General features: G+C 41.4%; 56 protein-coding genes, 1 rRNA gene and 1 other RNA gene. 54 read left to right on the top strand and 4 right to left on the bottom strand.

Features of this window, described 5'->3' with window-relative positions:
* Positions 1–333: 333 nt before the first annotated feature.
* The 8 genes from M3234_RS14095 to M3234_RS14060 all read left to right on the top strand — a co-directional run bounded on the left by M3234_RS14095 (position 334) and on the right by M3234_RS14060 (position 8,823).
* Positions 334–1,452, top strand: coding sequence for a cysteine desulfurase family protein (locus tag M3234_RS14095; RefSeq protein ID WP_262305329.1), 1,119 nt, complete (start codon positions 334–336; stop codon positions 1,450–1,452).
* A gap of 212 nt (positions 1,453–1,664) precedes the next feature.
* The gene (locus M3234_RS14090; RefSeq protein ID WP_262305328.1) at positions 1,665–2,075 is read left to right on the top strand and encodes a hypothetical protein; all 411 of its coding nucleotides are present in this window, start codon (positions 1,665–1,667) and stop codon (positions 2,073–2,075) included.
* Between the two features lie 165 nt (positions 2,076–2,240).
* Positions 2,241–4,547, top strand: a complete 2,307-nt coding sequence (gene helD / locus M3234_RS14085; protein WP_262305327.1) for an RNA polymerase recycling motor HelD — start codon at positions 2,241–2,243, stop codon at positions 4,545–4,547.
* Between the two features lie 184 nt (positions 4,548–4,731).
* Positions 4,732–5,565, top strand: coding sequence for a uracil-DNA glycosylase family protein (locus M3234_RS14080; RefSeq protein WP_262305326.1), 834 nt, complete (start codon positions 4,732–4,734; stop codon positions 5,563–5,565).
* A 27-nt stretch (positions 5,566–5,592) separates the two neighbouring features.
* Positions 5,593–6,573, top strand: coding sequence for an aldo/keto reductase (locus M3234_RS14075; RefSeq protein WP_262305325.1), 981 nt, complete (start codon positions 5,593–5,595; stop codon positions 6,571–6,573).
* 48 nt (positions 6,574–6,621) lie between these two features.
* Complete coding sequence (locus M3234_RS14070) at positions 6,622–6,837, top strand: hypothetical protein (RefSeq protein WP_262305324.1); 216 nt, start codon at positions 6,622–6,624, stop codon at positions 6,835–6,837.
* Between the two features lie 556 nt (positions 6,838–7,393).
* Positions 7,394–7,597, top strand: coding sequence for an ATPase (locus M3234_RS14065; RefSeq protein WP_262305323.1), 204 nt, complete (start codon positions 7,394–7,396; stop codon positions 7,595–7,597).
* 518 nt (positions 7,598–8,115) lie between these two features.
* Entirely contained in the window at positions 8,116–8,823 is a 708-nt protein-coding gene (locus M3234_RS14060; RefSeq protein WP_262305322.1) for a DNA alkylation repair protein, read from the top strand.
* 76 nt (positions 8,824–8,899) lie between these two features.
* On the opposite strand, the gene M3234_RS14055 is transcribed toward M3234_RS14060, so the two are convergent.
* A complete protein-coding gene (locus M3234_RS14055; protein ID WP_262305321.1) occupies positions 8,900–9,247 on the bottom strand; it encodes a hypothetical protein in 348 nt (115 codons plus the stop codon).
* Positions 9,248–9,564: 317 nt separating this feature from the next.
* Between M3234_RS14055 and M3234_RS14050 the strand changes: the two genes are divergently transcribed.
* The 3 genes from M3234_RS14050 (at position 9,565) to M3234_RS14040 (ending at position 12,548) form a co-directional block, all read left to right on the top strand.
* Positions 9,565–10,167 carry a TetR/AcrR family transcriptional regulator gene (locus M3234_RS14050; protein WP_262305320.1) on the top strand — a complete coding sequence of 201 codons (603 nt, stop codon included), beginning with the start codon at positions 9,565–9,567 and terminating at the stop codon, positions 10,165–10,167.
* On the top strand, positions 10,164–10,931 hold the full coding sequence (locus M3234_RS14045; protein WP_262305319.1) for a crotonase/enoyl-CoA hydratase family protein: 768 nt from the start codon (positions 10,164–10,166) through the stop codon (positions 10,929–10,931). Before M3234_RS14050 ends, M3234_RS14045 begins: the two co-directional genes overlap by 4 nt.
* Positions 10,932–10,994: 63 nt before the next feature.
* The gene (locus M3234_RS14040) at positions 10,995–12,548 is read left to right on the top strand and encodes a class I adenylate-forming enzyme family protein (protein ID WP_262305318.1); all 1,554 of its coding nucleotides are present in this window, start codon (positions 10,995–10,997) and stop codon (positions 12,546–12,548) included.
* Positions 12,549–12,712: 164 nt separating this feature from the next.
* On the opposite strand, the gene M3234_RS14035 is transcribed toward M3234_RS14040, so the two are convergent.
* On the bottom strand, positions 12,713–13,015 hold the full coding sequence (locus M3234_RS14035) for a DUF4257 domain-containing protein (protein ID WP_262305317.1): 303 nt from the start codon (positions 13,013–13,015) through the stop codon (positions 12,713–12,715).
* Between the two features lie 876 nt (positions 13,016–13,891).
* On the opposite strand from M3234_RS14035, the gene M3234_RS14030 reads away from it, so the two are divergent.
* The 20 genes from M3234_RS14030 (at position 13,892) to M3234_RS13935 (ending at position 35,134) form a co-directional block, all read left to right on the top strand.
* Positions 13,892–15,523 (top strand): sensor histidine kinase, encoded by a 1,632-nt coding sequence (locus M3234_RS14030; RefSeq protein ID WP_262305316.1) that lies wholly within the window; start codon positions 13,892–13,894, stop codon positions 15,521–15,523.
* A 289-nt stretch (positions 15,524–15,812) separates the two neighbouring features.
* Positions 15,813–18,869, top strand: a complete 3,057-nt coding sequence (locus M3234_RS14025; RefSeq protein ID WP_262305315.1) for an efflux RND transporter permease subunit — start codon at positions 15,813–15,815, stop codon at positions 18,867–18,869.
* 242 nt (positions 18,870–19,111) lie between these two features.
* Positions 19,112–19,432, top strand: a complete 321-nt coding sequence (locus M3234_RS14020; protein ID WP_262305314.1) for a histidine kinase dimerization/phosphoacceptor domain-containing protein — start codon at positions 19,112–19,114, stop codon at positions 19,430–19,432.
* A gap of 40 nt (positions 19,433–19,472) precedes the next feature.
* Positions 19,473–20,135, top strand: coding sequence for a response regulator transcription factor (locus M3234_RS14015; protein ID WP_262305313.1), 663 nt, complete (start codon positions 19,473–19,475; stop codon positions 20,133–20,135).
* A 173-nt stretch (positions 20,136–20,308) separates the two neighbouring features.
* On the top strand, positions 20,309–21,136 hold the full coding sequence (locus tag M3234_RS14010) for an electron transfer flavoprotein subunit beta/FixA family protein (RefSeq protein WP_262305312.1): 828 nt from the start codon (positions 20,309–20,311) through the stop codon (positions 21,134–21,136).
* Complete coding sequence (locus M3234_RS14005; RefSeq protein ID WP_262305311.1) at positions 21,137–22,171, top strand: electron transfer flavoprotein subunit alpha/FixB family protein; 1,035 nt, start codon at positions 21,137–21,139, stop codon at positions 22,169–22,171.
* Between the two features lie 153 nt (positions 22,172–22,324).
* Positions 22,325–22,969: an HAD family hydrolase gene (locus M3234_RS14000; protein ID WP_262305310.1), complete on the top strand. Its 645-nt coding sequence runs from the start codon at positions 22,325–22,327 to the stop codon at positions 22,967–22,969.
* 288 nt (positions 22,970–23,257) lie between these two features.
* On the top strand, positions 23,258–23,995 hold the full coding sequence (locus M3234_RS13995) for a GntR family transcriptional regulator (RefSeq protein ID WP_262305309.1): 738 nt from the start codon (positions 23,258–23,260) through the stop codon (positions 23,993–23,995).
* A 93-nt stretch (positions 23,996–24,088) separates the two neighbouring features.
* Positions 24,089–24,931 carry a fructoselysine 6-kinase gene (locus M3234_RS13990; RefSeq protein WP_262305308.1) on the top strand — a complete coding sequence of 281 codons (843 nt, stop codon included), beginning with the start codon at positions 24,089–24,091 and terminating at the stop codon, positions 24,929–24,931.
* Between the two features lie 119 nt (positions 24,932–25,050).
* The gene (locus M3234_RS13985; RefSeq protein WP_262305494.1) at positions 25,051–26,337 is read left to right on the top strand and encodes an ABC transporter substrate-binding protein; all 1,287 of its coding nucleotides are present in this window, start codon (positions 25,051–25,053) and stop codon (positions 26,335–26,337) included.
* Between the two features lie 78 nt (positions 26,338–26,415).
* Positions 26,416–27,303: a carbohydrate ABC transporter permease gene (locus tag M3234_RS13980; protein ID WP_262305307.1), complete on the top strand. Its 888-nt coding sequence runs from the start codon at positions 26,416–26,418 to the stop codon at positions 27,301–27,303.
* A 4-nt stretch (positions 27,304–27,307) separates the two neighbouring features.
* Complete coding sequence (locus tag M3234_RS13975) at positions 27,308–28,201, top strand: carbohydrate ABC transporter permease (protein ID WP_262305306.1); 894 nt, start codon at positions 27,308–27,310, stop codon at positions 28,199–28,201.
* Between the two features lie 147 nt (positions 28,202–28,348).
* Positions 28,349–29,362, top strand: a complete 1,014-nt coding sequence (locus M3234_RS13970) for an SIS domain-containing protein (RefSeq protein ID WP_262305305.1) — start codon at positions 28,349–28,351, stop codon at positions 29,360–29,362.
* A gap of 92 nt (positions 29,363–29,454) precedes the next feature.
* Entirely contained in the window at positions 29,455–30,468 is a 1,014-nt protein-coding gene (locus tag M3234_RS13965) for an SIS domain-containing protein (RefSeq protein ID WP_262305304.1), read from the top strand.
* Positions 30,469–30,492: 24 nt separating this feature from the next.
* A complete protein-coding gene (locus M3234_RS13960; RefSeq protein WP_262305303.1) occupies positions 30,493–31,476 on the top strand; it encodes an SIS domain-containing protein in 984 nt (327 codons plus the stop codon).
* Positions 31,477–31,632: 156 nt separating this feature from the next.
* Positions 31,633–31,938 (top strand): hypothetical protein, encoded by a 306-nt coding sequence (locus tag M3234_RS13955; RefSeq protein ID WP_262305302.1) that lies wholly within the window; start codon positions 31,633–31,635, stop codon positions 31,936–31,938.
* 191 nt (positions 31,939–32,129) lie between these two features.
* Positions 32,130–33,101, top strand: a complete 972-nt coding sequence (trhO, locus tag M3234_RS13950; protein ID WP_262305301.1) for an oxygen-dependent tRNA uridine(34) hydroxylase TrhO — start codon at positions 32,130–32,132, stop codon at positions 33,099–33,101.
* Positions 33,102–33,231: 130 nt separating this feature from the next.
* On the top strand, positions 33,232–33,549 hold the full coding sequence (locus tag M3234_RS13945) for a hypothetical protein (protein WP_262305300.1): 318 nt from the start codon (positions 33,232–33,234) through the stop codon (positions 33,547–33,549).
* A 306-nt stretch (positions 33,550–33,855) separates the two neighbouring features.
* Positions 33,856–34,797 carry an alpha/beta hydrolase family protein gene (locus M3234_RS13940; protein ID WP_262305299.1) on the top strand — a complete coding sequence of 314 codons (942 nt, stop codon included), beginning with the start codon at positions 33,856–33,858 and terminating at the stop codon, positions 34,795–34,797.
* Positions 34,798–34,951: 154 nt separating this feature from the next.
* A complete protein-coding gene (locus M3234_RS13935) occupies positions 34,952–35,134 on the top strand; it encodes a Fur-regulated basic protein FbpA (RefSeq protein ID WP_262305298.1) in 183 nt (60 codons plus the stop codon).
* Between the two features lie 27 nt (positions 35,135–35,161).
* Here M3234_RS13935 and M3234_RS13930 read toward each other — a convergent pair whose 3' ends face one another.
* Together M3234_RS13930 and M3234_RS13925 are read right to left on the bottom strand one after the other, a co-directional pair.
* Positions 35,162–35,737, bottom strand: a complete 576-nt coding sequence (locus tag M3234_RS13930) for a cysteine dioxygenase (RefSeq protein WP_262305297.1) — start codon at positions 35,735–35,737, stop codon at positions 35,162–35,164.
* Between the two features lie 10 nt (positions 35,738–35,747).
* Positions 35,748–36,671 carry a DMT family transporter gene (locus tag M3234_RS13925; RefSeq protein WP_262305296.1) on the bottom strand — a complete coding sequence of 308 codons (924 nt, stop codon included), beginning with the start codon at positions 36,669–36,671 and terminating at the stop codon, positions 35,748–35,750.
* Positions 36,672–37,005: 334 nt separating this feature from the next.
* On the opposite strand from M3234_RS13925, the gene ortA reads away from it, so the two are divergent.
* From ortA to M3234_RS13810, 23 genes are all read left to right on the top strand, one after another.
* A complete protein-coding gene (gene ortA / locus M3234_RS13920) occupies positions 37,006–37,305 on the top strand; it encodes a 2-amino-4-oxopentanoate thiolase subunit OrtA (protein WP_262305295.1) in 300 nt (99 codons plus the stop codon).
* Positions 37,306–37,337: 32 nt separating this feature from the next.
* Positions 37,338–38,753 (top strand): 2-amino-4-oxopentanoate thiolase subunit OrtB, encoded by a 1,416-nt coding sequence (ortB, locus tag M3234_RS13915; RefSeq protein WP_262305294.1) that lies wholly within the window; start codon positions 37,338–37,340, stop codon positions 38,751–38,753.
* A gap of 24 nt (positions 38,754–38,777) precedes the next feature.
* Positions 38,778–40,109, top strand: a complete 1,332-nt coding sequence (locus tag M3234_RS13910; protein WP_262305493.1) for an aspartate aminotransferase family protein — start codon at positions 38,778–38,780, stop codon at positions 40,107–40,109.
* A gap of 213 nt (positions 40,110–40,322) precedes the next feature.
* A complete protein-coding gene (locus M3234_RS13905) occupies positions 40,323–41,045 on the top strand; it encodes a GntR family transcriptional regulator (RefSeq protein WP_262305293.1) in 723 nt (240 codons plus the stop codon).
* Positions 41,046–41,241: 196 nt separating this feature from the next.
* Entirely contained in the window at positions 41,242–42,336 is a 1,095-nt protein-coding gene (locus tag M3234_RS13900; RefSeq protein WP_262305292.1) for an ABC transporter substrate-binding protein, read from the top strand.
* A 14-nt stretch (positions 42,337–42,350) separates the two neighbouring features.
* Positions 42,351–43,412 carry an ABC transporter ATP-binding protein gene (locus M3234_RS13895; RefSeq protein WP_262305291.1) on the top strand — a complete coding sequence of 354 codons (1,062 nt, stop codon included), beginning with the start codon at positions 42,351–42,353 and terminating at the stop codon, positions 43,410–43,412.
* Positions 43,413–43,427: 15 nt separating this feature from the next.
* Entirely contained in the window at positions 43,428–44,348 is a 921-nt protein-coding gene (locus M3234_RS13890) for an ABC transporter permease (RefSeq protein WP_262305290.1), read from the top strand.
* Positions 44,345–45,148, top strand: coding sequence for an ABC transporter permease (locus M3234_RS13885; RefSeq protein WP_262305289.1), 804 nt, complete (start codon positions 44,345–44,347; stop codon positions 45,146–45,148). The genes M3234_RS13890 and M3234_RS13885 overlap by 4 nt, the downstream gene beginning before the upstream one ends.
* A gap of 12 nt (positions 45,149–45,160) precedes the next feature.
* Positions 45,161–45,484, top strand: coding sequence for a (2Fe-2S)-binding protein (locus tag M3234_RS13880; RefSeq protein WP_262305288.1), 324 nt, complete (start codon positions 45,161–45,163; stop codon positions 45,482–45,484).
* Entirely contained in the window at positions 45,474–46,562 is a 1,089-nt protein-coding gene (locus tag M3234_RS13875; RefSeq protein WP_262305287.1) for an NAD(P)/FAD-dependent oxidoreductase, read from the top strand. Before M3234_RS13880 ends, M3234_RS13875 begins: the two co-directional genes overlap by 11 nt.
* 25 nt (positions 46,563–46,587) lie before the next feature.
* Complete coding sequence (locus M3234_RS13870) at positions 46,588–46,926, top strand: (2Fe-2S)-binding protein (protein ID WP_262305286.1); 339 nt, start codon at positions 46,588–46,590, stop codon at positions 46,924–46,926.
* A complete protein-coding gene (locus M3234_RS13865) occupies positions 46,927–48,012 on the top strand; it encodes an NAD(P)/FAD-dependent oxidoreductase (RefSeq protein WP_262305285.1) in 1,086 nt (361 codons plus the stop codon).
* Between the two features lie 28 nt (positions 48,013–48,040).
* Positions 48,041–48,376, top strand: coding sequence for a DUF1904 domain-containing protein (locus M3234_RS13860; RefSeq protein ID WP_262305284.1), 336 nt, complete (start codon positions 48,041–48,043; stop codon positions 48,374–48,376).
* Positions 48,377–48,445: 69 nt separating this feature from the next.
* Complete coding sequence (locus M3234_RS13855; RefSeq protein WP_262305283.1) at positions 48,446–49,666, top strand: aminotransferase-like domain-containing protein; 1,221 nt, start codon at positions 48,446–48,448, stop codon at positions 49,664–49,666.
* Positions 49,663–50,493: a D-amino-acid transaminase gene (gene dat, locus M3234_RS13850; RefSeq protein WP_262305282.1), complete on the top strand. Its 831-nt coding sequence runs from the start codon at positions 49,663–49,665 to the stop codon at positions 50,491–50,493. The genes M3234_RS13855 and dat overlap by 4 nt, the downstream gene beginning before the upstream one ends.
* A gap of 30 nt (positions 50,494–50,523) precedes the next feature.
* Positions 50,524–51,651 carry an NAD(P)/FAD-dependent oxidoreductase gene (locus M3234_RS13845; RefSeq protein ID WP_262305281.1) on the top strand — a complete coding sequence of 376 codons (1,128 nt, stop codon included), beginning with the start codon at positions 50,524–50,526 and terminating at the stop codon, positions 51,649–51,651.
* A gap of 26 nt (positions 51,652–51,677) precedes the next feature.
* Positions 51,678–52,556 carry a fumarylacetoacetate hydrolase family protein gene (locus M3234_RS13840; RefSeq protein WP_262305280.1) on the top strand — a complete coding sequence of 293 codons (879 nt, stop codon included), beginning with the start codon at positions 51,678–51,680 and terminating at the stop codon, positions 52,554–52,556.
* Positions 52,557–52,655: 99 nt separating this feature from the next.
* An RNA gene (gene ffs / locus M3234_RS13835) (signal recognition particle sRNA small type) lies at positions 52,656–52,745 on the top strand.
* Between the two features lie 215 nt (positions 52,746–52,960).
* On the top strand, positions 52,961–54,109 hold the full coding sequence (ftsZ, locus tag M3234_RS13830) for a cell division protein FtsZ (protein ID WP_262305279.1): 1,149 nt from the start codon (positions 52,961–52,963) through the stop codon (positions 54,107–54,109).
* A 217-nt stretch (positions 54,110–54,326) separates the two neighbouring features.
* Positions 54,327–55,106 carry a TerC family protein gene (locus tag M3234_RS13825; protein ID WP_262305278.1) on the top strand — a complete coding sequence of 260 codons (780 nt, stop codon included), beginning with the start codon at positions 54,327–54,329 and terminating at the stop codon, positions 55,104–55,106.
* Between the two features lie 133 nt (positions 55,107–55,239).
* Entirely contained in the window at positions 55,240–55,881 is a 642-nt protein-coding gene (trhA, locus tag M3234_RS13820) for a PAQR family membrane homeostasis protein TrhA (RefSeq protein ID WP_262305277.1), read from the top strand.
* A 259-nt stretch (positions 55,882–56,140) separates the two neighbouring features.
* A complete protein-coding gene (locus M3234_RS13815; RefSeq protein ID WP_262305276.1) occupies positions 56,141–56,926 on the top strand; it encodes a hypothetical protein in 786 nt (261 codons plus the stop codon).
* Positions 56,927–57,539: 613 nt separating this feature from the next.
* Positions 57,540–57,671, top strand: a 16S ribosomal RNA gene (locus M3234_RS13810); the annotation flags it as partial.

Genomic DNA, 57,671 nt, shown 5'->3' with positions numbered 1-57,671 from the left:
CCAGGACACGGTCGATAAGAACGTCTCTAAACGACCGAGAAGGTGAAAAAAACCAGGACACGGTCGATAAGAACGGCTCTAAACGACCGAGAAGGCGAAAAAAACAAGGCCACAGTCGATAAGAACGTCTCTAAACGACCGAGACGATGAAAAAAACCAGGACACGGTCGATAACGAGGCCTCTAAACTACCGAGAACGTGAAAAAATTAAGGACACGGTCGATAAGAACATCTCTAAACGACCGAGAAGAAGAAATAACCCAGGACACGGTCAAATAGAACTGATATGCAACAACAAACCAAATTTAATTCAGGGAAGGAATGCATCACTAAATGCAACAAATTTATTTAGATTACAATGCCAGCACGCCAATTGCCCCCGAGGTAATCGACGCCATGATGCCGCTGCTCCACGATTTTTATGGAAATCCGTCCGCGCTGCATTGGGCTGGGGCACCAGTGAAAGAACTAATGCAGAACGCAAGGAAACAGGTTGCCGGCTTAATAGGCTGTTCTCCTGGGGAAATTATCTTTACCAGTGGGGGAAGCGAAGCGAATAACCTGGCGTTAAAAGGTTTTTATTTTAAAAATAAGCACAAAGGAAACCACATCATCACATCGAAAATCGAACATCCGGCGGTGATGAACCCATGTAAATTCCTTGAGAAAATCGGGGCCAAGGTGACCTATGTAGGTGTAGATCAGTACGGTCGAGTGTCACCACAAGAAATTGAAAAAGCCATCACAAAAGAGACCATTTTGATTTCAATCATGCACTCCAATAATGAAACCGGGAGCCTGCAGCCGATTCAAGAAATTGGACAACTAGCAGAAAGGTACGGAATCGCCTTCCATACCGATGCGTCCCAATCAGTGGGAAAAGTGCCTATCAATGTGAACGAGCTAAATGTCCATATGCTGACAATTGCTGGCCATAAACTGTATGCTCCTAAAGGAATTGGAGCGCTGTACATAAGGCAGGGAATTGCACTCGAACCTCTCATTCATGGGGCCGGTCATGAATTCGGGCTACGGGCAGGAACGGAAAATACCTTGTTGGCAGTCGGCCTCGGGAAAGCATGTGAAATTGTTAAAACCCACCTAGGAAACCCGGAATTAAAAGAACTGACGAACGATTTCTGGAACGAGTTAAAGGAAGCATTTGGAGATGGTGTTCAATTAAATGGTCATCCAGAGGAACGACTGCCTAATACCTTGAATGTCAGTTTTGTCAGAAAAATAGGTCAAGACTTGCTAGATGCAATCCCTCAATTAGCAGCCTCAACCGGTTCCGCTTGTCATGCCGGCAGCATCGAACTTTCACCGGTATTAAAGGAAATGAACGTTCCTGAAGAGGTGGGGATGGGGGCTATCCGATTTAGCTTGGGCAGACATACGACAAAAGATGAAATCAACCAGGTATTGGAATGGATAAAGGAAACGCTAAATTAAAGGTAAAGAGACTCATTCCTCCGAATTGTTCACTTTAGAAATTTTAAAAACGATAAAACACCTAATAAATGTTGAAACACCAATCATTTCTGGGTGTTTTTTGTTTTTCGGAAAAACAAGAAAATTCTTTGTAGTCCATGTGAATCCGGAAGACACTCTTATTCTCATTTTACATAAATTATTGTAATTTGAGTTTTAGGGGGTCGGTAATCATGAATGATCCAAAGCAAATGAACAAAAACAGCAACAATAAAAGTGACCAAAAAAGTAAGGAGATAAAAAAATTAGAAAAAGAGGTTGCCCTAGGCCTTTGGATTCAAGTGGTTGGTCAGCTGATCGAGCTAAAAGGCTTAACAGGGATTTTCCAATTAGAGGAAGATACCAATCGGGTTGGAGAACAACAAATATTGACGGGTGTATGGATTAGAACTATTGGACAACTGCTGGAGGCGCTCTCCGTATCAAGGCAAATTAATGAAACAGATCTCATTAAGATTCTTCAGGAGCAAAAAATTGCTATCACAGGAGATTTGCTTGTATCAATCGGTTCGGCTTATGAAGTCGTTGGGGGTATAAATGTTCTTGAAGAAGAATCCGTCATGCCGCCAATAATTGTCCCATAACTTTTTCTGCCTAGTGCATGCTAAGAAGGCTGCCCTTAATCCTAATCGTGCAGCTTTCTTTAGTAAAGAGTATTGGTTAATAAAGGGATAAAACTTGACTACCAATTGAGCCTTGGTTTAATCTAATTATCCCATACTTCCAAAATTACCTAGTGAGGTGACTGGATGAGTACCAACAATCGAGTTTCTGTCCGTGACCATAAGGACTATCAGGCAGAAGCGGAGCGCTTAGAGTTTACCAAGGAATATATCCGCACCGTTTTAGAAATTTCGAAGGGCAATAAAGAATTTTTCGTGGAAAATATGAAACAATCTTTTTCCGAACTGAATTCAAAGGACAGCAGTGCGAGCTACACAGACCTCCTCGCGAATGCCAGTTTTCTTGAATTGGCGGAAACTGAATTAAAACGACTTGAAAGCGTGATCGGCAAGCCCTATTTTTCAAGGATTGATTATACCAGCGATAGCACGAAAAAAGAAGAAATCTTGTACATAGGAAAAGTATCCTTATTTGACCGTGTCACCCAGCAGCCGATTATTGTGGATTGGCGGTCCCCAATCGCCAATGTTTACTATGACGGCCGGTTGGGAGAGGTGTCTTATGATGCCTATGGGGAGACACAAACCGGGTACCTTTCATTAAAGCGACAGTATGACATTGTCGACGGTTTATTAAAAGAAATGAATGACATCGATCTGACAACCCACGATGAGCTTTTGCAAAAATCTTTAGCAGGTAAAGCCGATAATCGCTTAACGGAAATCGTGGCGACGATTCAAAATGAGCAAAATGAAGTCATCCGGGCATCACTGACGCGGCCCATAATTGTTCAAGGAGCCGCTGGAAGCGGGAAAACAACCATCGCACTTCATAGAATATCTTATTTCCTCTATTCCTTTGGATTTCAATTTCCTCCAGAAAAATTAATGATTCTCGCACCAAACCGCTTGTTTATAGATTATATATCCGCCGTCTTGCCGGAATTAGGGGTCAACAAAATCAACCAAACGACCTACATTGATTTTATGCGAAGCTGCTTAGCGCAGAAAATAAAACTATTTTCGCCAAATGCCAAGCTGATGAAACTGATTGAGGGGAACGGAACGAATAAATCGATGCAATGGGTTTCGAGATATAAAGGTTCGCTAGAATTTAAGGAATTAATCAATCGATTTGTAAATGAATTGGAAAGTAATCTTGCCCCGAGCGAAGATGTTGTCGTTGAAAATTCCGTCCTCATGAAGGGCAAAAGGCTGAGGGCCTTATTTTTAAAAGAATATACTTATTTACCAATCTACAAAAGGCTTGGAAAAATAAAAAGCCTATTAGAAGAGGATGTAAAAAAGAAAAAATCGGTTATGTTAACGAATCTTAATAAGAAATATGAAGAAGCGCTCGATGGTGTCCTTTATAACAGGAGGCTGGACCCGGAGAAGCGACAGCAAAAAGTAACCAGCTTAATGGATCGGGTAGACCAACGAAAGAAGAGGATTGAACAGGAGTCAAAGGTCGTTGTAAAAAAATATATGGCTGCGTTTGTGATGAAAGATATTTTTGCCTTGTATATGGAGCTAATGTCTTCACCTGAAAGTATCCGTCAGTATTCCACTACTCTTACTGATCAAGAATGCAAGGTTCTCAGTAAATATTGTCAGCGAATCTTTGAGCGAGGTGCATTCGAGCTGGAGGATTTAGCTCCGCTTTTTTATATGAAGGCAAAGCTGGAAGGCATCGAGGAACCATTTAAAATGCGCAGTGTCTTCATAGATGAAGCACAGGATTACAGCTATTTTCAATTCGCCGCCTTAAAGGAAGGCTTTGAATCCGAGCTATTTACGATTGTAGGAGATTTGGCGCAAGGAATTCATTCTTACCGCGGCTTAAATAGCTGGACACCGGTACTTCAGGATATTTTTCCGAATGCGAATTATCAGGCACTGCAAAAAAGCTATCGAACCACGGTTGAAATCATGAATGTGGCGAACGATATCCTAATGTTGATGGACCAAGACTTGCCTAAAGTGGAACCCGTCATTCGACATGGCCAAAAACCCTGCTTTAAAAAGATAGACCCGGTAAATCCGGAACAGGTAAGGCTGCAGTTGGAACAAGATATTGCCTCACTAAAAGAGGAGGAACTGCACTCCATCGCGCTGATTGGACGGACCGAAAAGGAATGTTTGAGAATCCAAAAACTTTTTGAAAAAAGTCATCTTCCCATTCAGCTATTGGAAGAAAAACAAGAAATGAAGAAGGGGCACATCGTGATTCTGCCATCTTATTTGTCAAAAGGCTTAGAGTTTGATGCCGTTTTGATTGTCTGTTTGGAAGAAGTTTACTCACTGATGGACCTGGACATTAAATTGTTGTATGTTTCGATGACGAGGCCGTTGCATCGGTTATATTTGTACGGAAAGGCTCCTTCGGACTTTTTATTAAATAAAGTGGACTCGGAACATTTCGATGCTTAAAGGGCCGGCATAGCGAAAACAGGGACGGTTCTAGTGGCATATAAAGCCTCTAGAACTGTCCCTGTGGCTTTTTTGCCCAAATTTTCTGATTTTAGTTTTATAATTAGACATTTTCCGACATGCCCCCTGGATTATAATAGGAAATAAGGTCTTTCTCTTTATAATCATCGAAAGGGCGGAATGTATGAATGATTTAATCAAAATTAAAGAGCTTGGAGAAATATTTAGACCCTATGGGATTTACCCGCAGGATCGATACAACGAGCAAACGGCTTTTAAAGTTTTTCAGAAAACGCATCCAAACCATCACTTTTCACGGGAAGCCCAATATTTGATTCATACGCAACAGCGCCATTCTGAGAGAATTGGAGCCGATCTTCCCTATTGGGGAAAGAACTATTTTTCAAACGATAGAAAAACTCGGTATTTTGTCATTTCACAAGACTCGAATTCACTAGATGCAGGCAGTATTGTCTTTTATGCCAATCTTATGAATCATGAAATTCATCCAGATGACATTCATACCTATATTACTAGATTTGGCCTTACTCCTTTTAAAAGCTGGAAGGATGCTCGTGACTTTTTTATAACAGACCTGGAGTTAGACATGGACTATATTTATGTGACGGACGCAAAAAAGGTCTATCCTAAAGGTAAAAGGCAGCAAAACCATCAAGTTGACCAAAAACAGAGGCAAAAATGGTTGGCAGAATGCGAGGAACTCAGCAGGGAGCTGATTTTTAAAGAAATCATTTTCTGTTCTCCAGATGTTATCATTGCGATGGGAACTAATGCTTTACAATTGTTGAACCCCAAATCTCTGCTATTAGAAAAAAATCAACTCACTCAAAAGCTTAAACGCCCTATCAATTGTAAGGATGACAGGGTTATAGAAGAGTTTATTTATTCTCCACTTCTGTCTGGAGCAAACCGCAAGTATTTTAATGGTGAAACTAGAAAAAAAGCAAAAGCTGCCATTTACCTTTTCGAAGGACAAGCAGGTAAAATAAAAATGTAACGGTAAAACAGAAATGAGGGATCTCAAATGGATTATGTGAAGTTTGGCAATACAGGCATGGATGTATCCCGTCTTTGTGTCGGCTGCATGAGTTTTGGAGTGCCGGAGCGCGGGAGTCATCATTGGGTGCTTGATGAGGAGAAAAGCCGCCCGATCATCAAGATGGCTCTCGATGCCGGAATTAATTTCTTCGATACAGCGAATGTTTATTCAGACGGTACCAGTGAAGAAATTGTTGGACGGGCGTTAAAGGATTTTGCCAATCGAGATGAGATTGTCATTGCGACGAAGGTGTACAATCGTATGAATCAAGGTCCAAATGGGGCCGGCCTTTCTCGCAAGGCGATTATGAGTGAAATCGATAAAAGCTTGAAACGATTAGGAACGGATTATGTGGACCTCTATCAAATCCATCGTTGGGATTACGATACGCCAATTGAAGAAACGATGGAAGCCTTGCATGACGTGGTAAAAGCCGGGAAGGCAAGGTATATTGGCGCCTCCTCCATGTACGCCTGGCAGTTCCAAAAAGCCTTACATATAGCGGAGAAGCATGGCTGGACCAGGTTTGTCTCGATGCAGAATCATCTTAATCTATTGTACCGGGAAGAAGAGCGGGAAATGCTGCCGCTTTGCAAGGAAGAAAAAATTGCTGTCATGCCTTGGAGTCCGTTAGCCAGAGGGAAATTAACACGGGATTGGGAGGAAACAACCTACCGTTCCGAGAAGGATGAATATGGGAAAACACTCTATAAATCAACCGCTGAAGCAGACCGAATTGTGGTGGAACGTGTCGCTGCGCTGGCTGAGCAACGTGGTGTTGCCCGGGCTCAAATCGCCCTTGCCTGGGTATTGCAGAAACAACCTGTCACAGTTCCAATTATTGGTGTAACAAAAGCATCCCATCTCGAAGATGCCTTAGGTGCACTGTCAGTAAAATTAACTCAGGAAGAAATAGCATTCCTGGAAGAGCCGTATGTGCCTCACCCAATAATGGGTCATCAATAATTACATTTTGAAAACTGAGTAATGCCAAAACCTGATTCCTTATCGTAAATGGTTATTGCAAGTATTATTTCATTTTTAGTAATGAGAGGACCTAATGCGAATTTGACATTTGGTATTATTGTTCTAGGAACACTTTCGATATTGGGTATTGTATTTGCGGTACTTTCAAAGAAGTGGTTGTCAGGAATATTGGGTGTACTATTAAATGGAGCAGTGTTGGTATTTGTATTTCTCCTGTTGCTTGCCAAGGGAATTGCTGGTTAGGGTATCCGTAATTTTCCAATAGTTTTATTATGATTTTATTTTAGTATCAACTGGAGCGTTTCTACAATAGTGTGGAGACGCTTTTTTTATTGAAGGAACGGACGGGCGAGGTAAGCTGAACAAGGACACCTCTCGAATCGACAGCAGTTAGTCAAAGCAGAAAATAAAAAGGAAACACGGGAAATGGACGATATTCACTCTTGTAATTACAAAATATGTTAATATCAAGTTAATAAATTGGAAAAGAACACATTAAGGGATGAAAAAATATGAAATTATTTTTTGCTATATTACTTATTTTATTTGGATTTTTTTTATGGGATTAACAAGTAATAGCTTAGGTAAGATGGGTAACAATATAATGCATATTATAGGGTTTGGATGTATTTTAGGGGGTGTTTTCATTGCAGGAAAAAAGAAAGGAAAACATTAATAATCTTATATGAACAGCATTCCAGAAAATATATAAACTTGCGGCTATGTTTGTGAAAAATTGCACTTAAAGTAATGGGTGGCATTAGTTGAGCAATTAATATTATAAATGGGAGGTGGAGTTGTGAATAAGTCCTTTTGGATTCCGTTAATGGCTTCATTTGGAACGATGATATTACTTTATATAATAGGCTTTATAGCTGATATTGATTTTCTTATATTTAAAATTTCACTCTCGGAAACTGAGATTGCTCTACTACCAATTGCAGTTGGGATGTTAGTGGGGTTTATTAGTGAACGTATTATCAAATTGAAATCTCAAAAATAAAATTACTAAATTCTTATTTTACGAAGGGGTGCTTTGTTCAAATTAAAATGTTAATGACCACAGGGTAACTGTCGTTTTTTAGTTATCAAATTAGCAAGTCTAAGCGCACCGCTAATGGCAGAAGCATAATTTTTATTATGACCGTGCTAATTCACCTGCCAGGGGACATTCCTTTTTTGAGAGGATTGTAGGAAGCTGTTCAAACTATCGGCCGCCCTTATCGCAGATAAATTCGGATTATCGCAGATATATTTGTTTTTACGCAGATAAAATCAAATTACCGCAGATATATTGAATATATCGCAGATATAACGGATGTTATCGCAGATATAGTTTTAAATTCAAAAATCGAGTCCAAAAATTACTTATATTTGCTTGTAAACTACAACAATTGGCGGGATTGAAGCAGTAATCAGGCCATTTTCGTTTTCGAATTAACCCCACAGGATTGCGATTTTTGGGATAATTGTATGATATCATTACGATGAATAGTCATTTTTAAGAAGGAAGTGCAAACGATGGATTTCGAAACAGTCATGAGGGAGCTTGAAGCCCTCGGCAAGGAACGAACGAAAAAAATGTACATCTCCAATGGTGCGCATGAGCCGGTTTTTGGCGTGGCAACAGGTGCTATGAAACCAATCGCAAAGAAAATAAAGATCAATCAATCTTTAGCAGAAGAGCTTTACGCCACAGGCAACTACGATGCCATGTACTTTGCCGGCATCATTGCAGACCCAAAAGCGATGACGGAGTCGGATTATGATCGTTGGATGGATGCCGCGTATTTTTATATGCTGTCTGATTATGTGGTGGCAGTCACTTTATCAGAGTCCGACATAGCCCAAGAGGTTGCAGATAAATGGATTGCAAGTGGTGACGAGCTGAGAATGTCAGCGGGCTGGAGCTGTTACTGTTGGCTTTTAGGAAATCGCAAGGACCATGAGTTTTCCGAAACCAAGATTTCCAATATGCTCGATTTGGTAAAAAATACGATTCACGATTCGCCGGAACGAACAAAATCCGCGATGAATAATTTTCTATACACCGTAGGGACTTCCTTTATGCCGATGCATGAAAAAGCAGTTGATACCACTAAGGAAGTAGGATTAGTAGAAGTCAAACGGGAAAAGAAAAAAAGCAGTTACCTAAATGCTTATGAAAGTATACAAAAAGAAGTGGATAAAGGAAGAATTGGTTTCAAACGTAAATATGTTAGGTGTTAAATATTTTCGTTTCAGGGAGTGTTGATCCAAGAAGGATTAACACTCTTTTGTATGTTGAAATTATATAAAGAAGTCTCTACTTTACTTTGATAATGTCCAACCTTTTGGTAGTAGAAATCAAATCTATTGAATGACTTCCTTTTGTGTATAATATAGAAGCTCCTTCTCTTTCTCCTTTTCTCCAACCATTTGCTTTGAGAGCAATCTCATAATCAAACGGTATTCCATATTCTTCAGATGCTCTTGACCAATCATAACTTTCCGATTTGTTACTACTATTAACTGATTCAGCATTTTTAGGAATGAGGAATCCGTATAAATCTTCTGACGGCTCATAGAGTGATAATGCAATAAAATAGTAACCAATGCCAATTCCTATTGCAAGTGTCATAAAAACAATGGTCCAAGCAATACTTTTCCTCATTCTACTCACCTTATTTATTCTAAATTTTTTCCTCAAGAAACTTGACTGTTTAAGTACAAATCAACACATCTCATTTTTTTATTTTAACAGAAATAACCAAATATCTATATAAGATAGAAAGACAAATCCTCAACAAAACGATATTCCAGTTGAATTATCAATACAAGAGGAAGAAAAATAATATGAACATTGTACCGTCCGAAACTTGTGGTTTTTCTATTGACGGTTTCCTTTTTAAAATAATATTGACAGACTATTCATTAAAATCTTAAAATTTATATTGAACGTTCATTATAAATAAAAAAGGAGGTGTCGTTATGCCGAAGGTTGGAATGGAGGATATCAGGAAGGGTCAGGTGATAGAGGCTGCAATAAATGCAATTGTTTCAAAAGGGCTTTCAAATCTATCAATGAAGGATATTGCCGCACACGCAGGCGTGAGCACAGGAATTATTTATCACTATTATGAAAGCAAAGAAGACTTGCTCATGCAGGTTTTGAAAGCTTCTTTTCGCCAATCACATGAAAAGGTTATGGAAACGGTGGAACCGATAGAACCTTCACTAGAGAAATTGCTGAAACATTTGGAAAATATCAATCTAGTGCCAAAGGATAACCCGGAATATATGGCTGTCTTTTTAAATTATCTGGGCGAGGCCAATCATAATCCAAAAATCCGCGACATGATAAATAAACTTTTTAAAAATTTGACGAATTATATTGGTCAATACCTGGGGGACGTTTCCACAGATGGGCAACCGTTAAAAAATTTGCCGATTATGATCATTGCACTTGGCTTTGGCCTCGGGATCATGTGGACATTGAATGACCAACTATATGACATCAATGAGATGGATCAAAGCTTAAAAAAGTTAATTACCAATTATTTGGCTGACAAGAATGGAGGCAAAAGCGAATGAATGTCCTTGTAGAAAAAAACGGGAAGGTTTGCACGATTAAGATCAATCGACCGGAGGTAAGAAACGCGGTTGACCGCAGGACAGCGAAGGAATTGGCTGATGCCTTTCGAGCATTTGAGGAGGACGATACTTTACATGTTGCTGTCCTGGCAGGAGCAGGAGGGACTTTTTGTGCCGGAGCGGATTTAAAAGCGTTGTCAATCGGTGGAGGCAACGAGATGAATCCGGATATGTCAAAGGATGGTCCGATGGGCCCAAGCCGAATGCATTTATCCAAACCTGTAATCGCGGCCGTTTCGGGCTATGCCGTTGCCGGGGGTTTTGAACTTGCCATCTGGTGCGATCTTCGGGTGGTGGAACGGGATGCAGTATTTGGTGTGTTTTGCAGGCGTTTTGGTGTTCCGCTCGTCGATGGCGGGACACAACGTTTGCCACGTTTGATTGGCATGAGCCGTGCTATGGATTTGATTTTAACTGGGCGTCCGGTGGAAGCTGAGGAGGCATGGCAGATAGGGCTGGCAAACCGGGTAGTGGAACCTGGGACAGCAAAGGATGAAGCGGAGAAACTAGCGGCACAAATCGCCGAGTTCCCGCAAACGTGCATGCTCAGTGATCGTGAGGCCGCTTATAGGGGCTTTGATTTGGACTTTGATAAAGGTATGCAACTCGAATTTTTGTTAGGCCAAAATGTTGTGAACAGTGGGGAGACAAAGGAAGGCGCTACTCGCTTTTCAAGCGGACAAGGCAGACATGGGAGATTCTAATTTTTTCAATGTAGGTAGAGATTATGTTAGGAAATTTTCAAAAGCAAAGGGGAGGAATTGTGAATGAATGCTGCTGAATTAATCAAAAGGGGAGCCATCTATTTTCCGAATCATACAGGAGCTATTTTTCAAGGCGAAAAATTAACATTCGACCAAGTGTATCGAAACAGTAATCGCTTGGCTAATTCATTGTTGAGCCTAGGATTGAAAAAGGGAGACCGGGTGGCGTTTTTACTGGCCAACTCATTGCAAAGCTTGGAGATTGATTTCGCGCTGTTGCAAACGGGGCTTGTCAGGGTGCCGCTGAACACTAGACTGTCCGAGAACGAGCATGTTCATATGATAAAGGATACCGATGCGAAAGCACTCTTGTATACGGAAGAATTTAGCGAACGCGCTGCGCAAATCAAAAAGTATTGCCCCGACCTTCAGTATTTTTGCCAAATGAACGGTACTACCGCTGAGCCTTGGATGATTAACATGCATGAGTTTGTCCAAGGTGTTTCCGAGGATGAACCGGCGGTAAAAGTGTCCGAGTCTGACATCGCGACAATTCAATATACGTCAGGGACAACCGGGGTTTTAAAAGCGGCTGTCCATACTCAGGAAACATGGGTCGCCATTTGCAATAATATTATCACCGCATTAGATATTCAAGAAGGGGATACGATGCTGCATGCAGCCCCGCTCACCCATGCATCAGGAACGCTGGTGCTCCCGCATTGGGTTTCCGGAGCAGCCAATTCCGTATTATCGGGCTTCCATCCAGAACAATACCTCCATGTCATTCACCATGAAAAACCTACTACTTTGAATCTCGTTCCAACCATGATTGTCATGCTGTTATCTCATCCAAATGTCGAGCAATATTCGTTTGAATCTGTCAGAAATATTATATATGGCGCCTCGCCAATGCCGCGCGAAGCATTGAAGCGCGGGCTTGAATTGTGGGGGCCGAAGTTTGTTCAATATTACGGCCAAACAGAAGCGCCTCTCATTCTATCGATTTTAAATAAGAAGGACCACATCGGCGAAGGAGAAGAAGGGCAAGCAAGACTGTTATCCTGCGGTCGTCCCGTTCCAACCGCTTCTATAAAAATTGTTGATGAAACGGGCGAGGAGCTTCCTTCAGGTGAAGTTGGTGAAATTGCAGTGAAGTCCAGCCAGGCTATGGTGGGATATTGGCAAGAACCGGAATTGACCCAAGAAACGATTAAGGATGGCTGGGTACATACCCGGGATATGGGCTATTTAGATCAAAACGGTTACCTGTTCCTGGTTGACCGCAAATCGGACATGATCATTTCCGGAGGCTTTAATGTGTATCCGCGGGAAGTAGAAGAAGTACTTTATCAGCACCCGGCCGTCATGGAGGCCGCTGTTGTTGGAGTCCCTGATGAAAAATGGGTCGAAACCGTTAAGGCCTATGTGGTCCTCAAAAGCGGCCAAACAGCTACCGAGGAAGAAATCATTCAATTCTGTAAAGACAGACTCGCTTCATATAAGAAGCCTTCGTCGATTGAATTTATTGACACATTGCCGAAAAGTGCCGTCGGGAAAGTGGTGCGCCGCTTCTTAAGGGACCCGCATTGGGAAGGGAAAGAGCGGAGAATTTAATATCTTAGATTTTACTAAAAAATTAATCCACCCATGATTCAGCATGGGTGGATTATCCTGCTTTTATAGCGATCCCCTATGAGGGAACCGTCTATTGCCGGACCGGACATGTGGTTGCATGAATAGCATCAGTTTTGACTGATGGTGTCCATTTTATTGCGTTATTAACTTTTGGATTTTGATTTCTCTGCATTGTTCTGCTTGATCAGTTTATAGCTTGAAAGGGCGGCATCACCGGCAATTCCGGCAATTAGGGAGAAGATGATATTTTCAACATAAGAATTAGGAGCGGTATAAAAAACGATAAGGAGCGCGGCTATTGCACCAAGGAGCATTTCTTCAAGAAACCCAAGATAAATAAACTTTTTTGTTCGGCGTGGCATAATCATTTTACCATGCTTCCGAACATGTCCGACAATTCCAACAGTTCCACCAATCACTAAAGAGAAAATAATGTCAGCCAACACTTGTTTCTCACTCTCCTTAAGCCTAAATTTTTTGACCTAAGGTAAATCTTGGTGTATTAACATTATACTAAACTTGGAAACTAACTAGTATGGGGACAAATACCGATATTCTGAAATCCAAGTCCTTGTAAAATTACATTCCAAAAATTTTCCCAATATGAAAAAGTAATTTGTTGCTACATTCCTTAGGGTTTAAACAAAAGAATCAGACCCATTTTCAGGACTTTTTTCAAAAATTTCTGAAAAATAGAGAAGAATGTACAGTGTCCCCGGGAGTACCGAGGCGACTTGTCATGATTCCATTAACCATTGTATTATTCCTGATTATCAACCTACATCCCGAAGGTTTTTAACAATATTGGTTTTGCCTTTTTCACCATTGCTTTGATTGATGCTGCTGGCGCGTATAGCCATATCACTGGCTATATTGTAAGTGCAGTGGCAGGGAATCTCATTGTAAACGGTGTAGCTGTTCTGATTAACATTGAATTGATGAAGTATTTTAAAAACATCCAATAACCAAGACCGGAAAAACGAAAGGTATGATTAAAGGAACAGTTTAAATCGAAAAAAGGTAACGAGAGGATATGAACATTTGTTTGTATCCTCTTTTATAGGCACGGAACAGTCATCGCAGATAAATTGGGATGATCGCAGATATATTTGTATTTTCGCAGATAAAATGAAATCAACGCAGATATATTTGATTTAACGCAGATATAAGGAAAATCATCGCAGATAAATTTTTTTCACCCCTAATTCCACCCTTCCAACATCTCATTCCACCGTAACCTAATACCTCCGTGCCATTTTTGATATTTATTATTGACCCTAGGTCTTTGGTAATAGGATAATTATGGCAGGGGTGGGATAACCATGAAGAAAATTAAGGATTACTTTCATTTTTCAATCATACAGCGGACCATTCTCTTATCCAGTATCAGCATTATCCTGATTGGGACAGTCCTGACTGCTGCCAGCTACTACATCCAGGGGAAACTGATGACTGAAAATTTGGATAAGCAGGCCCGTGGTGTAGCGCAAATGGCGTTTAGCCGCTTTGACCTTCAGGACATTAAAGAAATTCAAACCAATCATGATTTAAATTCCGATGTTCATCAAAAAATTTTAAAGGAATTGGCAGACATCACGAAGCAAAATCCGAATATTGCCCAGGTTGTGCTTGTGGACATTGGCGTGAATGAGAAAGATGAATCGATGGCACTGGCCATTCATCAAAACTACTTGGATATTGGCATGAGACCCGGCGACATGGTTGAACAAAATCCCATATTCGTCAAGTTATACAAAGAAATTGCCGTGACAGGCGAAATGAGAAGTTCCGGAATCTATCAGGATATGCTCGGAGAATGGTCCAGTATTTTGATTCCTTTCAAGGATGAGAGCGGAAAAGTCATTGCCATGTTTGTCATGGATATGAGTGCCAGTGAAATAAGGGAGGATCAGCTCAAAGTTTTATCACGGCTTGTGGGCGCTTTTGCTATTTTACTCATATTGTCCATTACCATTCAAACCCTCGCCTTAAAAAGAACCCTGTCACCGCTTAAACTTTTATTGAACGCTGTAAAGGAATTGGGACAGGGAAACTTTAGCATTCATCTCAACATCAATAGAAAAGACGATTTAGGGAGATTGGCAGAAGGGTTCAATACGGCGGTTACGAACATAAAGAGCTTAATTAGCAAAGTCATCACTACTGCTCAGCAAGTAAGTGAAGATCCCAAAAAATCCGAACCACCATCAGAAACGGAGTATCCCAGCACGGATGAATTAATACAGACAGCCATCAATCAGATGAACATGATTGAGGACAATTATTCGAACCTTAAGGTATTTTCCAGAACATTAGAGCAATATTCCAATAGAATTGAAGAGTTAACCTTATTAGAAGAGAGAAGAAGGCTTTCGAAAGATATGCACGATACAGTCGGTCACGTCTTTACCGCAATTATTACTAGTTTGGATGCACTCCCGTATATCCGTGATACGGAGGAAGCACAGAAATACATTCAAGAACTATCAAACTTGGCCAGAAAGGGGCTGGCCGATCTGCGCCATACGATTCACACTTTACCTTTGGCAGAAAAGGGACTAACATTTTTGGAAAGTTGCACAGAATTGGTCGATGATTTTATCAAGCACACGGGAACTCAAGTCGAAATCGATACAGATGGGCAGGAGCGGGCATTGGGCGACTTAGTTAAATCCTCATTGATTCGCTGTCTCCAGGAGTCTTTAACCAATGCCATCAGACACGGCCGCGCCTCACAAATTAATGTATCAATTAAGTTTTTAGAGGAGGCCATTCAAATAGTGATCAAGGATAACGGAATAGGAGATGATGAGATCAAATATGGCTTTGGCCTTCGTTCGATGTCTGACAGGGTGCTTACAGTTGGAGGGACGTTCAGCGTCCAGTCGTCTCAAAAACTCGGAACTACGGTGACCTGTACGGTTCCGGTACCAAAGCAGTTACAAGTAGGTTGATTCTTTGAAAAGCTGCTCCACAATGGATGGAGTGGCTTTTATTTTTATAAAACTTTCCTTCCTTCATATGACTTTTCCCTGAAATAATATGACTTTTTACATGACTATCTTCACTATTGGTTGTTATTTCCAGACTTTAAACTTAGAGTTGTTGGAAATTGTTTCTAGGTCTCAGGTCGCAGGTAATTTTACAGCAGCCGCCCGAGGCTGGACAGCAAGTGAAAATCCTATAATGATAAAAGTAATCTAGAAAAAGGGGAAACCAAACAAGTAACGGAGGAGAAAAGTTATGCAGTCATGGATTAAATTTTCTTTAAAAAACGCAGGGGTTATTTTTATCGCGATGTTAATGGTGATCGCGGGCGGCATTTATTCCGTCAAAACGATGAAGATGGAATCGATGCCTAATGTCGACATCCCTTATATTATCGTCCAGGTTCCATATGTTGGAGCCACACCGGAACAAGGATTGGAGGATATAGGGAAGCCGTTGGAAACGACGCTGTCAGGAATCAAAAAACTCGATAATCTTTATGTTGAATCACACAGTAATGCAGTCGTCGGAATTCTTGAGTTTGAGATGAGCAAGGACATGGATGAGGCGGAAAAGGAAGTGACGACAGCTGTTGCTTCGATTAAGCTGCCGGATGGGGCTCAAAAACCTCAAATTATCAAGGATGGCCCTTCGGCGATGCCGGTGTTTCAATTTGCACTTTCATCGGACACTGCCAATCAGTCCGACCTTACTCAATATATCAATGAACACATCAAGCCGGCCTTAACCAGAATTGACGGGGCAGGAGCCATTGATATTAATGGTGAAACGGAAAAAGAAATCGCCATCAAGCTTGATTCGGAAAAGATGAAGGAACACGGGATATCTTATGAAACCGTGAAGCAAACATTTATCGCTCATCATTTTGCGTTTCCGGCGGGGCAAATGAACATTGATAATAAAACCTTGAATGTCCAGGCTGATTTCAAGCTGGGGTCTGTGCAAGATGTGAAGGATATGAAAATTCTGGCCCAAGGTCCTCAAGGTATCGTGAATGTGAATTTGTCGGAGATTGCCGATGTCTCTTATAGCAATAAAAAAGAACAGGTATACACCCGTTTGAATCAGAAGCCGGCTGTTTTGGTGGAAATGAAGGCACAGCCAGGCTCCAATACAGTTGAACTCGTAAGCAAGGCGAAGGAAGAGTTGGATAAATTGGATCTTCCTAGCGGCTATACCTTAACCAAATTATACGATACTTCAAAAGAGGTAAAAACATCAGTAGACGGGATGCTTCGCGAGGTATTGTTGGGTACATTGTTTGCGGTTATTGTGACGTTCCTATTTTTGCGGAATATAAGGGCAACTATTGTCGCTGTGCTTTCGATTCCATTATCGATTTTGGCTTCGATGGTGACATTGAAGTATTTTGACTACAGCTTAAATATGATGACCCTAGCGGGAATTGCCGTCGCTGTCGGCCGGGTTATTGATGACTCGATTGTTGTCATTGAAAATGTGTACCGCCGCACCCTGATTAGTCCGAAACGGGATGAGCGGTTGGTGTTGACAGCTGCAAAAGAAGTGGGCGGAGCGATTACCTCTTCGACGCTGACAACGATTGCTGTGTTCGGACCGCTTTCGTTTGTACCGGGGATTGTTGGCAAATTCTTTGCGCCCTTTGGCATCACGGTCATCGTTGCCCTCGCGTTTTCATTGATTGTTGCGTTGACGGTCGTTCCGCTGTTGGCGAAGTTATTTTTACTAAAAATTAAACATAAAGAAGTGAAAGAAACTTGGTTTGAAAAAGTCTATAGGAATACGCTGGGCTGGGTATTAAATCGCCGTGCGATAACCATTGTGCTGGCGGTGGTCATGTTTGCTGGTTCACTCGCTTTAATTCCGATGATACCAATGAACTTTTTACCGCAGGAAAAAGCCGTTTCCTACAGGTTAACAGGTGAATTACCTGAAGGAACTTCGTTGGAAAAGGCTAATGGGCTGGCAAAAGAAGTAGAAAAGGTGTTAGCAAAAGAAAACCATATTAAAAATGCTCAGACGATTGTGAGCGGCGACAGAATTTATTTTTCCATCGATTTAAAGGATGATTTATCGAAGGAACAAACGAAGGATTTTGAAAAGAGTGTCAAATCCAAGGTTAATAAATTGGATGATCAGATGAAGGTAGCCCTTGCACCAGTAGGGCTGGTCGGAACAAGCAGTCTAGGGCTAATTGTTGAGGGCAGCAATGCCAAAAATTTAGAGGCCGCCGGAAAGATGATTGTAGATAAGATTAAGGATATTGACGGGTTGGAAAATGTAAAATCGAACCTTACTGGTGAGAAGGAACAGCTGCAGTTATCGATTAATGATCAGAAAGCGGCTGAAAAAGGCTTGAGTCCGATCATGGTGGCCGCCTTCGTAAGAGAGTTGATTGCAGGTAACCAAGTGGGACAGATTCAGGTTGAAGGGAAAACAACGAGTGTTAATTTGTTATTAAACAATGGTTCGGGGAACTCCGTTGATGATATTTTGAGTCAAAAAATCATGAATCCACTGGGACAGCAAGTAACTCTTTCTGAAGTAGCAACACTATCGAAGCAGCCAAGTCCTTCAGCGTTGTACCGATTAAATCAGGAGCAATATGTAGAGGTTTCTGGCCGAATTACGACCGATAATTCGTCAGGCGTGCAGGCAGAAGTTGATAAGCGGCTTAAAGCGTTAGATTTGCCGGACGGGGTAACCTATCGTTCCGTAGGCCAGGCGCAAGCGATGAATGAAGGCTTTATCAATATGGGCGTTGCGATGGGCGTTGCAGTTGTGCTTGTGTTTATTGTGATGTTAGTGGCGTTTGGAAATACGGTGATGCCGGTTGCGATTCTATCATCCTTGCCGTTCTTGTTCTCAGGCGGATTGCTCGGTTTGTATTTGACGAAGCAAGCACTGGGGATGCCGGCGCTGGTTGGATTCTTAATGTTAATCGGAATTGTTGTGACCAACGCGATCGTGTTAATGGAACGGGTGAAGCAGAATGAGAAACAGGGAATGGAGATTAAAGCAGCCTTGTTAGAGGCGGGGAAAACACGTCTTCGCCCTATCTTGATGACGGCGCTGGCGACGATCGGCGCGCTGATGCCTTTGGCTCTTTCTAGTGATGCTGGATTGATTTCGAATGCTTTGGCCATTGTCGTTATTTCCGGGCTGTTGACTTCGACTTTATTAACTTTAGTGATTGTCCCAACGACGTATCATATTATGCGGTCGATTCAGGCTAAGTTTAGAAGGAAGAATGAGACAGTAGTGCCAGCATCTACAAAAGGTGTGGCAAAGATGACGGGGCTATTGAAATAATTGTAGTGAAGACGGAAAGAGAAGTGTTTAACTGCACTTCTCTTTTTTAGCTAATCAGAATTAATATCCATAAATTCTGAACGCATATAATGCAACTACGCCTTTGTCTTCGTCCTAACGGAATCGCCAGTCGGCGAGTTTTCATTTATGACCAATTTCATGACCTTCAGACACTTTGGAATATGACTTTTCATGGTTATTGTAGAGATATAAAGGGGAATGGGGAAAAGGAGGAATTTCGCTTGAAAAGAAGAAATGTTAAGTATGGAGTTTTTATTTCCGTATTGGCCATCATTGCGTTCCTATCCAGGAAGAAATCTAAGAGTGCCTTGAAACAATTTTCTAAAAGAATTGAAGACCTGACCATAATGGAAGAAAAGAACCAGGCATCGCAGGATTTGCATAACAGCATTGGTCAAACTTTTACGTCAGTGATTACCAGTTTGGATGCTTTGCCATTCCTGATGAAAAAGAGTCCGGAAGAGGCTGAAAAAAATATAAATGAAATGGCTAACCTGGCCAGAAAAGGCCTGGATGAGGTAAGAAAAACCATTCATTATTGAGAAAAAGGATTTACCCGTTTAAAAAGGAAGTGTCGAGAAAATGATTAAAACAATTATCGTAGAAGACCAGGAGCTGATCCGGAAAAGTTTGAAGATCGTATTGGAAAGCATCTCGGATATCAGTATTATCGGTATGGCAGCCAACGGAAAAGAAGCCATTGAATTGTGTGAAAAAGAAAACCCCGAAATTGTATTAATGGATATCCAAATGCCGGAAATGGATGGGGTCAAGGCAACGGAAGAAATAAAAAAGCGCATGCCTCATATTAAAGTCATCATTTTAACGACTTTTCAAGATATTCATTATGTCATGAACGCGTTAAATGCCGGAGCTGAAGGGTACATTTTGAAGGCAGTCGATCCGCAGTTTTTAGTAACCGGGATTCAAATGGTTTATCATGGCGGTTCGTTGATCCCGCGAGAGCTTGCCAAAGAGGTTTTTCAGTCGCTGAGTTCTAACGAGGCGATGGGCCTGGGCGAAAAAGCTTCTGCGGTTAACACCTATGAATTAAATCAGCAGGAATTAAAAGTGTTAAAGTATCTGTCACAGGGCCTTTCCAATAAAGCCATTTCGGAAAGAATGTTTTTGTCCCTTGGTACGGTAAAGAACTATATTTCCAATATTTACTCGAAATTGGATGTCAAAAACCGGTCATCCGCGATTATGAAAGCAATTGATGAGAAAATAATTAAAGAGAAATGAACCACAGGGACAGTTCCGCTGGCGTTTTAACCAGGAAAAAGCCAGGAGAACCGTCCCAGTGGTTTTTTTACTGAAAATTACGAATGTGGAGACATCTTGTTTAATAAAGTAGTGGTAACGGACTAAATATGACTCTTGATTGAAAGCGATAAAAAAGGAGGGGTAAAATTAAAATGCTGCATATTGTAGCCTGTATCAAGCAAGTGCCTGACACGAAAATTATCAAGATGAATCCAAAGACAAACACGATGGACCGCAGGACCGCGCCTGCGATTTTGAATCCATATGATGCCCATGCGGTGGAAGAAGCGGTCCGTCTAAAGGAAAGGTATGGAGGGACCGTGTCTGTTGTTACAATGGGTCCGCCTCCAGCAGTAACCGCGATCAAGAAGTGTATTGAAATCGGTGCCGATGAAGGCTATTTGATTACGGACCGCCGGTTTGCCGGGGCCGATACCTTGGCAACGAGCTATGCTGTGACCAAGGCGATTGAAAAAATCTCTAAAGAAAAGCCCGTCGATTTGATTATTTGCGGAAAAATGTCCATCGACGGCGATACCGGGCAAGTTGGCCCCGGAATTGCTAGAAGGCTCGATATTCCGCCGCTCACTTCCGTGAACAAAGTAGTCGAACTCAATCCAGACGAAAAATATGCCATTGTCCACCGCAAGCTCGAGGACGGCTATGAAGTTGTCCGCTCGACATTGCCATGCTTATTTTCTGTCGAAAAAACCATCAATGAAGTGCCGTATTCTCCGCTTCCCAACATGTTAAGGGCTGCAAGATATCAACCGCATATATGGTCTGTAGACGACCTCGAGGATGTGGACATTAAGCAGCTTGGTTTGAAGGGGTCACCGACAATTGTGTCGAAGGTTTGGGCTCCTCCTAAACCGGCAGGGGGAACGTTCCTTGAAGGCAGCCCGAGGGAACAAGCAGAGCAGCTGCTTTCGGTTGTGCTGGAAAAGAAGGAACTTTTTCAAGGCAAGGGGGGAATGTAGATGGACTTCAAAGATTACAAAGGTGTTTGGGTATTCATTGAACAAAAGGACGATCAGGTTGCCTCTGTATCCCTCGAACTGTTGGGAGCCGGACGGAAATTAGCAGATAAAAGGGGCGTAGAATTGGCAGGCATTTTAATCGGGGAGAATGTTAAACATTTAACGAAGACGGTTTTTGAATACGGGGCCGATACCGTCTATTTATATGATCAGCCGATCTTTAAACATTACCGGACCGAGTCATACATGAAGGGCGTTCTGGATTGCTCGGATAAACATAAACCGGAGATTATCCTGTTCGGGGCTACCTCAACAGGTAAGGATCTGGCAAGTGCGGTGGCAACTGACCTCCCGACAGGCTTGACGGCCGATACGACGGAGCTTGATGTGGAAGAGGATACGGGGTTGCTGCTGGCAAGTCGCCCCGCTTTTGGCGGTAACATTATGGCAACGATCCTATGTAAAAAATATCGGCCGCAAATGGCGACTGTCCGCTCGAAAGTCATGAAGGCACTTGAACCAGAGCCTGGGCGAGCAGGCAAAATTGTGGAAGAAACCATTTCCTTAAAAGAAGACGACATTCGCACAAAAGTTTTGGAAATCGTAAAGGAAACGGTAAGGAAGGTCCGAATCGACGAAGCAGACATTATTGTTGCCGGCGGTAAGGGATTAGGTAGCTATGAGGGATTCCAGCTCATTCACCATTTGGCGGAAACGATTGGCGGAGCGGTTGGCGCGAGCAGGGATGTGGTCGAAGCGGGCTGGATTGACCATGCCCATCAAGTCGGGCAAACTGGTGTAACGGTCACGCCAAAAATTTATTTTGCGATTGGCATTTCCGGCGCAATTCAACACATTGTCGGCATGAAAAACTCCGGTTTAATCATTGCCATTAACAAGGACAAAGAAGCTCCGATTTTCCAGAACTGCCATTATGGTATTGTAGGCGATGCCTTTGAGATTGTCCCTATCCTCATCGAAATGTTTGAAAATGCTTTATCCAAGGAGAAGGTAGATATTGCGAGCAAGGGTTGAATCAACTGGACCGGACATGTTGCCCATGTTCGGTCCAGTTGGTTTGTGGGGTTAAGAGGATGTAAGTGAAAAATTTCAAAAGTTTGGTAAACAACAAGTTAGTGTTTATAATAGGGGTATCCAATAAAAATAATAGAAAGGATTGAAGAATGATTGACTATTAAAGCGGTTATCTTTGATTTTGATGGAACGATTATTGACACAGAATCCCTTTGGTATAAGGCTTTTAAAGAAGTGCTAAGGGAGAAATATCAGTTAGACCTTGCGCTTGAGGAATTTGCAAAAGGGATTGGAACCTCAGACGGAGGACTTTATCAATACATTCAAACACAAGTTAGAATGGAGATAAACAAACTAGAAATTAAACAGTTAGCGCATGAACATTATTCAAAGTATAGACAGACGCTGGAGCTTCGTGAAGGTGTGGAAGAAAAGCTGCAAGAAGCAAAAGCGCTTGGGCTAAAGATAGGCTTGGCATCCAGTTCCGACAGAAAATGGGTAGAAGGCTACCTTCGGGAATTTAACCTTATCGATTATTTCTCTGTTATAAAAACAAAAGATGATGTCTTGGAAGTAAAGCCGAATCCCTCTCTGTATCAGAAGGCGTTGAAGGAATTGGAAGTGGGAGCTAATGAGGCGCTAGCCATTGAAGATTCATTGAATGGAGCAGTTGCTGCAGTTGAGGCAGGAGTTAAATGCATTGTCATCCCAAATGACGTGACGGCCCATTTGGAGTTTCCGGAAAGTACCATTCGTTTCGAATCATTTAACGAATTCGATTTCAAACAATTCTGCTGATGGAGATAGGGAGTAGGATTAAATTTTCTAAAAAATAATGTTGACAATACAGAAAATTTAAATTATTCTAAAATCATCCAAGACCATCCACACACTACTTCCTTTCTTTTTTCGGATTGAAAGCGCTTCATATTTCTCTAACATGTTATAGCACCTGGTCATTTTTATTAAAAAAAACGTTAAAAATGGTATATACCATTTTGTTCTTGGAAAATTGATTAATGGACTGGGTATAATCGGATTCATTATAATAGGAATATAACAATAATTAAATCAGGAGAATGGAAGATGAGCAGGGTGTTTAATGATGAAGAGACAGTCCCTTTTTATAAGCAGCTAAAAAATAAAATTATGGAAGATATTGAGGGCGGTAAGCTAAAGCATGGTGACAAGCTCCCTTCAGAAAGGGAATTGGCCGAGCAGTACCGAATCAGTCGAATGACAGCAAGGCATACATTATCGATTCTGGAGAGGGAAGGGGTCGTTGAACGGCGTGTAGGTGCCGGAACCTTTATTACCAATAACAAAATTACCATGGACTTTGTGACATTTAACAGTTTTACGAAAAACATGTTAAATAAAGGGTTGATTCCAAGTACACAAATACTTTCCATCGGCAAAAATGAAGCAAATGCTAAACTGGCTCACAAACTACAAATACTGCCGAGAGAAATGATGATTGTCATTAAACGATTGCGTTTCGTCAATGAGACACCCATCGCGATTGAAGAATCGTTTATCCCGGAAAAGCTTTGTCCCGGGCTCGATCGGATGATAGAAGAGAACCAATCCTTATACGAACTGCTAGAAAAAGAATTTGGGATCGTTCTTGTAAAGGCGAAGGAATATATGCAAGTGACCTTTTCCGACGAAAGTGAAAGTAAATTGTTAAAAATCCGTTCTGAGAGCCCTTGTATCTTTCAGGAGTCAGTTGCCTTCGACCGAAATAATACCGAAATCGAATTTTCGACTTCTCTCACTAGAAGTGATATCGTCAAATTCTATTCCGAATTAAAACTGAAATGATTATTTTCACTTCAAAATAAATATAATGGTATATACCATATTGCTTAATGCCACAAATGGTATATACCACTTATCGATAAGGAGGGACCGTTGATGAAAGTTATTGGTGTTGGTGATAATGTGGTCGATAAATATATGTACAAAAAAACGATGTATCCAGGAGGAAATGCCCTAAACTTTGCTGTTTATGCAAAGCAGCTGGGGATTGAAGCCGCTTACCTCGGTGTGTTTGGAAACGATCGTGCGGCTGACCATATTATCGAAACCTTAAAGGCGTTGGAAGTGGATATTTCCCATTGCCGTCAGCACGAAGGGGAAAATGGCTTCGCGGCCGTAGATTTAGTAAATGGTGACCGGGTTTTCATCGGCGGGAATGATGGTGGAGTGCAAAAGCATTTTCCGGTTATCCTTTCAGATGAAGACTTGGAATATATTAAAACCTTTGATATTGCTCACAGCAGCATTTACAGCGACATGGATTCAGAGTTACATAAATTAAAAACATCAGGTGTTTTGGTATCATACGATTTTTCTAGTGACTATAATGATCATTCGCTAAAAAAGAATTGTCCCTTTATTGATGTCAGTCTGATCTCCTGTGGACAACTGCTGGAACCGGATGTTGAGAATCTATTAAAACAAGTTTATTCCTACGGCAGCCAGCTGGCGATTGGGACGATGGGTTCCCGCGGGTCAATTGTCTATGATGGAGATGCATTTTATCGGCAAAAGCCGCATTTTGTCCAGCCTGTTGATACCCTTGGTGCAGGAGATTCCTTTTTTACTGCTTTTATTCTCCATTATCTTGCTGGTAAAAAGCAAAATCCGGCAGGCGATCACGCTGTCCTGCTGACTGAGAGTTTAGAAGCAGGAGCAAAATTTGCAGCGCAAACCTGCTTGGTAGACGGTGCTTTTGGTTACGGTATTCCATTTTAATTTCCCTATCTAAAATGAGGGAAATAAAATAGTGAAATATATCTTGCGGGGGTGGATAGATTAGTAGCTATTTTCAATAGTTTAGTAGAACAAAATAAGGAGGATTAATAAAAGTGAAAATGAAGGCGAAATTGTTATTAGTAGTAATGTTAATTATGTCACTCGTTGTTGCAGGTTGTTCTAGCTCTTCTTCCAACGAAGAGGAATCTGGAAAAGTTGTCTTAAAGTTCCTCCATAAGTGGCCCCAACCAGAATTTGCTCCCTATTTTGAAGAAGTCGTAAAAGAGTTTGAAAAACAAAATCCCGATATCAAAATTAAAATGGAAGCCATTGCAGATGAGCCGATTAAAGATAAACTTCGTGTCATTCTAGGCGGCAATGAAGTACCGGATATTATGTTCTCCTGGTCAGGTGAATTTGCCCGCAAATTTGTTCGTGCTGATGCAGCTTTGGATTTAACCCCATATTTAAATGAAGATGCAGCTTGGAAAGATGGCTTTATTCCTGCATCACTACAGCCTTTCTCATCAAATGGAAAGAATTATGGTATTCCGTTACGATTCAACGGCAAGTTCTTTATCTACAACAAGGAAATATTCGAAAAATATCATTTGGAAGCCCCTAAAACATGGGATGAATTTTTAGATGTTTTAGAAACACTGAAAAAGGGCGGAGAAACTCCGTTAATTCTTGGAAACCAAAGCCCTTGGGCAGCCATTCACTACTTAACGGGATTAAACCAAAAGATGGTTGCACAGGATGTCAGAATGAAAGACTATAATCCTGCTTCAGGAGAATTCACGGATCCTGGCTATGTAAAGGCGATGGAAATGTTCGCTGATTTAAATAAAAAAGGATATTTTATGAAAAATGTTAACTCCAGTTCACATGATATGGCCAAGCAATTGTTTTTTGCAGGTAAAGGAGCCATTTTCTATGTAGAGCTAGAGGAATTCCCTGATGCGGACAAAAATATGAAGGGCAACTGGGGCTTCTTCCCAATGCCGGACATCACTGAGGGCAAAGGCAGCCAGAAATATATTACAGGTGCCCCAGATGGATTTATCGTTTCTTCGAAAACAAAGCATCCAGATGAAGCAATAAAATTCCTGAAATTCCTGACAAGTAAAGATAATGCCTTAAAGCTTGTAAAACAAATTGGCTGGCCAAGTCCAATTGATGGAGCAACTAACCCTGACACCGCTCTTAAGGAAGTGGCGGAAGGTGTCGAATACATGAAGCAGGCGGAAGGTATGGCAGAATGGCTTGACACAGATGTACATGCCAAGGTGGCAGACGTTTATTTGTCTAATATTCAATTGTTGCTTGATGGGTCTAAATCTCCGGATAAAATCATTAAGGAAGTTCAAGATGTAGCCAAACAAGTAAAAAGCGAAGTGGAGTAAGAAAGAGGACGCGCTTGATTGCAAAAAATGCTGGGTAGGCAGGAAAGTCCTGTTTACCCCCTCTAAGGAGGCCAATGGATGATAAAAACATTTCGTAACAGACGAACCGCCTTACTCTATATCGTGCCGGCACTCCTGCTAATTCTGTTCTTTGTATTTCTGCCAATTGTATTAAACCTTTATAACAGTTTATTTAGGTGGAATTCCTTTGATGCCGGGAGAACCTTTGTCGGTTTAAAGTATTACGTAAGGCTTTTTCAGGATCCAGTTTTTCTGATTGCCTTAAAAAACAACTCGCTTTACGCTATTATTTCGTTGGTATTTCAGGTAGGCGGCGGGTTAATAATTGCGGCTATATTGGAAGATAAATTGATTCGCAGGTTCCAGCCATTTTTCCGAACTGTGTTTTTTATTCCCTCTGTCATTTCAATTGCCGTCGTCGGCTTATTATGGCAGCTGCTTTACAATCCTGAAGTCGGCTTGGTGAATGGGGCATTAAAAGCAATCGGCCAAGCGGAATGGGGACGGTCCTGGCTTGGCGATAGTGAGGTGGCCATTTACGCAGTGGTGGCTGTATCACAATGGCAATACACAGGCTATATGGCCATGTTATTCTTGATTGCCATGCAAAAAATACCTCTTGAATATTATGAGGCAGCCATGATAGATGGTGCTTCCAAGATAAAAACATTCTTCAACATTACGGTGCCGCAAATCAAAGAAATGCTGTTGGTAGGCTCAGTCATTACCGTGATTGGTGCTTTTAAGGTATTTGATGAAGTCTATATCATGACTTTCGGTGGGCCGGGGCGTTCGACAGAAGTTTTAGGCACAATGCTTTACCGTGCTGCCTTCCGAAATGACGAAATGGGTTATGCCTCTACCATTGGGACCGTTGTTTTTGTCATTACCCTGGTGCTTTCATTAATCCAGATGAAGCTTGGGAAATCAGGACAGGAGGTGTAGGCAGATGAGTCAACCCGCAGTAAAGACAAAAAATCTAACAGAACTCAGTCCTGGTGGTACCCATTTCGGCACAAAATTGAAGGATCGAATGTTTCAAGCTGGTGTCCTTGTCTGGTTTAGTCTGTTTGCCCTGGTCATCATCTATCCGATGTTTTGGCTGGTTATAAGTGGCTTCAAATCCAATAGTGACTTTTTTCTAAACACATGGTCGCTTCCGGAAGAATGGCATTGGGGCAATTACATATCCGCCTGGGATGCGGGAATTGGACACTTCTTCCTTAATAGTGTACTGGTGACGGTTGTTTCGGTTTTGGCAGTGGTAGTACTGGGATCGATGGCTGCCTATGGGTTGAGTCGGTTTCAATTTAGGGGTCAAAACATTCTACTGATTCTCATTCTAAGCGGTTTAATGTTGGCGCCGCAGGTCAGCTTGATTCCGCTATACAAACTGCTACAGGGGCTGGGACTTTATAATACGTATTGGGCATTAATCTTGCCGTATGTAGCGTTTCAATTACCCTTTTCCATTTTCTTGATGCGATCTTATTTTCTCTCCATCCCGAGGGAACTGGAGGAGTCGGCGATCATCGATGGCTGTAATAGCTGGAAGGTTTATTGGCACATCATTATCCCGATGGGTAAACCGATTATTGCATCTTGTGCTTTGTTAACAGGCATGAATGTATGGAACGAGTTTATGTTTGCGTTAGTATTTGTGGAGGATTCCAGTCTTCGAACCATTCCAGTCGGGTTAATGAACCTAAGAAGTCAGTTAAACACCAATTTTGGCATCCAATTGGCTGGGTTGGCGATTTCTGCACTTCCAATGGTCATCGCCTATATCATCTTCCAAAAACAGTTTGTCCGTGGTTTAACAGCCGGAAGTGTTAAAGGGTGAGAAATGAGTAAAAAGTGTCTTCAGGCAACTGAATAGGGAGGTGTTTACCTTTCCTATTCTGCCTGGGACATGTTTTTTTACCATGAATGGTACAAATGGTATATACCAAATGAAAGTCAAATGTTAAAAAAATTGGAGGCAGGACAGATGTTAAAATTTGATCGTGAGTTATTTTTACAAAAGGTGGGGCAGGAAGCACTAGCGAAACGAGAAGAAATTGAGAAGGTTGTCGATGAAGTATCTGCCAAGGGGTTCAAGAATATTTTCTTAATCGGCTCCGGCGGGACGATTGCGCTGATGTATCCATATGAGTATATTTTTAAGTCCAATTCTACGCTGGAAGTACATGCTGAAATCGCAGCTGAATTACTAGTGATGAACCACCGTCATCTATCAAAGGATTCGGTTTGTATTTTTGCTTCCGTTACCGGGACAACAAAAGAAACAGTGGCTGCCGCACAATTCTGTAAAGATCAGGGTGCAACCACGATTGGACTGGTAGCAAAACCTGGCACACCACTTGCAGAGAAAGTTGATCATTGTATTTTGGCTTCAGATGAAAAGCATTCGTTTGATACATTCTTTGTATTTTTGCAATTGTTGACATTCCGGTTCATCCATAACCATGACGAATTTCCGCAATATGACCAATTTGCTAAAGAAATTGCCCTTTTACCAGAAGGCATAGTTCAGGCGCTTGAAGCGTTCGATTCACGCGCTGAACAATTTACCATTAAGCACAGAGATACCGGCTACCACATGCTAGTAGGTGCAGGGAATCTTTGGGGAAACACCTACTCTTATGCCATGTGCATTTTGGAAGAAATGCAATGGATTAAATCCAAATCCATTCATGCAGCTGAATTTTTCCATGGAACACTCGAGCTGGTGGAAGAGGATACAAGTGTAATCCTTTTTAAAGGCGAAGATGAAACACGTCCATTAGTAGAGCGCGTTGAGCGGTTTGCAGAAAAGATTACGAAGGAACTGTTCATTATTGATACTAAGGACTATCGATTGAATGGAATCAGAGCAGAGTTTCGAAAGTTTTTTGCCGTCAACGTCAACTGGGCATTAACAGGTAGACTCAGTGTCTATTTTGAGAGGGAAAGAAATCATCCTTTAGAGCTTAGAAGATATTATCGAAAAATGGACTACTAAAAAGCTGCGTTATGGCAAAATGAACGGACGTTTCGTTTGTTCATTTTGCCTCTCAGAGTGCACCATCAGATAGAAAAAGGAGGATTAACACGATGTTTAACTTTGATACTGAAAGATTTTTGGGAATTCAAGCTGGTGCTGTGCAATTAAAGGATGAGTTGAATCAAGCAATTGACGTTGTAATGGAAAAAGATGTGGAAAATGTCTTTTTCGTCGGTACCGGTGGGGCGACGATTCTTATGTATCCAGCACAGTATATTTTAAAAAATCATTCCACATTGCCCGTCTTTACGGAAATTTCTTCTGAACTGATGTTAATGGATCATCAATTTTTAGGAGAAAAGTCGTTGGTGATTCTGCCTTCTCTGTCAGGTACGACAAAAGAAACGGTTGCGGCTGCACAATTTTGCAAGGAAAAAGGCGCAACAACCATTAGTCTAGTCGGGCACGCGGACACTCCTTTAGGTCATTTAACCGATTATACCTTTGTGAATTATGCTGCTGATGATACCTCATGTGAATCTTTCTACATCCAATCCTACTTGATTGCATTCCGGGTGATGTATAAGCGGAATGAATTTCCTCAGTATCATCAATTTGTCGAGGAAATGAAACAGCTTCCGGCAGTTTTATTGAAGGTTAAGAGTGCAACTGAACAGCGTGCCGCTGACTTTGCCCGAAAACATAAACACACGCCATATCACATTCTTTCCGGGACAGGAATTGACTGGGGGCAAACCTATTATTACGGAATGTGTATTTTAGAAGAAATGCAATGGATTAAAACCCGCCCGGTTCATGCATCCGATTTCTTCCACGGTACGCTTGAATTGGTCGAAGAGGATACAAGCATTATTTTATTAAAGGGTGAGGATAAGACCCGTCCGCTTGCTGAAAGGGTCGAACGCTTTGCAAAGCACTACTCGAAAGAATTAACCGTTTTTGATACAAGGGATTATGAACTTGACGGGATTTCTGCTGAATTGAGAAGCTACCTATCCCCAATTGTTTTGGCCACCTTACTCGAGCGGGTTAGTTGCCATTTGGAGGAGCAGCGAAAGCATCCACTGTCGACGAGAAGATATTATAAAAAGGTTCCATTTTAACCATTAAAGGAGGGAGAAAGAGAAATGGCTGCAAAGTTAGTGCTTAAAAATCAAGTAAAGCAGGCGTTAGCTGAGGTTGAGGAACGGAATGTAAAAAATATATTCTTTGTGGCATGTGGCGGTTCATCGGCAATCATGTATCCCAGCAAGTATGTTATGGATCGTGAAGCAAAACAGCTTGATGCCCATTTATACAATTCCAATGAATTTATCCATCGCAATCACGCAAAGTTAGGAAACCAATCTCTTGTTATCCTCTGTTCCCATTCCGGTACAACCCCGGAAACGGTGGCTGCAGCAAAATTTGCCAGGACAAAGGGAGCGTTGACAGTATCGTTAACGAATGAAGAAGGGTCATCACTAGTCCAAGAATCCGATGTTGTTTTAAAATATGAATGGGGCGAGGAGGCGGATGCTCTCACGACCAATTATTCTGTCCTCTACCAGCTTGTGTTTGGGGTATTGAAGGTATTGGAAAATAATCAAAAAGCAGATTTAGTCGAAGCCAGTCTTGAACACCTCCAAACCCTTTACGATAAGGCTGCCAACGCATATGCCCTGAAAGCCAAGGATTTTGCTCAATCTTATAAAAATGAAAAGATCATTTATACGATGGCAAGTGGAGCAAATTTTGGTGTGGCCTATTCATTTGCAATTTGTATTTTGATGGAAATGCAGTGGGTTCATTCTCACGCCATCCATGCCGGAGAATACTTTCATGGTCCATTTGAGATTCTGGATGAAGATGTTCCATTTATCATTTTACTTGGCCTGGATGAAACAAGGCCTTTGGAAGAAAGGGCCCTTGAATTCTCGCGTCGCTATGGAAAAAGATTGGTGGTTCTTGATGCCAAAGACTTTGATTTCACCGGGGTTTCCAAAGAAGTTCAAGGCTATATCGCACCGCTTGTCCTGAATCATGTATTAAGAAAATTTGCCGATCAGCTTGCAGATGTACGCAACCATCCACTGTCAACAAGACGGTATATGTGGAAGGTAGAGTACTAGAACATATAACACACCGAACATGTTGCTGCATGTTCGGTTTTTTTATCGCCGTATATGATTTTTGTTGCGTTTGTTATTGGTTGGATTAGGAGAATGACGGATGATGTTGTATGATAAAAAACATGATTAAAATAATAATTATGAGGAGGACAAGTCATGAATGAGGATCAGCATGAACTGCTGTTAAAGAGAGCCATTGCGGTGGCGCCAGACTGGTTAAAAAATGATATTGAAAGCATAGTCAGCAAGGAGCCTCTTTCAGGTGCAAGCTATCTTATTTCGGAATTGCATCACACCTATACCTTTAGCATTAGGCATATTCTATCTGCACGCCACCTAAATAGTGAGTGGTCAGAGGTTTCCAGAAACCGACTGAACTTTATTGATAATAACATTGATATTATTGTGGCCCTATACTATGACGTGAAAAATAAATTGAAATCAGGGAATATGAAACCGTAGAACCGAACATTTATCGGTTCTTTTTTATGCGAAACCAACCAAAATCGACTGGCAAAAAGCTTTGCATATGTAAGGAAGTCATCCTTTTCCCATGCATTTACATTGAAAAAACCTGCTTAAACCTGTAAAATACTTTTTATATTTTTGAGTTTAAAAAGTAGACGATTATAAAATAGTAGGTGAATTAGAAAATGACAACTCAAAAACCTTACAAGGTACTTTTATATTACATGTATGTTCCCATAGAAAACGCCGAGGAGTTTGCTGCCGGCCATTTGAAGTTTTGTAAAGAACTTGGCTTAAAAGGGCGCATACTCGTAGCAGATGAAGGAATTAATGGAACCGTATCGGGAACGATTGAAGCAACGGACGAATACATCAAAACGATGAAAGCCGATGCCCGTTTTGCCGAAATGGTCTTTAAAGTGGATGAAGCTGAACAACATGCTTTTAAAAAGATGCATGTTCGTTACAGGAAAGAGCTTGTGACTCTCCGTTTGGAGGATGATATCGATCCTAATGTGACAACAGGAAAACACTTAAGCCCGACAGAGTGGTTGGAAGCGATGCAGGATCCTGACACTGTTGTGATCGATGCACGTAATGATTACGAATATGAATTGGGCCATTTCCGTGGGGCGATTAAACCTGAAATTAAGGCGTTCCGTGAGCTGCCGGATTGGATTCATGAGAATAAAGACATGTTGGAAGGAAAAAAAATCCTGACTTACTGTACAGGCGGCATTCGCTGCGAGAAGTTTTCCGGCTGGTTGGTCAAGGAAGGGTTTGAAGACGTGAGCCAACTTCACGGCGGCATTGTGACCTACGGCAAGGATCCAGAAACAAAAGGGACCCTGTGGGATGGTCAATGCTACGTATTTGATGAACGGATCAGTGTTCCAGTTAATCGGATTGAGCATGTGGTTGTAGGCAAGGATTACTTTACAGGCGAGCCATGCGAACGTTATGTCAACTGCGCAAATCCGGAGTGCAATAAACAAATACTCTGTTCGGAAGAAAACGAACACAAATACTTGCGCGGCTGTACTCATGAGTGCCGTGTCCACCCAAGAAATCTGTATGTGAAAGAACATGAACTCACACCGGAGCAAGTGGAAATGAGATTAAAGGAATTGGAAAAAGAAACCCCAGTACAAGGCTAAAAGATACTTCTTTTGGCCTTTTTTTATATAATTTATCAGCCTTTCATTTCCAGACATGCAATAAAGTTAATTGATTTCATGCTTACTGGTAATACTAAGATTTATCAGTAAATGGTAAGGAAGGGTACCGATGCCGCGAAAATCTGCACAAACTGTTGAGGAGACTGAAAAGGAAACCGATACTCCAAATGAATGGAAGAATGATAATGAAGTAGAAAAACTGACACGTATGCTTGGTGCTGTATTAACGTATATGACGGATGATGAATTAGTGGAAATTGACATCGAAGGCCTTATTGATCAAACGGAAGGACTTCGAGATTGGTGGAACGAGTATCAGGAGAGCAATAAAAAACAACTAGAGGATGAAATTAAAAAATCACTCGGGGAACTGTCGCTAAAAGAACTCCAAAAATTCCAGGAGAAGATAAAAGAAAAACAGAGTTAATCAATTAAAGCCATGTTTTTGTTAATCATGGCTTTTTGGCCTGCTCTTTTACTTTTTAACATTTAAAGTTTGACGACGAACCTGAAGCTCAGTTCTTATCCCCGAAGTACTCCACTAGCGCTTTAGTAAGGGCATCCATTTCCTTTTTGAAAAATAAGAGATGATTCCCTATTAGTCTTAACTTTCAAGTGGTTGATTGTAAAATTCATTCTAAATGTAAGAAATAAGAGCAGGTCTTTTTGATAATAATGTCGAAATGTTAGGAATAGTATTTTAGTACTAGACAAAAAGAAGGGGAGAGAATTGATGGGGGAAAAAACGTTAGTTCAAGAAAAAATTGTGATTGGGGCCGGGACAAAGTACCCGCTTAATGGCATGCTGACCATTCCAGAAAACACGGCTGGGCCCGTCCCTGCTGTTGTATTGGTTCACGGTTCAGGTCCAAGTAATATGGACGGAAATGTAGGAAACAATTATGTTTTTAGAGATTTTGCCGAAGGGTTGGCAGAAAGAGGGATTGCGGCCATTCGCTACGACAAGAGGACCTTTGTGTATGGAAAAGAAATGAAGCACGATGGCGGATTGTCTGTGAAAGAGGAAACCATTGAAGATGCGGTTCTTGCTGCTGAGTTATTACGTAATGATTCCCGCATTGATAGGAACAAAATTTTTATTATCGGCCACAGTATGGGTGGGATGCTTGCTCCGAGAATTGACTCGGAAGGTGGAAATTTCACGGGAATCATCATTATGGCCGGGTCGCCGCGGACATTGGAAGAAATTATGATGAGCCAAAATGACGTTGTGTTAGACTCGCTGAATAGGTTTGTGCGATTCATTGCCAAGAAGCAGATAGCCGCTTTAGCATCCAAGTTTGAAAACATCTACCATTTGAGTGATGAACAGGCAAAGTCAACCCCTGTTATGGGCAAACACCTTATGGCCTATTATTTTAAAGAGGCAGGGGAACATCCATCCAGTCAATATCTTAAAGACTTGGATAAACCCATATTCATCATGCAAGGGGAAAAGGATGTCCAAGCCTCATTAGAAAAAGATTTCAATGGGTATAAAAGTATTCTGGGCGACAAGCCAAATGTAACATATAAACTATATTCTAATTTGAACCATCTTATGATGCCATCCATTTATGGGGAACTTTTAAAAGTACAAAAAGAATATAAAATTGCACAGAAAGTTGATCAGCAAGTGATAAGTGATATCGCGGACTGGATTTTAGCAGTTTAGGTATTGAAGTATCGACTGGCACTATTCTATGTTTAGTGCCTTTTTTTCGTTTTATTTCCATTTCCTACTTTACAGATGGGAATTATAAGTTTATAATATAAACTAAGTTAGGACGGAATAAAATAGAAGTTTTTGAAAACAAGGAGTGTTTCTCATGAGAACGAACGACGATAAAAAGCGTCAAAAACTAATCAATAAGCTGATTTTTCTAAACGTCTATAAAATAGAAGATCAACAACTCTATGAGATGCCACTTCGCAAACTAGAAAATGAGTATCGGAGATATAAGCTGCAAAACCACCCGCATGGTGAGTTTGGCTCGATTCAGTGGGTGTAAACTATAAAAAAAAGGAAGGACCCGATGTCACTCGGGTCCTTTTTTAGCATTCCTCTTAAGTTGAATCTCTTTCACCTTTTGAACTTGCTCCTCAGGCCACCATGCCCCACAATCATCTGATACGACACAGACTGCACACTTTTGCAAGTCATAAACCATCATCCCGGTAATTGGAGGAGAATAAAGGTGAAGGGTAACCAAGTCTGTTCCCTGGGAAGCCTGCATTTGATGAATCCCTTTTTTCGGAGCATACAAATATTGACCTCTATCTTGATACTCATGAAATAACTCAGTAGGGAGCCCATCTCCGTTTAACTCAAACACTGTATTTTTGGTCATCCCGGAAATGACTTGAATCCAGCCGTGCGATTGGCCATGGTCGTGCGGGGCGCACTCCAATTCTGACCAGTTCATCACGAGGAGTTCAACCTCGCTATTTTTATAAAGAAGCTTCCGATTATACGGTTTGCCGTCTGCAGGCTCTGGCAGGTGTTCAAAATCATCCAGAGTCAGGTTTATTTGTAAAAGAGCGTCCTTTAATTCGGCTTGTGAAGGGCTTATTAACGGATCTAATACCCCTTTGATTCTTGTTGTCAAAGTCATAGTTGTCCTCCTATCGAGGTTTTTTCTTAATGAGGTTTAGCAAGAGTGGCAAAGGCTGACCGTTGACCATGATTACTCCAATAATAATTATGATTCCGCCCGCCACACTTATGAGTAAAACTTTTTCATTCAGGATCAATACCGCTGCAACTAAAGTGGCGATGGGTTCCAAATACAGGAACATCGAGACTTTGGTAGCCTCCAAAATTTCCAGAGCCTTGGCCCAATACCAATAGGCAATTCCCGAAACAAAGATTCCGAGAAAAAGTAGGTGAGTCCATTCCGATTGAGTTAGCAGGGAAAGAGATTCCCAGCCCCTATTTCGGACTAGAAATGGTGTTGTCAGCAGTAAGCCCAGCAGACTCATATAAAAAGTGACCAATAGTGGTGGATATGGAATTCCCAAGCTTTTTAACAGTACGGAATAAACTGCCCAGTTTAATGTGCTCAGCATCATGAGAACGAAGCCAAGATTTATCGTAAACTGAATAGATTCTCCATTTCTGGCTGTTGTAATCAACAGGACTCCGAAGATGGCCAAAACGATCCCCGCCGCTTTCGCAAAACTTATTTTTTCATGTAAAAAAAGAATCGACAAAATGAAGGTAAACACAGGAGAAAAAGAGATGAGCCATCCGGCAGAGGAGGCACTAATCGTTAACAATGCGCTTGCCTGCAGCACTTGATGAACAAAAACTCCAAGTACGCCCAAAATCAGTAGGTGAGGAATATATCTGAGGGAAACATGTAACCGGATCCGCTGAAGCAGTAATAATAATAGCAAAAAGATTACGCCTATTCCAAATCGAAGAACTAGCAATGAGAAGGGGTCCAGCTTACCAAGTAAAGCCTTTGTCGAAACAAATGATACGCCCCAGAAACTAATGGAAAATGTCGCATATAAAGTAGCTGTTAATCTTTTACGATCAATCATGCGGAGTATTCCTTTCAGCACCAAACATTCTTTCTATCATTTTATGCATGTCCAAAGTAAATAGACCAGTAATCTGAGGTTAAGTCCGGGTGCTTAAAGTCGTAGTTTTAAAGAAAAAAGAGAAGCAGCACGTGGTGGTATTTAATCTAAAAATAAATCTCACTTTAGTTTAAATATTTTGAATTGTTGTAAAATATCAAAAGTTATGTTTAAATAAAACTGCTAAACTTTATTAAAATGCCACTCCTAAGGGCAAGTGGCTCTTAAGGGAGGGACGGATCGAAAAATACCTATAGGAGATTCCTAAAATCGCGAAAAATGAGGAGGGCTTTGTATGGAACAAGTAAACAAAGGTACATGGGTGGAAATCCATCGGATATTGTTACAACCTGAAGAACGAAGTGACCGGCTTCCTGAAGATTCCAAATCTGTGCCTTACGAAATGAGAGCAAGGGGATTTTTACTAGAAGAAGCGTTGCTTAATGACGAGGTAACTATTAAAACGCTTAGCGGACGAGTGATTTCCGGCAGACTGATTCAGATAGAGCCTTGTTATGAACACAGCTATGGACCGCCAGTCTATGAATTGTTGAATATAGGCGATGAAGAAAAACGGATGCTTGAAACTAAATAATGAACCTAGTTTATTAAGAAATGAGGGATCCAATGTTAACTGATGTAGCTTATCAAGAAGTTATGAACCGTAAAAATGAGATTATGCAACGCTCCTTAAAAATAGATTATGACCAATTTAAACAAGGGCAAATCGGCTTTGATTATGAAAAAATGATGACCCAACTTGGTTATTCCTTGGAAGATGTTGCTCGTATCCAAAAGGAGAACCAAGTAGGAAATACGCCTCTACTCGAATTAAAGAATCTTACCCAGCTAGTCCGGAGAATTTCTCCCAAAGGCAAAGGTGCTACGATCTTAATGAAGGACGAAGCAGCAAATCCGTCCGGCAGTTTTAAAGATAGGCGGGCCACTTTAGCCGTTCACGAAGCGAAGAAAAAAGGTTTTTCGGGAGTGATTGCCGCCACAAGTGGAAATTATGGTGCGGCAGTTGCCAGCCAAGCAGCAAAACAAGGGCTGAAATGCATTGTGCTTCAAGAGACCTATGATAGCCAGGGGTTGGGGCAGCCTGAAATTTTAGAAAAGGGCAGAAAATGCGAGGCTCTAGGAGCGGAAGTGATTCAGCTAACGGTAGGACCGGAGCTGTTCTATATGGCACTTTTGTTGCTTGATCAGACACAATACTTTAACGCTTCGTTATATTCTCCGTACGGAATCGCAGGGATTGAAACGTTAGGTTATGAAATTGGGCAGCAAGTGAAGGAGCAATTTGGGAAAGAACCTGCAGCGGTTTGTGTCACACATGCTGGCGGAGGCAATGTGACAGGAACGGCACGGGGGTTAAAGAAGTTTGGAAATAATCAGACCGAAATCATCGGGGTATCTGTTGATCTTTCGGGGCTGCATATGGCTTCTGACAGGGATTTTAATCGAAAATCATTCACTACAGGCCACACAGGTTTTAGTTTTCCTTTTTCGATTGATCCGGATCGTTCGGATGTACCAAGGAATGCTGCTCGGCCGTTACGGTACCTAGATCGATTCGTCACTGTGACACAGGGGGAAGTTTTCTATGTAACCGAATTATTAGCGAAACTGGAGGGACTCGAAAGGGGGCCCGCTGGAAATACGTCTTTGGCTGCGGCATTGGTCCTTGCCCAACAGTATGATGAAGATGAAATTATTGTTGTCCAGGAGTCCGAATATACCGGAGCAGGAAAACATCCGATTGCGCAATTAAACTTTGCCAAGAAGCAGGGCGTAAAGATCATGAGTGGAAACCAAAAGGAGAATATTCCGGGCTCGGTTATCGCGATTCCAGAGCATATTGAACAATTGGATGTCAAGAATGCCGATTTGGATAGAATTCGAACCTCCTATTTAAGAAATGTGTTAAAAGATGTAGACAGTCAGAGATTGACCGATTTGGATAAGGCATTTTTAGCTCAAGAGGTTAATAAGGAGCTTGATTATATTGAAGACTACTTGAAGAGCGTGAATAATTGCTAAAAAGGAGCGGAACACGTGAATAAAATGAGCAGCGCCAATTGGCTAGAACGTGAAACGAGCGTTCTTTCACCAGGGATGAGACTTCCGTTTTTTCCACTAGTCATAAAGGAAGCGAAAGGTGAAATAATCAGAGACCACGACAATAATGAATGGATTGATTTTTTATCCAGTGCTTGTGTCACAAACACAGGGCATGCGCATCCTTTTATTATTGAAAAAATGAAGGCACAGTTAGATCAATTAGTCCATTATAATCCTGCATACGCCAGTCACGAACAAATTGTATCCCTTTCAGAAGAGCTTATTCGTATAACACCAGGTTCATTTCCAAAACGGGTGACGTTTGGCTTATCAGGTGGGGATGCTAATGATACGGCCATCAAATTAGCAAGGAGTTATACAAAACGTTCTAAAATTATCGCCTACACCCGCTCCTACCATGGCAACACATATGGGGCTTTAAGTATCTCGGCAGTCAGTCTTCCGATGAGAAAAAACATGGGACCATTATTACCGGACGTTTACCATATCCCATTTCCTGATGTTTATCGCTCGCCATTCCATAGTGAAGAAGAAAGTAAACGTTGTATCCTGGCGATTGAGCATTTATTTGAGACAGTGTGTCCTCCTGAGGAGGTTGCGGCGATCATTATTGAACCGATTCAAGGCGACTCAGGCGTCTTAGTTCCGCCGCAAAGTTATATCAACGCTTTAAAGCAATTAACCGCCAAACACGGAATCCTAATTGTTGCGGATGAAGTTCAAACAGGATTTGGTCGAACGGGTGAATGGTTTGCAAGTACCCACTTTCAATTAGAGCCTGATTTAATCGTATTAGGCAAGGCAATCGCGTCAGGCATGCCCCTTAGTGCAGTGGTAGGCAGAAGCGAAATTATGAATTCTGTGGAACCTCCATCTGGAGCTTTTTCACTAGCAGCGAATCCCGTCGCATGTGCAGCCGCTTTGGCTACGATCCAAGTGATTGAGGATGAAGATCTTGTCAGTCGTTCCAACCTGCTGGGACAATATATTCAGGGGTACTTCCTTAGATTGCAAGAAAAGTTTGAAATGATTGGTGATATAAGAGGAAAAGGATTAATGATTGGTATTGACCTTGTGGAAGATAGGAATTCAAAAATTGGTAGCAGTTCAATGGCGGCTAAAATATGTTGGCGCTGCTGGGAAAAAGGTTTATTTTTAACTTTCTTTTCGGGTTCTGTGTTGCGAATTGCACCGCCCCTAACGATTTCCGAAGCGTCTCTAGAAAAGGGATTACGTAACATCGAAGAAGCCATTAAGGATGTCCAACAAGGCCGCGTTTCGGATGAGGTCCTTGATAGAGTAAAAGGATGGTAGGAAACGGACTGCGGACCAAATTAAGCATGATAAAGGAAAAGATTAACCCATTTATTTGGCGGTATTACAGGATGGTTTTCTAAGGCTAAAAATTATTTATCTAACAATTCGAAAAATATTGACAACTATAGAAAAACACTATAAACTAAGTGTTAATAGGAACAAAGAATATAAGCTTATAAAATTATAATATTATAAATTAGGTGAGTTGTTATGAAGATAGATAAAAATGTACCTGTACCTTTATATCGCCAAGTGCAAGAGGTGTTAGAAGAGAAAATAACATCCAAGCAGTGGGAAATTGGCTATCAGCTGCCGACTGAACAGGAATTGGCTGAACATTTTGATGTAAGTACCATTACTGTTAAACGGGCTGTTCTAGAGTTGGTGAGTAAAGGATACCTTTACCGGCAAAGCGGGAAGGGTACTTTTGTAGCAGGAACCACAAATGAACTGGATATAAATAAATTGTTGGTCACAACTTCAGTTGAAGACGTAGAGTCTCCACATGAATTACTTAGTTTTTCGATGGAATTGATGGGAGACGAAGTGGCAGGCAAATTTGGCTTACAGTCTGGTGCAAAAGTATTTAAGATTAAGCGTTTAAAAATCGAAAATGGTCTGCCCACTCATCTGGAGTATTCCTATCTGCCATTTGATAAATGTCCTACACTTACTCCCAATGATATCAATAATGAGTTTATTTACAACATTTTAAAGAAAAAATTTAAGATTTCATTGGGAAGGGCCCGGATGTTTGTCAAACCGTTCATTGCTGACAGCGAAATGGCGGAGAGACTTGAAATCGAAGCCGGTACGCCCATATTTGAATGGGAGAAGTTTACGTATACCAAGCAGGGAGAGGTAATTGAATACTCAAAGTTTTATGTGCGTCCAGACAAAGTTACCTATTATACTGAAATTAATTTTTCGTAAGGCAGCCAATTTTTAGATAAGGATAAAATATAATATTATAACCTATAAGATTATAATATTATATTTTTTTGAAAAAACTTATCTGAAAATTTTAAAGATTATATCAATATAACCGAGTGAATCAAATTTTAGGAGGGGTAAAGGCAGGTTCTTAGGTTTTTGTCCACATGTAAAAATTATTTGAGGAGGAGTAAGTGTGAAAAAAAGAAAAGCATCATTTATTCTAATCATTTGTCTTATGCTTGGGATCATGACTGCATGCGGCAGCAAAGAGAGTAACTCTAATTCTACGACCAAAAAATCAGGGGGCGAGGGCGATAAAACACTAGTATTGGCGGCATATGGTGGAAGCTATGAAAAAGGGCTAAAAGAAAAAGTGATTCCAAAGTTCGAAAAGGAGTTTGGAGTAAAGGTGACCTATATTACCGGAAGCTCAGTTGACACCTTGTCGAAGCTTCAGGCACAAAAGGATAAGCCGCAAATCGATGTCGCATTCTTGGATGATGGACCGCAAGCGCAGGCAAAAGCTTTTGGATTACTTGCTCCACTAGATGAAAACGTTGTCACCAACCTAAAGGACGTATACGATATCGCCAAAGATAAGGACAATATCGGAGTTGGTACCGGGATTGTGGCAACAGGCCTGGCATATAACAAAGATGTCTTTAAACAAAATGGCTGGGACCCAATTAAATCATGGAATGACCTAGCCGATCCGAAATTCAAGGGTAAATTAGTTTTACCATCCATGGCCACAACGTACGGAGTGCATATGCTTCTCATGGCTGCTGCTTCAAACGGTGGAAGTGATCGAGATATTGAACCAGGATTTGAGAAAATGAAGGAAATAGCTAAAAACGCAGTAACATTTGATAAAACGGCTGATATGTCTAACTTTTTCCTCCAGGGTCAAGCTGTTGCTACCTCTTGGGCTAATGGCCGGGTGAATCTTTTAAAAGACACAGGATTCCCAATCGAGTTTGTAACTCCTGAGGAAGGCGCACCGGCTTTACTTGTAACCACTAATGTTATAAAAGGTGCACCGCATCCGGAGCTTGCTCAAAAATTTCTTAATTTTATATTAGACGAAGAAGTACAGGTGGAAATGGCGCACGCAACATTTTCTGGACCAGTAACGAAAAGCACGAAACTTGACGGGGATATAGCGAAAAAAGTCATTTACGGTGAAGATCAAATTAAAAAGCTAGTAAAAGTGGATTGGGAGTATGTCAATACAAAAAGGGCCGAATGGACAGAACGGGCCAATAAAGAAATTGAAGTAGCCCACTAAAAGAGGTGAAGGAAATGAGCTATTTATGTCTTGAAAATGTTGTAAAGACTTTTAATAAAACAGAAGTCGTGAAAAAGATGAACCTCGAAATCAAACAGGGTGAGCTTGTTTCCTTTCTAGGGCCATCCGGCTGCGGAAAAACGACAACCCTCAACATGATTGCCGGGTTCCTGGAAGTGGACGGAGGGAAAATTGTGGTGGACGGAAAGCCTGTCCACCTGCTTCCCCCGAATAAAAGGGAAATGGGCATGGTTTTTCAAAACTATGCTCTCTTTCCCCATATGACTGTATTTGAGAATGTTGCCTACGGGCTAAAGCTTCGCAAGGTAAGCAAGGATGAAATTAAATCCCGTGTCGCAGAAGCCCTGGAGATGGTCAGGCTGACAGGCTATGAAAAGCGCTATCCGAGAGAGCTTTCCGGCGGACAGCAGCAGCGCGTTTCATTGGCTAGGGCTCTTGTCATCAAACCGAAAGTGTTATTACTTGATGAACCATTGAGCAATTTGGATGCGAAACTGCGTCAAGAAATGCGCGAAGAAATCGTGGACATTCAAAAAAGAGTTGGGATCACAACCATATTTGTAACCCATGATCAGGAAGAGGCCCTTGCGATTTCGGATAGGATCGCAGTTATGTATGAAGGAAGAATTGAACAGCTTGATACGCCGGTTGAGATTTATAACCACCCTCAGACTGATTTTGTTTCCAGGTTTATTGGAGAAGTAAACCAGGTACAAGGCAAGGTTGTCAAAACACTCAACAATCAGGAAAGCTTGGTTTCGTTTTATGGCTATGAGCAGATTTTAACAAGGCATTTAGCGAAAAATAGTGTTATTGATTTTTATATTCGCCCTGAAAAAATCCATATCTCCTTAGAACCCAACGATGGCATTGTCGTCAAGGTGGATAGGAAAATGTTCTTGGGGGCGAAAACGAGATACATTCTACACAACAAGGAAAATAAGCATATCATTGCAGATATTCCAAATACCGTTCTAAATCCCGATCATGTTCAAGAGGGAAAGGATGTAAGTATTCAGTGGAATTCAGAGGATTTATTAGCAACCAAAAAGTGAGGTGACATTTCTCCCATGCAACCTGAAACCGCATATCAAGAACAGGAATTGTTATTCAAGCAGAAAAAGAAGAATTTATCGAAGAAGAGAATGGACTATTTGCTTTTATTACTTCCGACCCTTGGTATCTTTATATTTTTCTTTTTGCTTCCGTTGTTTTTCCTTTTTATTACCGGCTTTAAGACGTTCGACGCATCAAGTGGGGTTGGAAATGACTGGACCCTCGAGAATTACACAAAATTTTTATCCGATACATTTTATCTCGGGGTCCTATGGCGGACGGTAAAAATTGCTTTGCTGACTACTTTAGTTGCCATAGTGATTTCTTTCCCGGTTGCCTATCAAATTACGAAAGCAAACAGAAGAATCAAAAATTACTTAACCTTAATCGTTCTGTCACCATTGTTAATCAGTATGGTAATCCGCTGCTACGGATGGGTTATCTTGTTATCCAATAACGGAGTTGTCAATAATGCGTTATTGAAGTTTGGGTGGATCGATAAGCCGTTAACCTTGCTGTATACGGAATTTAGCGTGGTAATCGGTATGGTGCACGTACTGTTTCCTTACATGGTGTTAAGTATTATGGGTTCGCTGGAAAGAATTGACCCATCGGTTATCCGTGCTTCACAAAATCTAGGTGCCAGCCCAATTCGAACCTTCTTCTCCATCGTTTTGCCGCTAACCTTACCGGGCATCTTTGCTGGTTCTGTTATGGTTTTTAGTCTAGGAATAAGCTCTTTCGTTACTCCGGCTATTCTCGGGGGCCCACAGGTAAAGGTCATGTCGTTCCTTACATATGAACAGGTAGCGGTCATGCTGAATTGGCCTTATGGATCGGCAATTGGCTTCCTATTAATCTTTATTGCGACGATTACGATCATTATTTATAGCAAACTATTAACTACTTCTAAAAAAGGAGTGGCCATTCAATGAGGAAGGCATTGCCTAAATTTGGATTAAATTTCTTTTGTCTGCTCGTTTACATCTTCTTGGCTGCTCCAATCGTCGTTGTTTTATTTTCATCGTTGACTACCACCGAATATATCGTGTTTCCTCCCAAAGGTTTGACATTAAGGTGGTACACCGAATTAGTGAATCATCCAGAATTTATGCAGTCGTTCATGCTAAGTATTGGCGTTGCCTTTGGAACCGCGATTATTTCAACAGTTATTGGAACGATGTCTTCGATTGCCGTTGTTAGGTATCAGTTCAGAGGGAAAACAGCCATTATGCAGCTGGTCGGATCACCTCTTTTGATTCCAACCGTTGTCTTTGGGGTAGCTCTTTTACAGTTTTATTCCTGGATCGGTTTGGCAACAAGCCCGGCAGCTTTAGTGATTGGTCATATCATTTTAACGATACCTTTCGTCATGCGCTTGGTGGTCGCCAGTTTAGTAGGCTTTGACCGCTCTATTGAACAAGCTGCGATGAACCTGGGGGCAGGAAGCATGAGGGTATTTTTTCAAATTACACTTCCGATCATTAAATCAGGCGTTATTGCAGGGGCGATCTTTGCTTTCATTACCTCATTTGATGATTTAACCGTGGCTCTATTTATTGTCAGTACCGATGTTGTGACGCTGCCAGTCCGGATTTTCACCTACATGCAATACCAGTATGACCCTATCATAACCTCCGTTTCTAGTATCGTGATTCTTTTGACAGTCGTGTTAATGGTTGTCATTGAAAGAGTACTAGGGGTTGGAAAAGTATTCGAGTCGAAAAATGAATAAGAAGGTGTTTTTGTGCACATCAAACATCACCCCATCCTTGGGGAACAGCTTCAAAAACAAGTAACCATCTATTTTAAAGATGAACCATACACTGCTTATGAACAGCAGTCTGTTGCGGCAGCTTTGCTGGCTAATGATATAAAACAATTGGGCGTTAGCCGGAATTTAGTTCAGCCACGAGGCATGTTTTGCTCGCGGGGAAGATGCTGCAGCTGCTATATGACGGTAAATGGGGAGGACCATGTGCGGACTTGTATGACCAAGGTCGTGGATGGGATGAAGATATATCCGAATGACGGTGACCCACAAGTTAGGAGTGAATCCCATGGAGACTGATGTTCTTATTATCGGTGCCGGACCCGCCGGTCTTACCGCTGCCGTGGAAACAGCATCAAGAGGGCTGGATGTAACCATTGTGGAAGAATCACTATCAATGGGCGGACAACTAATCCAGCAAACCCAAGTCCTGGGTTCGCTGCCATCTTTCTATCAGCCAAAAAGGGGCTTTGAGTTGGCACAACGATTAAGGAAACTAGTAGAAGATACCTCTGTTCGGTGTTTATTAGGTCACCGGGTGATTGGCTTTTATAAGGATGGAAGTGTCGGAATATCGGATGAGGCTAATGTGTTTCCTCTGAAAGCTAAAAAAATAATCGTGGCCACGGGTGCAGCTGAAAAGGCCATCGCCTTTCCAAAATGGACGCTCCCGGGGATTATGACGATTGGAGCAGCCCAAACACTATTGAATCGGGATTTTGTCCTACCTGGTAAACATGCTGTCATTATTGGGACCAGCGACTTTGCGATGGATGTGGCCCTTCAGCTTTCTGAGGGTGGCGTGCAGGTAAAGGCAATGGTGGAAAAAAGCCAAACTGTACTTGCACGTGACACAGAAAAAGTGAACCAGGTCAGTAAAATGGGGATCCCTGTTCATGTAAACTCTTCTATTAAAGAAGCAAGGGGAATTGGTAGGGTGGAGGAAATTGATATTGAGCAGAGAGAACAGATTATGACCATTCCTTTGGATACTGTTTGTGTCGACGGCGGCCGGTCTCCAATCCTCGATGTTTTTTACCAGTTGGAGTGCTCCTTCGGCTATCAAAGAGAACTAGGCGGCTGGATCCCGCAATACAACCCATTCTTTCGAACAGACCGAGAGGATGTTTTTTTAGCAGGAAACGCTGCTGGGGTGAGTTCCCAAGGAGTTTTACTTGTAACAGGGATAATCGCAGGAATTAATGCAAGTGAATCCTTGGGAGCTTTAAGTAAGGAAGAGGCCGAAATTAAAACAACGTCTCTATGGAAAGAGATCGAAACTCTTGAGACGAAGCTCGATCCGGATGTATGGAATGCTAGGATTCGGCATGTGCAAAACTATGAACATCCTGTCCTTACAGATCAATTTATCTCTTAATTAGAAAAGATTAAGAGACTAGTAGGTGAATAGATTGGATAAAACCACGATTATTTGTCGATGCGAAGAAATCAGTTACGAAGAAATCGAGGATGTCATTTCGATTGGCGCAAGAAGATTTGATGATGTAAAAAGACTGACCCGCTGCGGCATGGGCCCCTGTCAGTCGAAAATTTGCAGCAGCCTGGTTGCTGAAATTATTCATGATAAAACAGGTCTTCCTTTTCCTGAGATTCCTTTACCGCGGATGAGGATGCCGATTAGCCCGATTAAGATTGGAACGCTTACTACCAATAGTACCACTTTTTCCTCGGTCAAATCTGTGCTAGACGAGGTGGAGTTAGAGGATGGGAAGGTGAAATAGATGGATACCAATTATGAAACGATCATTATCGGGGGAGGGGTTCTCGGGAGCAGTATCGCGTATCACCTTTCTGATTGCAAGAAGGATAGAATTTTAGTTCTGGACCAGAAATTCCCGTTGGCCGGAACATCAGGATCGACCCAAGCCTGGATATGGGTTCATAATAAAACTCCTTCCTGGTATGCCGAGTTTAATATGTACAGTGCAGAACTTTTTCCGTATTTAGCGAAAAAAATTGGCGATGTGGAATATAAACAAACGGGAGGACTTTCTCCATTTTTTAATGAGGCTGATCGCGAAAAAGCCTTGCAGCTCGCTAAAGCCTATAAGGAAATTGGCATTAAAATCAAGGTCTTATCTCGTGAGGAGGCTTTGGAAAAAGAGCCTTCGCTCAATCCGAATGTGGCAGGCGCTACTTATAGTTCCATCGATGGGAACGTCAATCCTTTTCGCTTAGTCGACAGGTATATGAGGGCGGCAAAGAAAAATGGTGTCCAATATTCTACCTTTAATAAAGTAACAGAAATCCAAAAGCTCCATGATAAATTCATTGTCGTTTCGGAGAAAGGGACGTTTGTCTGTAAAAATCTGATTCTCGCTGGCGGCACTTGGTCAAGAGAATTAGGTAAATTAGTGGACATTAACATACCTGTAAACCAGGTGAGAGGTCAAATCCTCGTGACAGAACCCTTGAAGCCGTTCTTAAATTATACGATCAGTGGTGTAAGACAGACGTTTAATGGCGAAGTATTAATCGGGTATTCAATGGAAAAGGAAGGATTTAACCGGGCAACAACATTGGATCTTATTCAAGAAACAGCTAATATGGCCGTTCATTATATACCGGGGTTAAGGAAGGCCAAGGTGGTGCGTGCTTTTTCCGGGATTCGAGCGATGCCGGAAGATGGGCTTCCGATTCTTGGGAGTATTCCGGGTATCGATCGTCTTTATGTGGCGGCAACACATAGTGGGATGACCCTATCGCCGCTGATAGGAACGCTTATGAGCGAATTAATACTAGATGGCGAAACATCGGTCCCGATTGACCGCTATTCCATCAGCCGCTTTGATTCATTAGTAAGATAAAATTTTAAAGTGATTAGGAGGAATTGAAATGCCACATTTAATCATTAGAGGAGTCTCGATCGAGCAGGTTAAATCAATCAGTACCGCACTTGTACAAGAACTGGCGGAATTATGTGCCTGTGGAACGGACAATTTCACCTTGGAACTTGTTCATTCTACCTATGTATTTGATGGCAATGAAGTGCCAGGGTATTCATTGATTGAAGTAAAGTGGTTTGAACGCGGCCAGGAAATTCAGGACCAATTTGCCAATATTGTCACCAGACAGATTCATGCACTCGGAATTCCAGAAGTAGAGGTCGCTTTCAGTACATTTTTGGAATCGGCGTATTATCTCAATGGCAAGAGTTTTGCCACTTCTTAACATTATAAGATATAAAGTTATAACATTATACTTTTTGAATGAAATGGATATTGAAAGGAGGCCTCCCTTATGAGTTATCGCTTTGCAGACCGAACGAAAATGTTTAAATCTTCCCCTATCCGTGAAATTGCGGGTCTTATTCAACAAAAAGGAAGTGATGTCATATCATTCGCCGGAGGAAATCCATATGAACCTTATTTTCCGTCCGCAGATATCAAAAAAGCGTTCGATAACGTTTTTGAATCTGGAAACAAAAGCTTGCAATATGGAATGACTCCGGGGTTCATGCCGTTAAGGGAGCAAATAAGCCAACGTGTCAGTGCTAAAGGAATCCAATCGAAGCCAGAAGCTATTCTTTTGACAACAGGTGCCCAACAAGCGATTGACTTATTCGGCCGGGTCATGATTTCTCCAGGCGATGTTGTTCTTACTGAAAATCCGACTTTTTTTGCGGCTGTCCAATCATTCCAATCGTATGAAGCAAATGTGGTTGGAGTAAATGGTGATGAACATGGAATGGATCTTGATGAGTTGGAATCAAAAATAAAACAATACAACCCGAAGTTTATTTATATTGTCCCAACATTTTCGAATCCAGAGGGCAGAGTATGGAGTCAAGAACGCCGCAAAGCTTTATTGGAACTAGCCTATCAATATAATACGCTTATTTTAGAGGATGACCCGTATGGCGATATTCAATTCTATGAGAATGAGCAATATATACCAATTGCGGCCATGGATGATCAAAAATCACATGTTGTTTATACAGGCACTTTTTCCAAGACAGTCGTTCCTTCTTTACGGATCGGCTGGGTAACGGGTCCAGAAGCTATTCTTAAATATTTATCGCAAATTAAAGAAGCGGCAGATCTTATGTCCAGCACCCTTAACCAACAGGCTCTTTATTACTTGATTAAACATATGGATTTAGATGCACATATCGGTATGTTGCGAAAAAATTATTATCACCATATGACGATTATGCAGGATTATTTAAAAACATTAGATCCTAATTTAGTATCCTGGATTGAACCAAAAGGCGGAATGTTTATCTGGGTTAAAGTGCATGAAAGCATCAATACAACAGAATTATTAGCTGAGGTATTAGAGCATGGTGTTGCTTATGTACCGGGTGGTCCATTCTATGTGGAAAACCCGCAGCAAAATACGCTGCGCCTCAATTTTACCCATTCCAGCCCAGAACAGATCCAAATCGGAATGGAACGATTAGTGTCTGTATTTAAGCAATCTGTGATGAATGTGAATATTAAAGGAGCTGGTTTTAGGTGAACTATGTTCTTGAAAACCAACAGATTGTTCCTAGAGAAAATGTCGAGATAAGTTTTTTGGATCGAGCCTATGTATTTGGCGATGGCGTATATGAAGTCATTGGGGTTTATAATGGCGTGCCTTTTAAGATGGATCAACATCTGACTAGACTGCAGTCGAGCGCTGACCAAATCCAACTACCCCTTCCATACGATATAAAGGTATTAGAGGAAAAATTGATGGAACTTCAGGCAAAGAATCATTTAGTTACTGGCTTTATTTATCTACAAATTAGCCGAGGGGCAGCTCCAAGAACGCATCATTTTCCTAAACCAGAGGTACTGCCTAAACTAATTGCGCATGTAACCGAAACAACGAGACTGCCAGATGACTTTTATGCATATGGGGTAAAAACGATGCTTGTGGAAGATGTTAGGTGGCTTAGATGTAATATAAAGAGCTTAAATTTGTTGCCTAATGTATTAGCAAAAGAAACAGCCATTAAAAATAATTGTTTCGAGGCGATCCTGCATCGGGGAGAGACCATAACAGAAGGCAGCTCATCCAATGTATTTGTGGTAAAGGGGAGTATGCTTTACACACATCCTGCCAATAACTATATATTGAATGGCATTACTAGATCAACAGTCATTGAAATTTGCCAAAAGAATAATTTTGAAATAGTTGAAACAGCTTTCAGTAAGGAATTTTTATTAAACGCAGATGAAGCATTTTTAACGGTAACTTTTTTAGGCATCATACCCATTCGTCAAGTAGACGAGAAAACGGTCGGAATAGGCGAAATAACCAAGAAAATCCAAAGTGAATACTACGAACTTACGCATTAAAGCGGAGTTGGGTCAAAGGGAGTGATATAAATGAAAGTGATTGTAATTGGAACAGGAATTGCAGGCGCAAGCGCCGCCTATCACTTGGCCAAAAATAATGTGGAAGTCATCATGATCGATAAAAAACAAGAAGGTAAGGCAACTACTGCTGGGGCTGGGATCGTCTGTCCCTGGATTAGAGACATTGAAAATGAGACTTGGTATAGCCTCGCTGTGAAAGCTTATGTTGACTATCCTGAATTAATTTCTTCCTTGAAAAAGGACGGAGAAGATGATGTCGGCTACAAAAAAGTTGGGGCTTTACGTGTTTCGACGGACCCCGATAAAATGGATGAAGTTGAAAAAAGATTGAAAAAACAGCGGATGGAAACACCTGAGATTGGCGATATTGTTCGTTTAAATGGAGCGCAGGCACAAGAGGTATTTCCACCACTTAACGAAAATATGGAAGCTGTGTATGTATCTGGAGGGGCTAGAGTAGATGGTGCTTTGTTACGTGATGCTCTAAAACGGGCTGCTAGGCGTAACGGGGCTGAGTTTGTGGACGGTGAAGCACATTTAGTTCATGAGAACGGGAAAGTAGTTGGTGTTACGGTTGGAAAAGAAACTATTTTTGCAGATAAAGTGCTACTAACTTCAGGGGCATGGGCTCCTGAAGTATTGGAGCCGTTTGGAATTCAGTTAAACGTGAGTCCACAGCGCGGTCAGATCGCCCATATAAAATTACTGGAAAAGGATACTTCTAATTGGCCAATTGTTATACCAGAGTCTGGCCATTATTTGGTCCCATTTGATAATGGCAGAATAGTAGCAGGGGCAACTAGAGAAACCGGATCAGGATTTGATTATCGATTGACTGCCGGTGGGGTAAATGAGGTACTGACAGAAGCTCTGATGGTTGCGCCTGGTTTAGAAGATGGAACGTTGGAAGAGGTTCGGATCGGATTTCGGCCAATGGGTCCAGATTTATTACCGATTCTAGGAACTATAGATACACTCGAAGGAATTGTCCTTGCTACTGGATTAGGGAAATCCGGGCTTACATTTGGGCCATATGTCGGTCGTTTGGCAGCTTCCATCATTCAGGATGAAGAGATTGAGTTGGATCTTACACCGTATCAAACCTGCCATAGCATTGAGTTGAAAAAAACTGTTTAACAAATTAGAAATTGGGAGATTAGTTTATGAAATTATTAAACTTTAAGTTAAATGGCGAAGTGAAATTAGGTGTCAAAACCGAGCAGGGAATTCTTGATATTGAAAAAGCAGGACAAGAATTTAACGAAGATGTACCAAAAAGTATGAAAGATTTAATAAAAGGGAAAGGCTTATCAACCATAAGGAAATTAGCTGATCGTACAGCAAACAATTCGTATCCATCGTTATTTTTAAATGAAGAGAAGATTGTGTATCAGCCAGTGATCCAAAATCCAGAAAAGATTGTTTGTGTCGGATTAAATTATCTTAGTCATGTTGAAGAAGCGAAGACAGAAGAAATCCCAAAGGCCCCTGTCCTGTTCAGTAAATTTAACAACTCCCTTTCCGCCCATAACGAACGAATATCCCTTCCATCTAAAGGAAACCTGTTTGATTATGAAGCCGAGTTAGTGATTGTTATCGGGGAAGAGGCAAGAAACGTCGAGGAGAATGAAGCACTATCTTTCGTTTTCGGCTATACCGTAGGAAACGATTTGAGTATAAGGGATTTACAGTTTACGTCTAGTCAATGGTTACTTGGGAAATCCGCTGACGGATTCGCTCCAATTGGCCCATATATTGTTCCCGCTGAGGAAGTTGACCCGCAAAATTTAAACATCGAATGTAGGGTAAATGGTGAAGTCCGGCAGTCTTCCAATACAAAACATATGATTTTTGACTGTGCGACGATCGTTAGCTATATCTCAAAACATATAACATTGAAACCAGGGGACATTATTTTTACCGGAACACCGGAAGGAGTTATTTTAGGGTTGCCAGAGAATGAACAAATCTGGCTAACTTCTGGGGATGAAATGGAGATTACAATTGAAGGAATCGGCACATTAAGGAATATACTGGAATAATTTCTGCTAAGGCCAAGAACCACGAAATGTCTGTTTTAGATTAACCTGTGGATTCCCAAATTTTACAGATTACTTCCATGTTAGAAACGTGGTATATTATAAGTGTAGTCCAACAACGGTACTAGGAAAGGGTCAGGGCGGGAACGCAGCAGCCATAACTAGTGGAATTGTGTGGGCTATTACATAGTCAGAAAAACGCTAAACTCCTATTTTGGAGTTTAGCGTTTTTTGTTTTTAACCGGTTCGTAATTAGAATGTTACCTTATGTTAATAAATGAAATGGAAAGGTTGTGTATACTTATTTTTATATAGTAGGGATTAGAATGTCTATTACTCTACTAACCACATGAAAAAGACTGAAAATGACCTGTTCTCTAGGTATGGATGAAGAAAGAGGGATAACCATGTTAAATTATGATATCAATATAGACCAATTTGCTTCGATTAAAGTAGTCGGTGTTGGCGGCGGCGGAAACAATGCTGTCAACCGGATGATCGAGGCAGGAGTTGAAGGTGTAGAATTTATTGCGGTCAATACCGATGGACAAGCGCTTAATCAATCAAACGCAGAAATCAGGGTGCAAATTGGCGCATCCTTAACAAGAGGTCTAGGAGCGGGAGCAAATCCGGAGATCGGAAGAAAAGCCGTGGAGGAAAGTAAGGGGCTGATTGAAGACGTGCTGAAAGGAGCAGACATGGTTTTCGTTACAGCCGGTATGGGCGGCGGGACCGGGACGGGGGCAGCCCCTGCTGTTGCTGCCATCGCTCGAAAAATTGGCGCTTTGACAGTCGGGGTTGTCACGCGACCGTTTAAATTTGAAGGCCGCAAGCGTGCAGTCAACGCCGAACAAGGAATTAAGGAAATGCGAGAAGCAGCGGACACCTTAATTATTATTCCAAACGACCGCCTATTGGAGATTATTGATAAGAAAACCCCTATGCTCGAAGCATTCCGAGAAGCGGACAATGTCCTTCGTCAGGGTGTTCAAGGGATTTCTGATTTAATAGCGGTTCCAGGGTTAATCAATCTTGATTTTGCCGACGTGAAAACCGTTATGTCCCACAAAGGAACCGCCTTAATGGGTATTGGGATAGCGAAAGGGGATGATCGCGCAGCTGAAGCGGCAAAGTCAGCCTTAAATAGCCCGCTGCTAGAAACCTCCATTAATGGTGCTAAGGGTGTCATCATGAACATTACCGGGGGCCGAAATTTAAGTCTCTTTGAAGTGCAGGAGGCAGCTGAAATCGTTTCTTCTGCTTCTCATGAAGAACTAAATATGATTTTTGGCTCAGTCATTAACGAAAATTTACAGGATGAAATTATCGTTACCGTAATCGCCACAGGATTCAACGAACAAGAAGACAGGGTGGTACAAACGTCCGCTCAACCATCCACGGAAAAGTCTTTTTCAATTAAGAAGGAACAGCCTGCACGAAGCCATCCTGTAAAACAGGAAGAGCCGGTTTATTATTCTGAGCGAGAGACAAAAGAACCAGAAGATTATTTAGATGTATCTTCGTTATTGCGTAATCGAAGAAATCGAAGAAGATAACATTCGGAAAAATCCGTAGGCCCACGTCCCGAAAAAAGGGAGAGTGGCTACGGATTTTTTTGTAAAAACGGTTTTGATTTAAAGGATACCCCAACATAGTTTTGATTATGAAAACGGAATTGACTTAGGAAATTTCCGGGATTAGCTATGACTTTCTGGGAAATTATATCGTTAGAAGTCAGTGTATATTTTTTAGCTCTAGAAAGGAGAGAAATGGATGGAGTCAATATGGCTGGAGTACGCCTGGGCATTATTAATTCTAATCGGACTGGAAGGGTTGTTATCTGCTGATAACGCTTTGGTCCTTGCTGTTATTGCCAAGCATTTGCCTGAAGACCAAAAAAAAAGAGCGATAAATTATGGAATATTGATGGCATTTGTTTTCCGATTTGCAGCCCTGTTTGTGATTTCTTTTATTGCAAATGTTTGGCAGATCCAGGCGATAGGAGCAGCTTACCTCCTATACCTGGGATTAAAGCATGTCATACAAGCAAAGTTTGGAAAAGAAAATAAGACCATTCATAAGGATGATGAAAAAGAAGCGAAAGGTAAAGGTTTCGGAACGACTGTAGGGAAGATTGCTTTGGCCGACCTGGCATTTGCTGTTGATTCAATTCTGGCCGCGGTTGCACTTGCCCTTGGTCTTCCGGATTCACCTCTTGGCGAATTTGGCGGGATGGATGGCGGGCAATTTATTGTTGTCCTTCTTGGAGGTATTGCCGGTCTTATCCTGATTAAGTTCGCGGCAACCTGGTTCGTGCAGCTTTTGGAAAAACGTCCAGCTTTGGAAACAACTGCCTATGCCATTGTCGCTTGGGTCGGAGTTAAACTTGCGGTTATTACCCTCGCCCATGAAGATATTGGCGTCATCAATCATGATTTTCCCCACGGTACCACTTGGACGGTGATTTTTTATAGTGTTTTGGTTGCCATTGCTCTAATTGGTTGGTTTGCCCCGGGGAACAAGTCGTCCAAAAAGTTAAGTCCCGAAACTTAAAATAAGCGGCTAGTCAAAGACTCAAGCATTTTGCAAGAACAGATAAAGTAATGGTATGTTAAACTTAATATTAAGTGGCTAGCCATTCATTTTGCTATCGGTTTATATTAAACATTTTAAGAGGGGAAATCCATTGGCAAACACACATACATTCAGCAAAGGGGAGGAAATCGCTAATTCCATTACACATGGGATCGGTGCTCTTCTCAGTATAGCGGCTTTGGTTTTACTTATTGTTTTTTCGTCGATCAACGGGAATGCCTGGCATATTGTCAGTTTCACATTATTTGGTTCAACAATGGTTCTAATGTACCTGTCATCAACACTTTTGCATGCATTTCCGGAAGGAAGTAAGGTCAAGGACATTTTTGAGATTTTCGACCACTCGTCGATTTATTTTTTCATTGCGGGGACATATACGCCATTTATGTTTAACGCTGTAAATGGATGGTTGGGCTGGACGATTTTTGGTATTGTATGGGGAGTGGCTATTGGCGGTACAATTTTTAAATGTTTCTTCGTCAAACGGTTCCTCTTCACTTCTACTGCCCTCTATATATTAATGGGCTGGATGATTGTATTCGCATGGAAACCACTTACAAACGCTTTGGAACCTGCAGGACTTCATTATCTGGTCCTAGGGGGAGTTATGTATACGGTAGGCTCTGTATTTTATATATGGCGAGGCTTTAAATTTCACCATGCCATTTGGCATTTGTTTGTGATTGCTGGGAGCATCATGCATTTCTTTAGCGTACTGACGTTAATACACTAAAAGGCCCTTTGACGGGGCTTTTTTTCGTTAGCGTACTGTTTCTACACTCGCTATTTTCCGCCATCCGTCCTCCAATATAGTTAAATCTCCTCACATTTTTCACCAGAAAAACAGCATCCTAATAGTCTAATTTAGCCATTCCTTTTCGTTTTTATCTAAATTAATATAGTTATGGTAGTACAAAAAATGGTTCATTTCGATAAAAAATAAAGCATTTCGTCATTCATCTAAGCCTCAATATTTGGATGGGAGTGATCATGTGAATACAGATCAAGCATTTGACTTATTAAAGAACGCTGGTTTTTCGGAGGAACAAAGTATTGAAACCGTGAGACGCTGGATGCGCGAGCGTAAAATTAGCTATGTTGGAAAAGCAGCACAGTGGGAAACAGTCTATATACTTGAGGATACAGACCAAGCGATCGAATTGTTGAAGGATGCCGGTGTTTCCGCCAGTATAGGCATCCCGCTTGTGAAACGCTGGTACCTTGAAGGCAAGATTCAAAAAGTGGGGAACGGGTACCAACTATCGAATTACATAACGAGGCAACACCTGTTTGAAAATAGGCCTATTAAACAAGATAAATCCCTTCATGATATAAAAGAAAAAATAAAGGCACAGGATAAGCAGTTGCAGGGGCTGGAAGAGCTTCATAAAACTTCTGTAAGAGCATTGATTGAGCAAAGAAACAATTTGAAAAGAGAACTCGCCGTTCTTAAGAAAGAAAAATCGGAATGGACCAAGGAGTCTGAAAAGGTATTAAAAGAAAACCTTGAATTACGAAAGGTATTGTTAAAACTAAAAGAGGAACGCTCGAGGCAAGGAAAAAGAGTAGAGGAACCAGCAGAAGCACCACCTGTTTCTTATCCTTCTGACTATCGACAAAAATTAGGGCTATCCAAAAAAGCGGGACAGAAAGAAGTGTTAACGGGATTTAAAAAATTATTAAAACTAACACATCCCGACCACGGAGGAAGCGCTGCAGCCTTCCATTATATTAAAACGGATTATGATCAATATAAAAATAGTTTGAAAGATAAATAGACAATGATGGATTGACTGATGGATACTGTGCCAGTTTTTAAAAGAAATAAGACATGAATCCACGACAAATTAGAGTTCTAATTTTAGCGGCGAGATACAAGAAAACGGTTATTCACTCCATGAAAACGATGGTGAATGAAATGCTCAAAAATAACAGATAGTCCATATGTGGTGTCAGGCCCTAGCAAAATTATTACGGGTACTGACACCATTCTTATTGGAAAAAATTGCTGATTGATAATATTTCAAATGCACGGTATATTAATAACCCAGCCACTTACGAGTGGCGATAAACTTCCTAAACTTACATCATTTTTTGTTTTCTAATCCTGAGGAACTTGAAAAAAATTTCTCTTGCTAATTAACTCCTAAGGTGTTATGATAGGAAAGTCGCTTTAAAACATGTCGAACATTCATTAACTATCAATCACTGATTGGTAAAAATTAATAGTTGATGTGTTTGAGACAAAATGGTACAATTGATATTGTCGCTTCTTTACAGTGACCATGATTGTTCTTTGAAACAAAAACGTCAACAATAAAAACATCATGTTTCTTCTATATAAATAAGGAACATGAGCCAACGTAACTTTATGAGCTAATCAACTCATCTTTTTCGGAGAGTTTGATCCTGGCTCAGGACGAACGCTGGCGGCGTGCCTAATACATGCAAGTCGAGCGAATCACTGGGACGCAAGTCCCGCTGGTTAGCGGCGGACGGGTGAGTAACACGTGGGCAACCTGC

It is taken from the genome of Neobacillus niacini, assembly GCF_023715785.1.
Classification (GTDB): domain Bacteria; phylum Bacillota; class Bacilli; order Bacillales; family Cytobacillaceae; genus Neobacillus; species Neobacillus niacini_E.
The sequence above is the reverse complement of the archived record's forward strand: the minus strand, read 5'-3'. Positions and strand labels throughout refer to the sequence as shown.

Coding starts and splice junctions, on each gene's coding strand:
- M3234_RS14095 (WP_262305329.1), top strand. CDS start 334: ATGCAACAAATTTATTTAGATTACAATGCCAGCACGCCAATTGCCCCC.
- M3234_RS14090 (WP_262305328.1), top strand. CDS start 1,665: ATGAATGATCCAAAGCAAATGAACAAAAACAGCAACAATAAAAGTGAC.
- helD (WP_262305327.1), top strand. CDS start 2,241: ATGAGTACCAACAATCGAGTTTCTGTCCGTGACCATAAGGACTATCAG.
- M3234_RS14080 (WP_262305326.1), top strand. CDS start 4,732: ATGAATGATTTAATCAAAATTAAAGAGCTTGGAGAAATATTTAGACCC.
- M3234_RS14075 (WP_262305325.1), top strand. CDS start 5,593: ATGGATTATGTGAAGTTTGGCAATACAGGCATGGATGTATCCCGTCTT.
- M3234_RS14070 (WP_262305324.1), top strand. CDS start 6,622: ATGGTTATTGCAAGTATTATTTCATTTTTAGTAATGAGAGGACCTAAT.
- M3234_RS14060 (WP_262305322.1), top strand. CDS start 8,116: ATGGATTTCGAAACAGTCATGAGGGAGCTTGAAGCCCTCGGCAAGGAA.
- M3234_RS14055 (WP_262305321.1), bottom strand. CDS start 9,247: ATGAGGAAAAGTATTGCTTGGACCATTGTTTTTATGACACTTGCAATA.
- M3234_RS14050 (WP_262305320.1), top strand. CDS start 9,565: ATGCCGAAGGTTGGAATGGAGGATATCAGGAAGGGTCAGGTGATAGAG.
- M3234_RS14045 (WP_262305319.1), top strand. CDS start 10,164: ATGAATGTCCTTGTAGAAAAAAACGGGAAGGTTTGCACGATTAAGATC.
- M3234_RS14040 (WP_262305318.1), top strand. CDS start 10,995: ATGAATGCTGCTGAATTAATCAAAAGGGGAGCCATCTATTTTCCGAAT.
- M3234_RS14030 (WP_262305316.1), top strand. CDS start 13,892: ATGAAGAAAATTAAGGATTACTTTCATTTTTCAATCATACAGCGGACC.
- M3234_RS14025 (WP_262305315.1), top strand. CDS start 15,813: ATGCAGTCATGGATTAAATTTTCTTTAAAAAACGCAGGGGTTATTTTT.
- M3234_RS14015 (WP_262305313.1), top strand. CDS start 19,473: ATGATTAAAACAATTATCGTAGAAGACCAGGAGCTGATCCGGAAAAGT.
- M3234_RS14010 (WP_262305312.1), top strand. CDS start 20,309: ATGCTGCATATTGTAGCCTGTATCAAGCAAGTGCCTGACACGAAAATT.
- M3234_RS14005 (WP_262305311.1), top strand. CDS start 21,137: ATGGACTTCAAAGATTACAAAGGTGTTTGGGTATTCATTGAACAAAAG.
- M3234_RS13995 (WP_262305309.1), top strand. CDS start 23,258: ATGAGCAGGGTGTTTAATGATGAAGAGACAGTCCCTTTTTATAAGCAG.
- M3234_RS13990 (WP_262305308.1), top strand. CDS start 24,089: ATGAAAGTTATTGGTGTTGGTGATAATGTGGTCGATAAATATATGTAC.
- M3234_RS13985 (WP_262305494.1), top strand. CDS start 25,051: ATGAAGGCGAAATTGTTATTAGTAGTAATGTTAATTATGTCACTCGTT.
- M3234_RS13980 (WP_262305307.1), top strand. CDS start 26,416: ATGATAAAAACATTTCGTAACAGACGAACCGCCTTACTCTATATCGTG.
- M3234_RS13975 (WP_262305306.1), top strand. CDS start 27,308: ATGAGTCAACCCGCAGTAAAGACAAAAAATCTAACAGAACTCAGTCCT.
- M3234_RS13970 (WP_262305305.1), top strand. CDS start 28,349: ATGTTAAAATTTGATCGTGAGTTATTTTTACAAAAGGTGGGGCAGGAA.
- M3234_RS13965 (WP_262305304.1), top strand. CDS start 29,455: ATGTTTAACTTTGATACTGAAAGATTTTTGGGAATTCAAGCTGGTGCT.
- M3234_RS13960 (WP_262305303.1), top strand. CDS start 30,493: ATGGCTGCAAAGTTAGTGCTTAAAAATCAAGTAAAGCAGGCGTTAGCT.
- M3234_RS13955 (WP_262305302.1), top strand. CDS start 31,633: ATGAATGAGGATCAGCATGAACTGCTGTTAAAGAGAGCCATTGCGGTG.
- trhO (WP_262305301.1), top strand. CDS start 32,130: ATGACAACTCAAAAACCTTACAAGGTACTTTTATATTACATGTATGTT.
- M3234_RS13945 (WP_262305300.1), top strand. CDS start 33,232: ATGCCGCGAAAATCTGCACAAACTGTTGAGGAGACTGAAAAGGAAACC.
- M3234_RS13940 (WP_262305299.1), top strand. CDS start 33,856: ATGGGGGAAAAAACGTTAGTTCAAGAAAAAATTGTGATTGGGGCCGGG.
- M3234_RS13935 (WP_262305298.1), top strand. CDS start 34,952: ATGAGAACGAACGACGATAAAAAGCGTCAAAAACTAATCAATAAGCTG.
- M3234_RS13930 (WP_262305297.1), bottom strand. CDS start 35,737: ATGACTTTGACAACAAGAATCAAAGGGGTATTAGATCCGTTAATAAGC.
- M3234_RS13925 (WP_262305296.1), bottom strand. CDS start 36,671: ATGATTGATCGTAAAAGATTAACAGCTACTTTATATGCGACATTTTCC.
- ortA (WP_262305295.1), top strand. CDS start 37,006: ATGGAACAAGTAAACAAAGGTACATGGGTGGAAATCCATCGGATATTG.
- ortB (WP_262305294.1), top strand. CDS start 37,338: ATGTTAACTGATGTAGCTTATCAAGAAGTTATGAACCGTAAAAATGAG.
- M3234_RS13910 (WP_262305493.1), top strand. CDS start 38,778: ATGAGCAGCGCCAATTGGCTAGAACGTGAAACGAGCGTTCTTTCACCA.
- M3234_RS13905 (WP_262305293.1), top strand. CDS start 40,323: ATGAAGATAGATAAAAATGTACCTGTACCTTTATATCGCCAAGTGCAA.
- M3234_RS13895 (WP_262305291.1), top strand. CDS start 42,351: ATGAGCTATTTATGTCTTGAAAATGTTGTAAAGACTTTTAATAAAACA.
- M3234_RS13890 (WP_262305290.1), top strand. CDS start 43,428: ATGCAACCTGAAACCGCATATCAAGAACAGGAATTGTTATTCAAGCAG.
- M3234_RS13885 (WP_262305289.1), top strand. CDS start 44,345: ATGAGGAAGGCATTGCCTAAATTTGGATTAAATTTCTTTTGTCTGCTC.
- M3234_RS13875 (WP_262305287.1), top strand. CDS start 45,474: ATGGAGACTGATGTTCTTATTATCGGTGCCGGACCCGCCGGTCTTACC.
- M3234_RS13865 (WP_262305285.1), top strand. CDS start 46,927: ATGGATACCAATTATGAAACGATCATTATCGGGGGAGGGGTTCTCGGG.
- M3234_RS13860 (WP_262305284.1), top strand. CDS start 48,041: ATGCCACATTTAATCATTAGAGGAGTCTCGATCGAGCAGGTTAAATCA.
- M3234_RS13855 (WP_262305283.1), top strand. CDS start 48,446: ATGAGTTATCGCTTTGCAGACCGAACGAAAATGTTTAAATCTTCCCCT.
- M3234_RS13845 (WP_262305281.1), top strand. CDS start 50,524: ATGAAAGTGATTGTAATTGGAACAGGAATTGCAGGCGCAAGCGCCGCC.
- M3234_RS13840 (WP_262305280.1), top strand. CDS start 51,678: ATGAAATTATTAAACTTTAAGTTAAATGGCGAAGTGAAATTAGGTGTC.
- ftsZ (WP_262305279.1), top strand. CDS start 52,961: ATGTTAAATTATGATATCAATATAGACCAATTTGCTTCGATTAAAGTA.
- M3234_RS13825 (WP_262305278.1), top strand. CDS start 54,327: ATGGAGTCAATATGGCTGGAGTACGCCTGGGCATTATTAATTCTAATC.